This is a genomic window from Novilysobacter viscosus (assembly GCF_046600715.1).
GTDB lineage: Bacteria > Pseudomonadota > Gammaproteobacteria > Xanthomonadales > Xanthomonadaceae > Lysobacter_C > Lysobacter_C viscosus.
In genome coordinates this window covers 54467-109353 of sequence record NZ_JBJMAV010000004.1, presented here as the reverse complement: position 1 = coordinate 109353, position 54887 = coordinate 54467, and the positions used below count along the sequence as shown (strand labels likewise).

The following is a 54887-nucleotide window of genomic DNA, read 5'->3' as shown; positions in this document are numbered from 1 at the left end:
TTCGTTGCAGGGCGCGGCGATGCCTCAGGCACCTGCCTCGCGATAACGCTTGATGGTCTGCTCGATGCCCTTGCTCAGCTCCATGACCTTGGTGGCGTAGGTCGCCAGGCGCCGGTCCTCTTCGGTCTGTGGTGTCCACGCCGGGACCGCGGTGGGCGAGCCCTCCACCCCGTCCAGCGCCACGAAGACGATCACGCAGTGCGTGCACAGCCGCTCGTGGGTGGACTCGCTGCCCTCGAGGCCGGGATCGCGCGCGGTCACGTCGACCGAGAAGTGCATGCTGCTGGTGCCGGTATAGACCAGCTTGGTGCGGACCGTGACCAGGTCGCTGGTGCGGATGGGCGCTACGAAGCGGATGCCGCCGACCGCCACGGTCACGCTGTAGCGCCCACTCCAGCCGACCGCCGCGGCATAACCGGCCTGGTCGATCCACTTCATCACCACGCCGCCGTGGACCTTGCCACCGTAGTTGACGTCGGTGGGCTCGGCAAGGAAGCGAAGCACGAGCTCGCGCTGCTCACCGCTCATGCGGCGGGCTCTGGGTGCATGGACAGGCGGGACGGGTTGGCGGGCATGCTGGCTCCAGCGGGGGTTCAGGCGGGCATTGTGGGTGGGCGGGCGTGGTTGCAGGGTCAACTGGCAACGGCGATCCTGCGCCTTCGACACCACCGGGGGCGCGGCATGCGGCAGGGAATGAGGTCCACCGTCGGCGTGCTGGCCGGCGTCGTCATCGCCTGGCTGGCCATCGTGCTCTCGCAGATGCTCAGCGCGGCGCTGCATCCACCGCCGCCGGGCACCGACCTGGCCGACCCGGCGGCACTGGCCGCTTTCATCAATGCCGCACCGCCGGTGGCGATGGCCTGCGTGCTCGCCGGTTATGCCGTGGCGGCCCTGTCGGGCGGCTGGGTCGCGGCGCGCATCGCACGGGCGCATCCAAGCACCGCGGCGATGGTCGTCGGGGCGATGGTCCTGCTGGGCGTGATCCTCAACTACGCGATGATCCCGCACCCCGCGTGGATGCTCGTCGGCGGCCTGCTGCTGCCGCTGCCGATGGCCTGGCTGGGCGCGCGACTGGCCACCCGCCGCCAGGCACCGGCGGCCTGAAGCACTGCCACCGCACGCCGCGCGGCTGGGCAGGCCGCGCTGCAGATGGCACCCTTGTTGCCCGCGCGCACCGGATGCGCGAGACCCCTGCGACCCTCACGATGCCCGACGCCCGCCGCCTACCGTTGCATGCGCTGCTTGCGCTGCTGCTTCCCCTCCCGCTGGGCGCGCAGCCCGTGCTCCCGCAAACCCGGGCGTACGAGGTGCCCGACAGCTGGCGCCGTCCGGTCCAGCCGTTCCAGATCGCCGAGCGCACCTGGTATATCGGCACCGAGGGGCTGTCGGCCCTGGTGGTGCGGACCCGCGCCGGCGCGGTGGTGATCGATGGCGGAATGCCGCAGGCCGCGCCGATGCTGCTGGCCAATTTGCAAGCGCTGGGCATCGCCCCGGCCGACGTCACGCTGATCCTGCACAGCCACGCCCACGCCGACCACGCCGGCCCGCTGGCGGCGCTGCGGCGTGCGACGGGCGCCACCTTGGTCAGCAACGCCGAGTCCGCCGCCCTGCTCGCCCGCGGCGGCAGCGACGACATCCACTATGGCGACGCAATCCTGTTCCCCCCGGTCCTGGCCGACCGGCTGGTGCAGGACGGGGAAACGGTCGAACTGGGGGGCGTCTCCTTCACCGCGCATTTCACCCCCGCGCACACGCCGGGCTCGCTCAGCTGGACATGGACGGACAGCCGCGATGGCACGCCGGTCTCGATCGCCTACGTCGACAGCCTCAGCGCGCCGGACTACCGGCTGGTCGACAACCCGCGCCATCCGCGGATCGTGGAGGACTACCGCCGCGGATTCGCACGGGTGCGCGCCCTGCCCTGCGACGTCCTGATCGCGCCCCACCCCGGCGGCGTTGGCTGGACGCCGGCCGATGCGGCGAACCCGAACCCCGACCCGATGACCTGCGCAGCCTATGCCGACAAGGCCGAAGCGGCGTTCGACACCGCCCTGGAAACGCAGCGGCGGGCGCGCGACTGATGCCTTACACCCCGATCGTCGCGACCCTGGGATTCGTGCTGTCGCCCGATCGCAGGCAGGTGCTGATGGTCCACCGCAACGCGCGCCCGGACGACCACCAGCTGGGCAAGTACAACGGCCTGGGCGGCAAGATCGAACCCGACGAGGACGTGCTCGCCGGCATGCGCCGCGAGATCCTTGAAGAGGCCGGCATCGACTGTGATGCGCTGGTGCTGCGCGGCACCGTCAGCTGGCCGGGCTTCGGCAAGCACGGCGAGGACTGGCTGGGTTTCATCTTCGTGGTGACGCACTATTCCGGCACGCCGTTCGAGCGCAACCCCGAGGGCACGCTGGAATGGGTGCCGCTCGACCGGCTCGACAGCCTCCCCATGTGGGAGGGCGACCGCCACTTCCTGCCGATGGTGTTCGACGACGACCCGCGCCCGTTCCACGGCGTGATGCCCTACCGCGACGGGCGCATGGTGAGCTGGCGGTACTCGCGCGCCTAGGACTCGTGCGTCAGGAGTAATGGGCAGCTCTGCGCTCAAGGCCTCCTACCGGCCGTGGGCAAAGAAGAAACCAGTTCTTGGTACAGCGCGTGCGCGCATCCCGCAACGGCGAAAGAACGAGTCAGCCGGATGGGGCTTGACCGGCGGCAAGCGTTGCCCAGGAGGTCATTAGCGCCCATGACGCGCCGTCGCATCCAGGTCTCCGTCGGGCCGACCATCCCGCGCGCTCCCGGAGCCAACGCCATGAGCCCAAATGCGAGTTCGCCAACAGCAACGCGGCAAGTCCTTCATCCCGGCGCTGGGCTCGAATTGCCGAATTATGTGACAGCAAGATCCACAGCTTCCTAACCGTACGCGCCAACGCCAAGGGCGTGGAGGTCAAGCGGATAGTCAGCCCAACTGCTCCAGCACGATAGAGCTGAGCGGAGCGGCACCCGCGAAATGCGGAACGCCGAGCTAAGCAAAAAAACTCCGCCCGCAAGGGCGGGACTTCGCTATTCGCGGGCGATGGGTATAGCTGCGATCAACCCATCCTGCGGGCCCTGCACATCCCAAATCATCCCAGCCCATTATCAGTTTCAATACCTGTGAGTCGCGACGTTAAAAGTTCAGCCGCCGCTTTAAAAATAAAGCACCACGCGGCTATAAGGGAAGCTCCTGATCGTCGAATAAAATCAAAGTCAAATAAGCTTTCAGTCGCAGCCAATATTGCAATGACTGACAGAAACGCACATAAAGTAGTGGCCAATACTGCAGCCTTGGCTGAAATTATCCAAGCTCGCCGACGCGCAAACAAATGTCGCGCAAAGGAATCAGCCAAGAGCAGCACAAATAGCGCCGTTAGCGGCAAGCCACGGGCTTCTTCGGAGCCCGCGGCTTGAGTTGCCACTGCAACAAATATCCAGCAGCACCCAAGGAAGGCGGCCACATACAGAAAAGAAAACATTTGACGCCTTCTCATTGCTTACCACCGCACGCCTCTTTGCAAGCGGCCAAGTCAAGCCTCAACTGTGCAAGAGCACCTATCGGACCCAGAGCTTTCGAAACAATCCGAGTTGTCGCCGCCCCTGAAGTGGCGGCATTGAGCCGGTTGATCCTCCCGCGTCTGAGGCTATCTGAAATTCCAGACTCGCCCACTCGCGCTCGTTGATTCTCAATATAGTTGTCGTAACGCGCAACACCCAACTGCCCCACAAGGTGCCCAATGACTGAAATGCCAGTTCCTGTGTTGTGCTGACCGAACTCTACGTCCATCTTCCCGTCATCTATCACTAATCCAACGCCTGCCATATCTGCTGCGAACGATATGGCCGCGCCTGGAAGGGTGGCATTTATGCCCGCATTCAAATATGCCGTGGCTTCACAGTCAGTCATCAGTCCTAACGAATCCGTGTAATTAACCGGATTCCCTCGGACATAGGCATAGGTGTTCAACCCCCCCGCCAACCCGATCGGATCCGACTGCAGGTACCGCCCGATGCTTGCATCGTAGTCCCGGAACCCGTTCTGCCAATTGCCGGTCTCCGCATCGAAGTATTGGCCCGGGAAGCCCAGGTTGAGTCCGCCGATCTGGTCCAGCGTCACCTTCCGGTCGAAGGCGTAGTTGCTGGCCCGTCACACCGCCGCCTTGCTGGCGTTGGTCACCAGTTCCGGTCGGCCCAGTTGGTCCCCGTGCACGTAGTACAGCTGCCCGCCGCGGACCAGACCCACCAGCTCCCCGCCCAGCCGCAGGTAGTGCTTCCAGCCGCTGCCGCTCCAGTTGTACTCCACGTCCAGCAACCCGCTGGGTCCGTACACGAAGCCGGTCGCCGTACCCGGTGCTGCCGGAGTCTTGTAGGTGCGCTGGCCCAGGGCGTTGACCCAGTAGCTGGTCGTCACCCCGCCCTTGACCGCCTGCACCAGCCGGTTGTGGGCGTCGTAGGTGTAGCTGGCGCCGGCGCCAGCGGTCACGTTGCCGTTGGCGCTGAGGGTGAAGCTCTTGGGCCGCGGACCGCTGAGAGAGAGCAACCGGTTGCTGGTCGCGGAGGTGTTGTAGGTGTCTGTCGCCCCGCCCCAGGTGTGGCTGGTGCGGTTGCCGGTTTTGTCCCAGGCAAAGGCCTGGTTGGCGTTGCTGGCTGTCACACCCGTAAGCCGACTCGCGGCGTCGTAGCTGAAGCCCTGGGTGAGCGCGCTGCTGGCGCCATTGGTCAGCTTCGTCACCGCGTTGTTGGCGTTGTAGGTGAAGCCCAGGTTCTGGACGGAAGTGCTGCCATTCTTGCTGAGAATGCCGGTCAGCCGACCGTCCATGTCCCGGGGCATCAGGCGGGTCATTCCGTTGCCGTACGTCCAGTTGGCGGCTGGCCCGAAGGGCTGGTACTGGATGCCCGTCAGCACGTTTCGCGTGCTGCCGTTGATGGTCACGGTCATCGCCTTGACGCGGCCGTAGGAATAGCCATACCCGACGCTGACGCCGCCCGGATAATTGATCCCCGTCATTCGCCCCATGCCGTCATAGGCATAGGCCTGGCCAAAGGCAATGCCGCTGGAGCCGATGCGCTGCGTTTGTGCCAGCAGCAGACCTTCCGGGGAGTAGCTGTAATCAAGCTGCCCTTTTGGGTCCCACACGCCGCACAGGCGCCCCATTCCATTGGTGCACGAGTCGTAAGTGAACCGGTGCTCCTGCCCGCCGGCCAGCCTGGACACCAGGCGGTCCCGACTGTCGTAGGCATAGGTGGTGGCGGTACCGTCATTCCGGGTTTGCCGTGTCAACCGGCCTCCGGCGTCGTACTCGAACCGCGTAGTACCCGTGTCCTGGCTGTACTGGGCCCAGAGCTGTCCAAAACCGTCGTATACGTAGCTGGTGACTACGCCGCGCGCGTCCTTGACGCGAGTAAGACGATCACCCATGTCGTAACTGAACTCGGAGACGGCATTGAGCGGACCAACGGACTTGACCAGCCGGCCCAGTGCGTCGTGGCTGAAGCTCGTAACCCGACTGAGGGAATCGGTGACGGCTGTGACGTTTCCGTTGTGGTCGTAAACATAACGAACGTTCTGTCCGTTGTTGCCTACGCGCGCGCGCACTTGGCCGAGTTCGTCGTACAGCGTACTGTCCGAGCGTTTTTGTACCGGGCCAGTCACTTGCTCGGGGTAATAGTCGGGCTCGTTGCAATCGCTGGGCGGCGCACCGACCGGCTGCAGACAGCGAAAGCGCAATACGGTGTAGGTCTCGACCGCATAGTCGGTGACAAGTGTCGGGTCGCCCTTCAGTGAGTAGCCGAAACGGCGCTGCTCCTGTGTGCCGCCGCCCGCGAGGAGGCCGTTGGAGTCAATGGAAACGCTGTAGAGCAGGTCGCGATCGTTGGCGAAATAAGCGAGGTCCGTCGCCACCCCGTCCGGTGTGGTGACTTTGACCAGTCGGCCATCCCCGTCGTAGGCGTAGTTCGTGTCCTGGGCGGCCCCGCCGAGGTAGGTGCGAACCCGGGTCAGGCGCCCCCGGGCATCCCGGGTGTAATCGATCCGGGCGCCGTTGGCATTGGTAACCCGGCCCGGTCGCCCAAGTGCGTTGTGGAGGCTGTAAGTCAGGTCCGTTCCGTCCCCGCTCCAGACGGACGAGAGATTTCCCATTGCGTCATAGCGGACTACCGAGTTGTCGCCGGTGCCCGGAAGCGGACCGTCCACGCTGACGCTGGCCAGCATGCCGACCGACCCCATATTGCCGCTGATAGGGGCGTGGTAGTTGTAGCTCAGCCACGTCGAGCGGGTCTGGTTCGGTACTCCATGGGCGGAGAGATTGGTCAGCCGGATGCGGCTGAGTCGATTGAGGGCGTCATAGTCGAACGTCTTGCGCCAGAGTCCAACGACGGTTTCCGTCATGACACGATTGCTACTGTCCCAGGTGAACTGGGTGGTGCGCGGCGACGGCGTGCCATACGCCTCGACCCGCTCCAGCAACTGCCCCTTGGCGTTGTACGTGTACAAGGTATCGTTGCCATTGAAGTCCGACTTCAGGCGCGGATACCCGTAGGAGTCGTAAACCGTCTCCGCATAGGTGGACCCGGGGCAGTACGTGCTGGGGTGGCCCGTGACGGTGCGTGGTTTCCCGCCCTGGAATGTGTACGTGGTCTTCTTGCCGAGGGGATTGGTTTCAACGACGGTGAGAAGGCCGTTCGAGCCGGGCGTGTAGCTGAAGGAGTACTTGCTGACCCCATTGTGCTCGGTGCTGGTGGCGTAGCCCCTGCTGTCGTAGGTGAACTTCGAATAGCGGGCACCGTTCACCGACTTGCCGGTCAGTGCGCCGGGGCGGGTGGAAATTTCGTAGTGGTAGGTGATCGTCGTTGCCGGCGAGCCGGGCATGGACATCGATGCCAAGCGGTGCAGTCCAGCGCCGAACTGGTTGGCGTGGTAGGCATAGCCGTAGTAGTTGCCGGCGGGATCACGCACCGAAGTCAGGCGTCCGCTGCTCCAGACGAACTCGATATATCGACCCGAGGTGTGGGTAACGCGCGTTGGATACGTTCCGCTGTAAGAGAACGCCCAGCCGACACCCTGCGCATTGCTCACGTCCGTGACGTAGCCTGCCGGCGAGTACCGCTCGGTCCCGTTGGTCTCGGAGTGGAGAAGGAAGCTGCCATCGGCCTGCTTCACGATGCGGGCAATCGGGCTGGCCTTGGCTTCATAAAACACGCCATCGGTCGCGTTCCTGACGAACTTGATTGTCCGGCCATCCGGGCGCCAAGCGTAGATCACGGTATTTGCAGCGATGCCGCAGCTGCCACCCCCCGGCCGCGGATAGCAACTATCGATGGCTGTCGTGCCGAACGTAATCCTGTAGTCGAAGTTGCTGACCCAGTGCTTGCCGAAGAGCCCAGCGCCCTGCCAGTAGTGGTTGTAGACACGCTGCAGGCTGAGGCCCATTTCGCCAGCGCTGGCGAAATCCAGTTCGGGCTCAATCTTGTTGCCGGTCGCAGGGATGATCGGATTTCCCCTGCAACTGCGGTTGGGATCCGGATCAACGTCGTCGACCAGCACTGAACTCGTCGGGACGGTGTCATCCTTGTCATTAGGACGAACACCACGAACAATGACCGGATCCAGTGTCGTTGCGCCACCGCCCCCCGAAAAACTGAGGGATACCGAGCTTCCGCCCAGTCCTGCACCGTCGGCGTGCACCGGGACGCGTTCCAGGTCATGGATCTCCTCTGCTCGCGATTGACCGGCCGGCGCAATGGCAGCCGCAAGGAAAATTCCAGTTACAAGTGGCCAGCTGAGCGCGGCCCCGCGTACGCTCCATCCATTACGGGTGTTGCGATCCATCCTTGGCTCCCTAATAGGCCACGTGTGCGTGGCAGCCGTCGTCCCTAGCGTTTCGGCGCAATTTTTCCGGATGCTCCATCGCACATCCGGGGCTGTCAAGACCTTTTACGGGTTAGGGCTACACCTTCATGAAACGGAGGCGCCGGAATTAATCCCCCATACCCCGCCCCCCTGGGACGGGGTGCCCGGGGAGGCCTAGCCGGCGCGTTCGGGCGATCCACCCTCGTCCGGCGCCAATCCGACATTGCTGGAGGCGGCGTTGTAGGTCGCCTCGTCCAGCAGGCCCGTTTCGCGCGCGACCAGCACCGGCACCAGCATCTGGCCGGTGACGTTGGTCATGGTGCGCATCATGTCGAGCACGCGGTCGATGGCGACCAGGTAGCCGATGCCTTCCAACGGCAGCCCCGCCGCGCTCAGCACCAGCGTGACCATGACGATGGCGGTGCCGGGCACGCCCGCGGTGCCGAAGCTGCCGAGCACCGAGGCCAGCAGGATGATCAGGTACTGCGTCGGCTCCAGCTGCAGGCCGAAGTACTGGGCGACGAAGATCGAGGTCAGCGCCGGGAAGATTGCTCCGCAGCCGTCCATCTTGATGCTGGCCCCCAGCGGCACCGCGAACGCCGCGTAGTCCCTGTCCACGCCCAGGTTGTGGGTGACCGCACGCATCGCCACCGGCAGGGAGGCGAAGCTGGAGGAGCTGACGAAGGCCACCTGCATGCCGGGCGCGGCGCCGCGGAAGAATTTGAGCGGGTTGAGCCCGTGTGCGGCCAGCAGCCCGCCGTAGACCACGACGATGTGCAACGCGCACGCCAGGTACAGCGCGAAGACGAACGTGCCCAGCGGCAACAGGCGCTCGAACCCGTAGCTGCCCACCAGCGCGGCGATCAGGCCGAACGTGCCCAGGGGGGTGAACTCGAGCACGAAGCGGGTGACCTGGATCATCACCTCGCTGGCCTCGCCGGCCAGCCTGCGCAGCCCGGCGGTCTTCTCGCCCAGCTTGACCAGCGCGAAACCGACCAGCCCGGCGAAGACGATGACCTGCAGGATCTTTCCGTCCGCCAGCGCCTTGAACGGGTTGCCCGGCACGATGTCCAGCAGCACCTGCACCGGCGACGGGATTTCGCGCACCGTGTAGTCCGGTGCCATCGCCAGCCCGCCCAGCCCGAGGCCCGGCTGCAGCCACCAGCCCACGCCCAGCCCCACCGCCACGGCCAGCGCGGCGGTGGCGGCGAACCACAGGAAGGTGCGTCCGCCGAGGGCGGCCACCGACTTCTGCCCGTGCAGCGAGGCCACCGCGTTGATCACCGCGAACAACACCAGCGGCACCGCGATCATCTTGATCAGGGTGACGTACACCGTGCCCAGCGGCCCGAACCAGGTCTCTGCGGCCGGCCCCATCAACCAGCCCGCCAGCGCGCCCAGCACGAAACCGGCCAGCACACGCTGCCAGAAGGGAATGCGGAACCATGCCGAAACCAGGGTCATTGCCTGTGCCTCTCCCGACCGATGCGCCCGGGCGGATGTTGGGTGACCGCGCACAGTAGCGAACCGCGGCGCGCGCGGCGACGCCACCGGCGGGACGGTGGCGTCCCACGGCGGAAACAATGGGCCGGCATAATCGCGGGCTGTTTCCAACCCGGTGCATCCGATGCCGCGACCGTGTAGCGCCTGCGTTGCCGTTGCCCTTGCCCTGACGCTGGTCACCGCGTGCGCCACGGCGCCATACGTGCCACGCCAGGCCGCGAGTGCACCGGCATGGAATGTCGACGTACCTGCGATCCAGCGACCGGAAGGCGAGACCGCCGCGTGGTGGTTCCGTGCAGGCGCGGCGCAGGCCGCCGAGCGCGGCGCAATGGAGGGGCGGGCACGCAACGTGATCCTGTTCGTCGGCGACGGCATGAGCCTGACCACCGTCACCGCCGCGCGCATCCACCAGGGCCAGCGCAACGGCGGGAGCGGCGAGGAAAACCAGCTCGCCTGGGACCGGTTCCCGGCCACCGCGTTCGCCAAGACCTACAACACCGACAAGCAGACCCCGGATTCCGCCGGGACGATCACCGCCATGGTCACCGGCGTCAAGACGCGCGCGGGCGTGGTCAACATCGGCCCGGCGCCGTCCAAGGGCGATTGCGCCGGGGCGCTGCAGGCCCCGCTGCTGTCGCTGTGGGAGGTGGCCGCGGCAACCGGCATGGCCACCGGCGTGGTCAGCACCGCGCGGCTGACCCATGCCACGCCGGCGGCCACCTTCACCCGCAGCGCCAGCCGCGACTGGGAGGACGACAGCCAGTTGTCGGCCGCCGGGCGCGATCAGGGCTGCATCGACATCGCCCGGCAATTCGTCGAGTTGCCGGCGGGCCGCGCCCCACGGGTGCTGCTGGGAGGCGGGCGCGCGCACTTCATGCCCTCGACCCGCCCAGACCCGGAGTACCCCGACACCCGGCCGGGCCTGCGCCGCGACGGCCGCGACCTGATCGCCGAATGGCAACAGCGCAATCCCGGCGGCACCTTCGCCTGGAATGCCGACCAGCTGGCATCCGCGCCGCTGGATGCTCCCGTCCTGGGCCTGTTCGAACCCGGGCACATGCAGTTCGAGCACGACCGCGCGGGCGACGCCGGTGGCGAACCGTCGCTCGCCCAGCTCACGCGCGAGGCCATCAACCGGCTGCGGGGGAGCGAGGCGGGGTTCGTGCTGCTGGTAGAAGCCGGCCGCATCGACCACGCCCACCACTACGGCAATGCCATCCGCGCGCTGGACGACACCGTGGCGTTGAGCGATGCCGTGCAGGCCGCCATCGACGCCACCTCGCAGGACGACACGCTGATCGTGGTGACCGCCGACCACGGGCACACGCTGACCTTCGGCGGGTATCCGCGTCGCGGCAATCCGATCCTCGGCAAGGTGGAGCACTCGCGGAGCGACGGCGGCCACGTGCTGGCGCGCGACGGACTGGGGCTGCCCTACACCACGCTCGGCTACGCCAACGGCCCCGGGTACCGCGGCTTCAACAAGGCCCAGCCGCCCGAGCCGATCACCTTCTATTCGGCCAAGGACGGTTTCGAACCCCGCAAGGGCCGGCCGGACCTGACCGACGTGGATACCGGCGACACGTACTTCCAGCAGGAGGCGACGGTCCCGCTGGAGGACGAGACCCACGGCGGCGACGACGTCGGCATCTGGGCGCGCGGCCCCGGCAGCGAAGCGGTGCGTGGCACGGTCGAGCAGAACGCGGTTTTCCATTTCATGCTGCAGGCCACGCCCCGGCTGCGCCAGGCGCTGTGCGCGCGCGGCCTGTGCAATGCACGGGGCGTCCCGGTCGAACTGCCGGACCCCGCCGCCTTCGCGCCCTGAGGGCGCGAGCGGATCGGCAAGGCAAGCCAGCGAAGTAGAGCCGGGTAAGCGCAGCGCACCCGGGTCCGCGAACTTCCCGGCGTTCCGTGCCTCGCGCGCAGGTGCGGCTCCTGCCGCGATCCGGATCACGAGGCCGGTGTGGGAGCGCGGTGGGTCGCGATCGGCGGCGCACCGGATACTGGATGGGGCCTGGCCTATCGCGACTTACGTCGCTCCTACAAGGGCGTGCGGCTAAGGCCGCTGCCGGGCCGATTGACGGTGCGCGCCGCGTCAGAACGGCTTGGCCAGCACCAGCCAGATGACCGCAACCATCAGCAACACCGGCAGTTCGTTGAACCAGCGCAGCGCGCGCGAAGATGGCAACGTCTTCGTTCCCGCCGCCACGCCCTTGAGCCAGCGGCCGGCGACGATGTAGTACGCCAGCATCAGCGCGACCAGTGCCAGCTTGGCGTGCAGCCAGCCGCCGGCCATGCCGAAGTGCATCCACAGCGCCAGCCCCGGCAGCAGTGCGAGGGCGAACATGGCATGCCCGAACCCGTACAGCCGCCGCCCCATCAGCAGCAGCCGCTCGCGCACCGGCGCGACGTCCCCCGCCTCGGCCAGGTTCACCAGCAGGCGCGGCAGGTAGAACACCGCCGCCATCCAGGCGATGACGAACACCAGGTGGGCGGTCTTGGTCCAGATGTAGGCATTCATGCGGCGGTCCCGGAATTTGGCGTCGATGCGACGCGCTAGGATGCCACGCCCCCGTAATCCGGCCCTCCATGACCAAGCACTACGACCATGCCTATTTCGAGCGCTGGTACCGCGACCCGGCGCTGAAGTCGGCGGCCATCGGCGGCGCCGCACGGCTGGCGCGCAAGGTCGCGCTGGCGGTGGCGACCGCCGAGTACCACCTGGAACGTCCGATCCGCAGCGTGCTCGACATCGGTTGCGGCGAAGGCGCGTGGCGCGCGCCACTGCGCAGGCTGCGTCCGCGCGTGGCCTACCTGGGCTTCGACAGCAGCCACTACGCGGTGGAACGCTTCGGTGCGCGGCGAAACGTGCACCAGGCCGCGTTCGGCGACTTCGCAATGCTGCGCCCGTGCGCGCCCGTCGACCTGCTGGTGTGCAGCGACGTGCTGCACTACCTGGATGCGCGCGAGTTCGACCGCGGACTGCCCGGCGTGGCCGAGCTGTGCGGCGGCGTGGCGTTCCTGGAGACCTTCACCCGCGAAGACGGCATCGACGGCGACACCCACGGCTTCAAGCGCCGGCCGGCACGGTTCTACCGCGAGCGCTTCGCGGCCGCCGGTTTCGTGGCGCTGGGTTCGCACCTGTGGCTGTCGCCGGCGCTGCGGGGCGATGCGGTGGCGTTGGAGGTGCCGGGAACGTGAGGCCATGCCGTGGTCGCGACCGCACCTGTAGGAGCGACGTAAGTCGCGATCCGTCACACCGGATGCTGCAAATCGCGACTTACGTCGCTCCTACACGGCTGTTCCAAGCGCACGGTGCCCCGCGGGTTCATCTCCCCACTGCCCTCGTACGGTATGCTGCAACGCAGCATGGCGCTATGCGCCGCCCACTAGACCCCGGTGACCCGTAATGCTGCTCTACCAGATGCACGAGCTTGGCCGCGCATGGATGGCGCCGATGACCTACTGGGCCGACGCCGGTTCCAAGATGTTCGGCGCGCCCGGCAGCTGGCTGTCCACGATCCCCGGCGCCACCCGCATGGCGGCGGGATACGAGCTGCTGTACCGGGTCGGCAAGGACTACGAAAAGCCACAGTTCGACCTCCATTCACTGGAGCACGAGGGCCGCACCTACCCGGTGATCGAACGCGAGATGCTGCGCAAGCCGTTCTGCCGGCTGTTGCGCTTCAAGCGCTATGCCGACGACGCCGGCCACATCGCCGAGCTCAAGGACGACCCGCCGGTACTGGTGGTCGCGCCGCTGTCGGGCCACCACGCCACCCTGCTGCGGGACACCGTGCGCACGCTGCTGCGCGACCACAAGGTCTACGTCACCGACTGGATCGACGCGCGGATGGTGCCGTCCAGCGAAGGCGGGTTCACCCTCGATGACTACGTGGCCTACATCGAGGAGTTCATCCGCACCATCGGCGCGGAAGACCTGCACGTGATCAGCGTCTGCCAGCCGACCGTACCGGTGCTGGCCGCCGTCTCGCTGATGGCCGCTCGCGGGGAAACCACGCCGCGCTCGCTGGTGATGATGGGCGGGCCGATCGACACCCGCGAGAGCCCCACCCAGGTCAACGACCTGGCCGTGCACCGGCCCTTGTGGTGGTTCGAGAACAACGTGATCCACCAGGTGCCGGCGAACTACCCCGGCCGCGGGCGCCGCGTCTACCCGGGCTTCCTGCAGCACGGCGGCTTCATGGCGATGAACCCCGAGCGCCACGCGCAATCGCACTGGGACTTCTACCAGCACCTGGTCGCGGGCGACCTTGAAGACGCCGAGTCGCACCGCCGTTTCTACGACGAGTACAACGCCGTGCTGGACATGCCGGCCGACTACTACCTGGACACGATCCGCGTGGTGTTCCAGCAGCACCTGCTGCCGCGGGGCGAATGGCAGGTGTCGGGCGAGACGGTGGACCCGTCAAGGATCACCGGCACCGCGCTGCTGACCATCGAAGGGGAACTGGACGACATCTCCGGACAGGGCCAGACGCGCGCCGCGCACCGGTTGTGCACCGGCATTCCCGCCGAGGACCAGCAGCACCTGGAGGTCGAAGGCGCCGGCCACTACGGCATCTTCAGCGGCCGCCGCTGGCGCACCCAGGTCTACCCGCAGGTGCGCGACTTCATCGCCCGGTACGCCGAGCCGGTGGCTGCGCCGCGGGCCAAGCCCGCGCGGCCCGCAAAGAAGACACGGAAAAAGTGAGGCCCCGTTGAAAGTGGGGGCGGGCATCCCGAGATCAGCGGTTCCGTCCTGACTGGAGCCGCCAATGAAGTGTCCCGCCTGTGATGTCGCGCTGTCGATGACCGACCGCCAGGGCATCGAGATCGACTACTGCCCCCAGTGCCGCGGCGTGTGGCTGGACCGCGGGGAGCTCGACAAGATCATCGAGCGCTCCTCGGCCGACCTGGCACCCGCCGCCGCCGCGCCCGCGCCGCCGCCGGTCCAACATGCCCCGCAGCACCCGCAGCAGCCCGGTTACCGGGGCGAGCGGGAGTACCAGGGCGAGCACAAGTACCGCAAGAAGAAGAGCCTGCTGGGGGACATCTTCGACTTCTGACCCCGGACCCCTTTATCCCGGGGCGGCCCTGACACAGGGGGCTCGCAGACCACAGCCGGACCCGTGAACCGGGCCGGCTGCCCGGGGACCGCGCGAGGCGGGCGCGCGCCGGCTTCGCGGTACACGGGCACGCACCCCGGACAAGCGCGGCCGGCTGCGCCAGAATCGGCCGACCCACTCCCCAGGAGCCCACGCCCGTGCCGACCACCCCGACCTTCGCCCGCCGCCCCCTCCTTCTGGTCCTGGGCCTGATGCTCGCCAGCACCGGCCCGACGCTGGCACAGGCGCCCGGACCGCAGCCGCAGCCGACGTCAAACCCGGTGCCGGCCCGCAGCATGGACGAGATCATCGCCGCCGCCACGCCGGGCGATTGGCGCACCCCCGCCCACGAGGACACGCTCTACCTGGAGCTTGAAAGCGGCCGCGTGGTGATCGAGCTGGCACCGGACTTCGCCCCGGAGCACGCCGCCAACATCCGCGCCCTGGCCCGTGGCCACTACTGGGACGGCCTGAGCATCAACCGTTCGCACGACAACTTCGTGGTGCAGTGGGGCGATCCCGCCGAGGAGGAGGCCGACCGCAAGCCGCTGGGCGAAGCGAAGGCGAAGCTGCCGGCCGAATTCGTGCGCCAGGCCGCGGGGCTCGACTTCCACCCGCTTCCCGACCCCGATGGCTGGGCGCCGCAGGTCGGTTTCGTCGACGGCTTCCCGGCGGCGCGCCATCCCGATGCGGGGACCGCCTGGCTGGCGCACTGCTACGGCATGGTCGGCGCCGGCCGCGACATGGCCGCCGACTCGAGCAACGGCACCGAGCTGTACGTGGTGACCGGCCAGTCGCCGCGCCAGCTGGACCGCAACATCACTTTGGTCGGCCGGGTCCTGCAGGGCATCGAGCGCCTGTCGGCCCTGCCGCGCGGCACCGGGCCGCTGGGCTTCTACGAGAGTGCGGAAGAGCGCACCCCGATCCGCGCCATCCGCTTGGCCTCCGAGGTGCCCGAGGCCGAGCGCAGCGCGCTGCAGGTGATGCGCACCGACACGGCGCTGTTCGACGAACTGGTGGAGGCTCGCCGCAACCGCCGCGACGCCTGGTACAAGACCCCGGCCGGCCATATCGACCTGTGCAACGTGCCGCTGCCGGTGCGGGCGGCACCCGATAGCGAAGCCACCGACGATTGAGTCCCCGGGCGCTGCGGCGCGAACCGGGTAGCACGCCCTGTCCCGGCACCCCGGCGAGGGCCGGAGCGATGGCGTTCTCCACCCCCGGCTTAGCCCGTGCGGTGTCCAGATGGAAAGCGACGTTCACCGCACGGGGGTGCCGGCCGGGACGGGGCCGGCGGTCGCGCTACGCGTCCCGTCGCCCCTCGTCGCTGCCCAGCGACTGGTGCTGGAACAGCGCCATGCGGATCACGCTGCGGTAGCGCCCGTCGCTGAAGTACTCGTCCACGAGCAGACCTTCGCGCTGGAACCCGGCTCGCTCGTAGATGCGGATCGCACGGGCGTTGTCGACGTCCACCAGCAGGTAGAGCTTGTAGAGGTTCAGGACCCGGAAGGCGTAGTTGATCGCCCGGCGCGTGGCGGCGGTGGCGAAGCCGCGGCCCTGGTGGCCGGGCGAGATCATGACCAGGAACTCGGCACGCCGGTGCAGGTGGTCGATCTCGACCAGCTCCACCAGCCCCACGCGCTCGCCATGGTCGTCCTCGACGATGAACCGGCGCTCGGACTGGTCGTGGATGTGCTTGCGGTACAGCTCCTCCAGCTCCACGAACGACTCGTACGGCTCCTCGAACCAGTAGCCCATGACGCTGCGGTTGTTGTTGAGCACGTGCACGAAGTGCAGGTCGCCGCGCTCCAGCGGGCGCAGGGTGACGCGTGCCGCGACCGGGGGGGCGTCCGTGCGTGCCGCGGGGGGCGTGGGGGTGTCTTCGGCATTGGTTTCCATGGCGCCAAGGTACCGCAGCAGCCGGCGGCAACGCACTGCCGTCACGTATTTTTAGCCTTGCGCTGCCTAGCCTGCAGGCCCCTCTCCACGACTGCCCAGGCCATGCCACAGATCCGCATCCGCATCACCGGCGACAACGACCAGGCACGCGCGATCGCCAACCTTCTCCACAGCATCGACGGGATCGAACACGTCGAGGAAGTGAGCGATCTCATGCCGCACATGGACGATCCCGATTCCAGCTCCGCCGGGTTGAGCGACCTCAATGGCGACGACACCCACGCACTGGAAATCGAAGCGCCCAACCGCTCCACCGCCAACAAGGTGCGCCAGGCGGTGGAAGCACTGGCGTTCGACCTCGGGGTGCTGGTGGAGTTCGAATCCGACGGCGACGAGGACTGACACCCGGTCGAAGTCGCGGGCCGGGGCTATGATGCCCGGGCCTCCCGTCCACCCGGACCGCGATGCCCGACGCCCCGCCCCCGCCGCGTGACCCGCCCCAGGTCGAGCCCTACGACAAGCCCGCCGGCGGCGCCGACGCAATCAGGAGCAGCTGGCAGGCGCTGCGCGGCCACCATGTGCTGCTCAAGGGTGCGCACACCCTGCTGTCGACCAACCAGCCGGCCGGCTTCGACTGCCCCGGCTGCGCGTGGCCGGACCGCAACGGCCACTCCTCCTTCGAGTTCTGCGAGAACGGGGTCAAGGCGGTCGCCAACGAGGCCACCTCCAGGCGCGTTGCCGCCGACTTCTTCGCCGCCCACCCGGTGGACGAGCTGGCGACGTGGGATGACCACGCGCTGGAAGCCCAGGGGCGGCTGACTCAACCGATGGCCTACGACGCCGGGACGGACCGTTACCTGCCCATCGGCTGGGACGCGGCGTTCGCGCGCATCGCCGCCGCGCTGAATGCCCTGGCCTCGCCCGACGAGGCGGTGTTCTATACCTCCGGCCGCACGTCCAACGAAGCGGCCTTCCTCTACCAGCTGTTCGTACGCGAGTTCGGCACCAACAACCTGCCTGACTGTTCCAACATGTGCCACGAGCCTTCGGGTATCGCCCTCGGCGAGCAGATCGGCAGCGGCAAGGGCTCGGTCACGCTGGAGGATTTCGAACACGCGGGCGCGATCTTCGTGTTCGGCCAGAACCCCGGCACCAACCACCCGCGCATGCTCACCGAGCTGCGCAGCGCCGCCCGCCGCGGCTGCCCGATCGTGGCCTTCAACCCGTTGCGCGAACGCGGCCTGGAGCGCTTCTCCGATCCCAAGGTGCCGTCGGAACTGCTGGGGGGAAGCACGCGCATCGCGTCGCACTACTTCCAGCCTCGCATCGGTGGCGACCTGGCGGTGGCGATGGGGATCGCCAAGGTCGTGGTGGAACGCGACGCGATCGACCCTGGCTTCATCGACACGCATACGACGGGCCATGAGGCCCTGGCCGCCTCCCTGCGCAGCGTCCGGTGGGCCGACCTGGAACGCGAGTCGGGGCTTTCCCGGGCGCAGCTGGAGGGCGCCGCACGGGTCTACATCGACAGTCCCGCGACCATCCTGTGCTGGGGCATGGGCATTACCCAGCACCGGCGCAGCGTCGCCACCATCCAGATGCTGATGAACCTGTTGCTGCTGCGCGGCAACATCGGGCGGCCCGGCGCGGGGCCGTGCCCGGTGCGCGGCCACTCCAACGTGCAGGGCGACCGCACGATGGGCATCCACGAGAAACCCGATCCCGTTTTGCTGGACCGGCTAGGCGAGGCGTTCGGGTTCACGCCTCCCCGCGCCGATGGGCTGGACACCATCGGCGCGATCGAAGCGATGCGCGACGGCCGCGCCACGGTGTTCTTCGCCATGGGCGGCAACTTCGCCGCGGCCACGCCCGACAGCGCGCAGACCCATGCCGCGCTGCGCCGCTGCGCGCTCACCGTACACGTGGCCACCAAGCTCAACCGCAGCCATCTGGTGCACGGTCGCGATGCGCTGATCCTGCCCTGTCTTGGGCGTACGGAGATCGACGTGCAGGCGGGCGGGCCGCAGGCGGTGACGGTGGAGGACTCGATGAGCATGGTGCACCTGTCGGCCGGGATGAACCCGCCGGCATCCGGCCATCTGCTGTCGGAGCCGGCCATCGTCGCCCGCCTTGCCGAGGCCACCCTGCCCCGCAGCCGCACACCGTGGCGCTGGCTGGTGGAGGATTACGACCGCATCCGCGAGCGGATCGCCCGGGTGGTGGACGGGTTCGAGGATTTCAACGCCCGCGTGCGCGTGCCGGGCGGCTTCCACCTGCGGCACCCGGCCCGCCACCTGGAGTTTCCCACCGCCTCGGGGCGGGCAGGCTTCTACGTCCACCCGCTGGTGGACGACTCGGCTCAAGCCGCCGGGGCCGGCGCCGGCGCCGGTACCAGGAAATGCGAGGCGAGGACCACTGCGCCGTTCAAGCTCACCACCCTGCGTTCGCACGACCAGTACAACACCACGGTCTATGGCCTGGACGACCGCTACCGCGGCGTGCATGGCGAGCGCCGGGTGTGCTTCGCCAACGCCGAGGACCTGGCCGCGCTAGGGATGGCGGACGGTGAACGCGTCGACATCACCTCGGTCTGGCACGACGGCGAGCGCACCGTGCGCGGCTTCCTGCTGGTGGCCTACGACATCCCGCGCGGCTGTCTGGCAAGCTACTTCCCGGAGACCAATCCGCTGGTGCCGCTCGACAGCCACGCCGAGCGCGCCCGCACTCCGACCTCGAAGTCCATCCCGGTGCGCCTGGCGCGCGCCGGCGCACCGGAACCCAGCGCGAGCCCCGCATGAGCGACGCCGACCCGACCGACGCCACCCCCGCCCCCGGACCTGCCACCGGCCGTCCCGACGAGCCCGGGCTGCGCCTGCTTCGGCTGCTGGCGGAGGAGGACGGCCAGTCGATCCACCGGGCGGCGCGGCGGCTGGAGATCGGCCTGAGTGAACTGCAGCGCCTGCTGTCGGCGCTGGGCAGCGACCCGCGCTTCGACGGCCTTGACCTGGTCACCACCAGTCGCGATGGCGAGCGCCTGACCCTGTGGCTGACCGAAAAGGGCAAGCGCTTGTGCGCGAACCGCTGAGCGAGGCCCTCTCCCAGGTCGAGCGCCTCCGCATCGACGGCGACGCCGACGCCCGCACCGACGCCGACACGGTCATCGCCGAGACCGCGGTCGCGCTGCTCTACAACGGCCATCCGCACGCGGTGATGATGGCCACGCCTGCGGACCTGCAGGACTTCGCACTCGGGTTCGCGCTGGGCGAAGGCATCGTGGCCGACCCCGGCGAGTTCAACCTGGTCGACACCGTGCGCCACGTCGATGGCATCGCCCTGCACGGCGCGATCCCGCAGGCGCGGTTCGACGCATTGGACACCCGGCGCCGCGGCATTGCCGGGCGCAGTGGCTGCGGGCTGTGCGGGGTGGAGTCGATCGAGGCGGCGATGCGGCCCCCGCCCCTGGTAGCCGCCACAACGCGTTTCGACCGCCGCGACGTGTCGCACGCGCTGGACCTGCTGTCCTCGCACCAGCCGCTCAACGACGCCAGCGGCGGCGTGCATGCGGCCGGCCTGTTCGATCCGCAAAGTGGCGTGCTGCTGGTGCGCGAGGACGTGGGCAGGCACAACGCAGTGGACAAGCTGGTAGGCGCACTGGCCCACGCCGGTCGAGACGCATCTGCGGGCTTCCTGGTCATCACCTCGCGCGCGTCGTACGAGATCGTGCACAAGGCCGCGACATCCGGCATCGGGCTGGTGGTGGCGATCTCGGCGCCCACCGACCTGGCCATCGCCACCGCCCGCTCCGCCGGACTGACCCTGGCCGCCTTCGCCCGCGGCGGAGCGCTCAACATCTACAGCCACCCGCACCGCGTGGACACCTGACCGCCCAGCGCCGCTCACGCGGCGCAACCGCGTCCATGCCGCGCCCCGTCGTGGCAGCTATCCTCGGCGATGCCCGCGCCGATCGGCTGCGCGACCTCTAGGAACCGACCCATGCGCCCCACCCCGCTTGCCGCTGTCCTGCTGGCTGCCACCCTGTCGCTGTCGGCGTGCCAGCCCCAGTCACCCCCACAGGCCGCCCCCGCCGCCACGCAACCGGATTCTCAATCCGATGCCAAGGCCGATGCCCGCTTCACCGAACTCGCGCAGCGCTGGCTGGACGGCTGGCTGGCGCTGAACCCGGTCGCGGCCACGCAGATCGGTGACCACCGCTTCGACGACGAGGTCGACGACCTCAGCGCCGCCGGCCGCCAGAACGCACTCGACTTCAGCAGGGCGATGCTGGCCGAGCTGGACGCCATCGACGTGGCCACGCTGTCGCGCGAGAACCAGGTCGACGCGGCCATCCTGCGCAACCAGCTGCGCGGCGAGATATGGAACGTGGAGACCCTGCAGTCGTGGGCATGGGACCCGCAGGCCTACACCGGCCTGGCCGGCGGCGCGATCTACAACCTGATGGCGCGCGAGTTCGCGCCAATGCCCGAACGCCTGCAGTCGGCGAGCGCGCGGATGGAAAAGATCCCGCAGGTCTTCGCGCAGATGCGCGAGAACCTGGACCCCGCGCGCGTGCCCAGGATCCATGCCGAGACGGTCGCCAAACAGAACGCGGGTGTACTCAGCCTGATAGACCAGTTGGTATTGCCCGCCGCCGACCAGTTGGCGGGCGCGGACCGCGAGCGCCTCGACGCCGCCGTCGCCACCCTGGGCGAGGCGGTGGCCGAGCACCAGGCGTGGCTGGACGGCACGCTTGTGCCCAATGCCAAGGGCGAGTTCCGCATCGGCCAGGCGCTGTACGACCAGAAGCTGAAGTTCTCGCTCAACGCCTCGCTGTCGCGCGATCAGATCAAGCAGCGCGCGACGGCGGAGATCGAGCGCGTGCGCGGGGAGATGTACGGCATCGCCCGCACCGTGCTGGCCGACCGCGAGGACGCACCTGGTCTGCCCGACTCGCCCAGCGACGAGCAGCAGCAGCGGGCGATCGAGGCCGCGCTCGAGCTGGCCTACGCCGACCGCCCCGCGCGCGGGGCCGTGGTGGAGCTGGCAACCGAGACCACCAAGGTCGCCACCGACTTCGTGCGCGAAAAGGACCTGGTCACCGTGCCCGACGACCCGGTGAAGATCATCCTGATGCCGGAATTCCAGCAGGGCGTGGCGGTGGCGTACTGCGACTCGCCCGGCCCGCTCGACAAGGGGCTGGACACGTTCTACGCGGTCTCGCCGATCCCGGACGACTGGACCGACGCGCAGGTCGAATCGTTCCTGCGCGAATACAACACCCGGATGATCCACCTGCTGTCGATCCACGAGGCGATGCCCGGCCACTACCTGGAAGGCGTGCACTCGGCCGACCACCCCTCCACGCTTCGCGCCGTGCTGCGCTCGGGGCCGTTCGCCGAGGGCTGGGCGGTGTACACCGAAGACGTGATGGCCGACGCCGGCTATTACGACGGCGACCCGTTGTTCCGGCTGGTGCAGCTCAAGTTCTACCTGCGCAGCGTGTCCAATGCGATCCTCGACCAGGGCATCCACGTCGACGACTGGACCCGCGAGCAGGCGATGGACCTGATGGTCAACCGGACCTTCCAGCAGGAGCGGGAGGCCGCGGGCAAGTGGGTGCGTGCGCAGCTGACCTCGGCGCAACTGCCGACCTACTTCGTCGGCGCGCAGGAGCACTTCGACATGCGCAAGGCCGTCGAGGCCCGCGACGGCGAGGCGTTCGACCTGAAGGCCTACCACGACAAGGTGCTGTCGTATGGCGCGCCTCCGGTTCGCTTCGTGCGCCAGCTGATGCTGGACGAACCGATCCGGTAGGCGACGCGCACGGGGCGTTGACACGCCGGCGCTACGCTGCAGCCGTCTGCATCCGGAGCGGCGCCATGGCCACGCCCAAGCGATACCCGACCACCCGGCCCGTCGCCGGGTTGAGGTCCGGAACGTCGTGCTGCCTGCGCCCTCGCGCGGCGGGCCACGTGGGCCCGGGCCGCGCGGGTCGAGCCTCTTGAACGCGCGCAAGGCCCCCGGCGCGGTACGCGTCGGCATAGGCGGGTGGACGTATGCGCCATGGCGCGGCGGCACCTTCTACCCCAAGGGGCTGGTGCAGCGGCGTGAGCTGGAGTACGCCAGCCGCCAGCTGACGGCGATCGAGATCAACGGCACCTACTACCGCGCCCAGTCGCGCCAGACGTACGCGCGATGGCGCGACGAGGTCCCGGACGGCTTCGTCTTCGCCGCCAAGGCGCCGATGCGGATCGTCAAGGCACGTGACCTTTCGAAGGTCGGCGGACAGGTGGAGGGGTTCATCGAAGGGATTGCCGAGCTGGGCGACCGCCTGGGACCGTTGCTGTGGCAGTTCGATGGTGGGCCGTCCCTGCAGCGGGATGTCTTCGCCGACTTCGTCGCCGCGCTGCCGACCGACGTGGACGGGCGTGCGTTACGCCATGTGCTGGACGTGCGTGACCCCGGTTTCGTCGATGACGCGTACGTCCAGCTCGCCCGCCGGCACGGCATTGCGATCGTCTGCACCGACTCGACGGAACATCCCAACCTGGCCGATGTGACTGCAGACTTCGTCTATGCGCGCCTGATGCGCTCGCGCGCCGCGATCGGCAAGGGCTACCCGGACGATGAGCTGGATGCCTGGGCCGGCCGTACCCGGACATGGGCGCAGGGTGGGATGCCGTCGGACCTGCCCGTGCTGGCGTCCCGGGCGCCGGAGCGACCGCGCGAGGTGTTCGTGTTCTTCATCGGCGCGGCCAAGCAGCGCAACCCCGCTGCCGCAGTGGCGCTGCAGGCCCGGCTGGACGCGGGCTGAGGCCATCGCACGGGCGCGGCTCCTGCAGGGGCGTGCAGGCCGGATCCCGGCTGAAGCGTTCCCGCCGAATGCGGTCGCTCAGCGCGGGGCGCGCTGGCTGATGGCCACGCTGCCCAGGATGATCGCGCCGGCGATGCCCATGGTCACGGTCAGTGGCTCGTCCAGCAGCCACCACGCCCATGCCACGCCGAACAGCGGCACCAGGTAGGTGACCGTCGCGGTGCGGCTGGGGCCGATGCGCTGGATCAACCGGTAGAGCATCACGTAGGCGATGCCGGTGCACAGCACCCCCAGCATCCCCGCCGACAACCAGGACTCCAGCGGAATCGGCTGCTGGGGCCATCGCGCGATGGCCACTGGCAGAACCAGCAAGGCCGATGTTCCCAGCGTTGCCGCGGCCACGCCCGCGGCCGGCAGGCCGGCGAGTTCGCGGCGTACCAGGTTGGCGCCCACGCCGTACATCAGTGAGGCGGTGCAGCCGGCCACCACCGCCCACCCGATGCTGGCGCCGGCCGAGCGACCGCTGGCCAGCACCACCACGCCGGCGAAGCCGGCCAGCAGCGCCACCGAACGGCGCGTCCCGATTTTCTCGCCGAAGAACAGGAACCCGACCAGCGCAGTGAACAGGACGGTCATCGCGTTGCTGATCGCGCCGACGCCGGCTGGCGCGCGTTGCGCCGCCCATGCGAACAGCAGGAACGGCACCACCGAATTGATCGCGCCGATCACCACCAGCTTGGGCCAGATGCGGGCAGGGAACGAGGCGCGCGACCGCCACAGGAAAGGCAGCAACACCACGGCGCCCAGGCCGAGACGCATCTCCACCAGCGGCGCGGGGCCGAAGTCGTCGGCCGCCACGCGCATGAACAGGAACGACGCGCCCCAGATGGCGCCGAGCAGGCCCAGCTCGACCGGCGTGCGCCAGGCTCCGGTGCCGCCCGTTTCGACCCCCGGGACCAGGGGAATTGCGGGCTGCGCGGTCTGCATCCGTTGCGGCTGCCGTGGGTGGGGGCGGCTATTGTCCTCGGTTGGCGGCGGCGCCTTCAAGCCATGGGCCCTGATAACTCGCGCGCCGCCGACAGGTGGGCCCGGCACACGCGGCGAGGAACGGAAGCGCGTGTCCTGGCGGCCGTGCGCGACGCAACGCGACCCGTCCATACGCCGCGCCGGTCTGCCAAACTTTCCCCATGCCGATGACCCCCACCCGCAAGGCCTACCTCCAGATCCACTTCTGCGTGCTGCTGTGGGGCTTCACCGCGATCATCGGCAAGGTGATCACGATGCCGGCACTGCCGCTGGTGTGGTGGCGCATGGGCCTGGTGGTGCTGGCACTGGCGCTGGTGCCGCGGGTATGGCGCAGCCTGCACGCAATGCCACCCCGCCTGGTGGCCGCCTATGCCGGCATCGGCGTGCTGGTGGCGCTGCACTGGCTGACCTTCTACGGCGCGATCAAGCTGGCCAACGCATCGGTGGCTGCAACCTGCATTGCACTGGCGACGGTGTTCACCGCGCTGGTCGAACCCAAGCTTGCGCGGCGGCCGTTCTCACCCCGCGACCTGGCGCTCGGCATCGCGGTGCTGCCGGGCGTGGCACTGGTCGTTGGTGGCGTGCCCGACAGCATGCGCATCGGCGTGGTGGTCGGCGCCCTGTCGGCGTTGTTCGTGGCGCTGTTCGGCTCGCTCAACAAACGGCTGGTGGACAGCGTGGGCGACCGCGCCGATCCGCTGGCCATCACCGGGATCGAACTGGGTGCAGGCACGCTGGCATTGACCGCTTTGGCGCCGTTGATGCCGCTCGTGTTCCCCGCCTTCGCCGGCCCGCTGCTGATCGTGCCGGGCGCCCGGGACCTGGGCCTGCTGCTGGTGCTGGCGCTGGGTTGCACGCTGTTGCCGTTCGCCCTGTCGCTGGTTGCGCTGCGCCACATGAGCGCGTTCTCCGCGCAGCTCGCGGTCAACCTGGAGCCGGTCTACGCCATCGTGCTGGCGATCCTGCTGCTGGGCGAACAGCACGAATTGACCCCGATGTTCTACCTCGGGGTGGTCGTCATCCTGGCGGCCGTCATCGTGCACCCGTTGCTGGGCCGGCCTGCGCGCGTCCAACCGGAAATGCTGGGCACCTCTGAGGCCAAGGGCGCCGTCGACTGACTGCGTACATTCCCCGCTCCAGCCCTACCCGAGCGCATCGGTCCAATCCGCGCCGCCCCGCGGGCCACGCCACTGGGCCTTTGGTCACCGCCTGCACGACGCGAGCGCGCCCGCCCGCGTGCTAGAGCGGGTTGACCCGGAAACGCTTGCCCTTGATCCGCCCCTCGCGCAGCCGGGCAACGGCATGCGCGGCCTGCCTGCGGGCCACCGCGACATAGGACCGGGTGGCAAACACGTCGATCTTGCCGATCATGTCGGCCTTCAGGCCGGCATCGCCGGTCAGCGCACCCACGATGTCGCCCGGTCGCAGTTTGTCGGTACGGCCCGCATCGATGCGCAGCGTGGCCATGGCCGCAGGTGGCACGTCACCGGGCTTGCCGGAGATGGGCTGCACCCGTTCCCACCGGGCCCGCGATCCCATGCGTGCCTCCACCGCCGCCACCCGCGTGCCCTCGCGCGGATCGACCAGGGTGAAGGCTCGACCGCCCTTGCCCGCGCGCCCGGTGCGACCGATGCGGTGCACGTAGGTGTCGGCATCGCTGGGCACGTCGAAGTTGACCACCATCGCCAGGTCCTCCACGTCCAGCCCGCGCGCGGCCACGTCGCTGGCCACCAGCACGCTGCAACTGCGGTTGGCAAAGCGCACGAGCACCTCGTCGCGGTCGCGCTGTTCCATGTCGCCATGCAGCGCGAGCGCACTGAACCCGTAATGCTGCAGCGACCCGGCGACTTCGTCCACGTCGCGCCGCATGTTGCAGAACACCACGCAGGCCTCCGGGCGCTCCTGCACCAGCAGGGTCGCCAGTGCCTGTGTCTTGCGGCTGGCCTCGACCTCGACGAAACGCTGGTCGATGGCCGGTGCGGCGGCCTCCGCGCCGACGCTGACCTCGACCGGATCGCGCAGGAAGTCGGCGGCAACGCTGCGGATGGCGTCGGGAAACGTCGCCGAGAACAGCAGGCCCTGGCGGTCGGCCGGGGTCTTGCCGACGATCTCGCGGATGGCTTCCTCGAACCCCATGTCGAGCATGCGGTCGGCCTCGTCCAATACCAGGACCTGGACACCACGCAGGTGCAATGCCTTCTTGCGCAGCAACTCCTGGATCCGCCCCGGGGTGCCGACCACGACATGCGGGTCGTGCTCCAGCGACGCCAGCTGCGGCCCCAGCGACATGCCACCGCACAGGATCGAAAGCTTGAGGTTGGGGATGCCAACCGCCAGGCGGCGCAATTGCTTGCCCACCTGGTCGGCCAGCTCACGGGTGGGGCACAGCACGAGCGCCCGGGTCTGGATGCGCGAGGGGTCGATCCGTGCGAGCAGCCCCAGGCCGAAGGCCGCCGTCTTGCCGCTGCCGGTAGGTGCCTGCGCGATCACGTCACGCCCGTCGAGGATCGCCGGCAGGGCTTGCGCCTGCACCGGCGTCATGCGGTCGTAACCCAGGGCGTCCACGCCTTGCAGCAGGGCGGGCGGAAGGTCCAGGTGCGCGAACGCCAGCTCGGCGGAGGGTTCGGAAGGGGTGGGGGTGTCGGTCATGGCGCCATGATCGCAGCATCGGCGCGCCCTTGTGGCGATGTCCGGGACAGGGCTCGGCCAACGCACCTGCCTCATTGCTGCGGGGACGGTGCCCAGGGGCGCCAGCGATCAGCGGCGCGAGCGACCCGGAAACCCCACCATCCGTTGCGATTCCTCGCACCACAGCTTCAAACCCGCGCTGCGCAGGCTGCTCCACAGGGTCAACCGCGGCGCGGCCTGCAGCAACGGGCTCGACTCGTGGCACTCGCGCAGCCGGTAGTTGGGGATACGGCTGGCGAGGTGGTGGATGTGGTGGTAGCCGATGTTGCCGGTGAACCAGTGCACCACGCGCGGCAGATCGTAGAACGAGCTGCCGGCAATCGCCGCCTCATGCGAATCCCATTGCTGCCCGCGCGTCCAGTAGGCGTCCTCGAACGTGTGCTGGACATAGAACAGCCACACCCCTGCGGCACCGGCGATCAGCACCACCGGCAGGTGCACCAGCAGCACCGTGGACCAGCCGATTGCGAAGCCCATGGCGGCACCGACCAGCAGCAGCATCAGGTTGTTGAGGAGGACGCTGGCCCACTCGCGCTTCCATGACCACGGCAGGTCGAACGGGAACCGGTGCTTGATGACGAACTGGTAGGCGGGACCGATCACCAGCATCACCGGCGTGCTGCGGTAGAAGCGGTAGCAGAAGCGGCGGAAGGGCGAGAGTGCCTGGTACTCGGCGACGGTGAGCGTCTCGATGTCGCCCATTTCGCGCCGGTCCAGGTTGCCGGAGGTGCCGTGGTGCACGGCATGGGTCTTCTTCCAGTAGCCGTAGGGGAACAGCGTCACCAGCCCGAGGCAGCGGCCGACCGTGTCGTTGGCGCGTTGGCTGGCGAAGAACGAACCGTGCCCGCAGTCGTGCTGGATGATGAAGGTCCGCACGTACAGCCCGGCGGTGGGGATGGCCATCAACAGCGTCCAGCCATAGCCCCACTGCCCGACCACGCTCCAGGCCATCAGCGCCCAGAGCGCGACGAATGGCACCAATGTATTGACCAGCTGCCACACCGCCCGACCCAGCTGGGGCTTGGCGAACTGTGCGCACAGCTTGCGCAGGTTGGTGGACGGGTGCGATGGGCTCACGGCGCTCACTGCGGGCATTTCTCCGGAAGACGAACCGCATTGTGTGGGCCACGCGGGTCGACCACAACGCCGTGCGCATGCGTATGGGGCTGTGCTGTTCACCTTGCGGTCCCTGCTTCCGGCCTCCAGCAGGGATTGCCGTCCCCTCGCCGGGCTGCCCCCGCCTCGCTATGCTGCGGCGATGCGCCCCTGGTTCGTCTACCTGCTGGAGTGCCGTGACGGCAGCCTCTACACCGGCATCGCAGTGGACGTGGCGCGCCGCTACGCACAGCACGCCGCCGGCAAGGGAGCCCGCTACACGCGGGCCCACCCGCCACTGCGCGTGCTGGCGAGTTTCCGATTCCCCGACCGCGCCACCGCCAGCCGGGCCGAATATGCCATCAAGCAGCTCAAGCCGGCCGGCAAGCGGGCCCTGTGCGAGGCGGCGCTGGCGCCGGCGAATGCGGGGATCCCGGCGGCCGCCTAGCGCCGCCCGGTCCGTCCGTCGATGTGCGGGCTCAAAACAGCGCCGACACCAGTTTGATGATGCCCCACAGCGACACTGCCCACGCCACCGAGCGCAGGTACGGCACACCGGCGGCGTACAGCGGGATATAGGCCACCCGCGCCCAGAAGTAGAGCTGCGCACCGAGCGCCGTATCGGCATCGCCGCGCCCCGCGGCCACCACCGCCAGCACCGCGGCGGCGAAGAACGGGAAGGTCTCCATGAAGTTGAGCCACGCGCGGTTGACGCGCGCGGCGACCCCGTCAAGCGGCGGCACCACGGCGTCGCGCGCCCCCACGTTCCACTTCAACCCGCGCTGGCGGGTCTTGAGCGCGCCGTCCAGCAGCAGGTGCACCAGCCCCAGCACCACCGACCACGCCAGCATCTGCAGTTCGATCGCCATGCCCTGTCCCCTCCCCGTGAGTGCGGCGGCGTCAGGCCGCCGGAATGTAGTCCAGCGGCGCGCCCGGCCCGATCGGCCAGCCCATCGCCATCCAGACCGCGAACAGCGCCGTCCAGCCGACCAGGAACACCATCGAGTACGGCAGCATCACCGCGATCACGGTGCCGATGCCGGCCTTGGGCTCGTAGCGCTGGAGGAAGGCGATGATCAGCGCGAAGTAGCTCATCATCGGCGAAATGATGTTGGTCACCGAATCGCCGATGCGGTAGCCGATCTGGGTCAGCTCCGGCGAGTACCCCAGCAGCATGAACATCGGGATGAACACCGGCGCCATCAGCGCCCATTTGGCCGACGCCGAGCCCATGAACAGGTTGGCGAAAGCGCTCAATACGATGAATGCGGCGAACAGCACGATTCCCGGAAGCTGCAGTTGCGCAAGCACCCCGGCACCGTTCACCGCGAAGATCAGCCCCAGCTGGGTCCAGTTGAAGAACGCCACGAACTGCGCGGCGAAGAACACCAGCACCAGGTAGATGCCCAGCGTGCTCATGCTCTGGCCCATGCCCTTGATGACGTCCTCGTCGCTCTTGATGGTGCCCGCGCCGATGCCGTAGGCGACGCCGGCGACCACGCCGTAGAGGAAGATCAGCGCCACGATGCCGCGCAGGAACGGGGAGTTCAGCAGGTCCCCGGTTTCAGGATCGCGCAGGAAACCGTCCGCCGGTACCGTGCCCCACAACACCAGCGCGGTCACCGCGGCGGTGGCGACCAGCGCGAACAGCAGGCCGCGGCGTTCGGCCGCACTCATCGGTTCGATCTCGTCGGCCGCCCCGTCGGCTTTCGGGGCATCGGGGAACCGGCGCGCAACGAACCGCTCGGTCACCCACCAGCCCAGTCCCGTGACCAGGAACGTGGACACGATCATGAAGTACCAGTTGGCCGCGGGACTGACGGTATAGGCCGGGTCGATGATGCGCGCGGCCTCCTGCGACAGCCCGGCCAGCAGCGGATCGATGGTGCCCAGCAGCAAGTTGGCCGAGTAGCCGCCGGACACGCCCGCGAACGCCGCGGCCATGCCCAGGATCGGGTGGCGGCCGGCGGCCAGGAACACCAGCCCGGCCAGCGGTACCAGCAGCACGTAGCCGATCTCGCTGGCCATGTTGGACATCACGCCGGCGAACACCATGACCGGGGTCAGCAGGTAGCGCGGCGCGGCCAGTACCAGCTGCCGCAGGGCGGCGCCGATCAGGCCCGAATGCTCGGCCACGCCGATGCCGATCAACGACACCAGCACCGTGCCGAGCGGGGCGAAACTGGTGAAGTTGGTGACCAGGCCGGTGAGGATCCGGTGCAGGCCATCGACGCTGACCAGGTTGACCGGGGTGATCAGCTCGCCGGTGGTCGGGTGCTGCACCGACATGTCGAACTGCGAGGCCACCCAGGACAGCAGGACCACGACGACCGCCAGTATCGCGAACAGCGTCGCCGGGTGCGGCAGTGCGTTGCCCCCGGCCTCCACCACGTTGAGGAAGCGGTCGATCGGCGAGCGCTTGGCCGGCGGCGCGGATTCGGTCATGGCGGCATGGGTCCGTTCTGGGCAGCCCGGGAATATACCCGAGCCATGGGGCACACCCCCGGCGGGCCGCCGCGCACCGCATGGCGGGCACGTACCATGCCTGCCATGCAGACGATAGATTTCGAACTCGACCGGGACCACGTCGAACTCAACCAGTTGCTCAAGCTGGCTGGCCTGTGCGACAGCGGGGGAGCGGGCAAGCAGGTGGTGGCAAGCGGCGCGGTGCGCGTGGACGGCGAGGTCGAACTGCGCAAGACCTGCAAGGTCCGCGCGGGCCAGAGCGTGACGCTCGACGGGGTGGTCATACGGATCATCGGCAGCCCATCAGCCGGCTGACACCACGTTCCAACGGGCCGGCCCTGGCCACGGGGGATGCCGCGTGCCCCGGCTATCATGGGGCGCAACCGACGCCGAGGCCGCTTCAATGTCGATCCAGTCCAAAGCCCGTCGCGATGCCCGCAAGCGCCGCCTGGCGAAAGCCCGCAATGCGCCCGCCGAATCGCCCGCCCCGGCAATCGAAGCCCATGCCGAACTGCGCGACGCGGCCGGCACCTTGCTGGGCGGCATCGTCCGCCGCGATGGCGAATGGACACTGGGTCTGGGCGGCCGCATCGTCGGAGGCAGCGAGAGTGCCGCGCGGGTGCTGGCGATGCTCAAGCGCGCGGCGGTGATGCACCAGGCCGAAGGCACCCGGATCCACCTGCGCTGCTCGCCCAGCCTGGACCAGGCCGCTGCCGCGGAGGTCGCGGCCCAGGGGCTGACCTTCGAACAGTTCGAATCGCAATTGGCGACCGACCTGACGCTTTCCGCGCCGGCCGATAACGGCGGAAACGTGCGGCACTGAAACCCGCCTGTCGCCCCGCACCCGCCGCACGTCGGCCGCGGATCGCCTGGCTTGCGGCGACCCGCGTCGGAACCCCCTTTTCTTCCAGCCACTTACGCGCAGGCGTGTGACGCGACGCACCCTTGGATCGGCCCGGGATCGTTCATGCCGCACCGCACCATGACCGTAGGTTCCCCCTTCGCCGGGGGCCTTTCCCCGGCGTCCAATCTCGGGGGTTCTACTACGTGAATCGCACTTGCACCCGGGCGGCACTCACCGCCGCCATCCTGGTTTCGCTGGGCCTCGCATCCACCGCCACCGCCGCGGGTCGTCCGGACCTGGTCCTGGCCGGCCTCGACGCTGGCCGCCCGCATGCCGCTGGCGAAGTCATCGTCAAGTTCCGTGACAGCGCCAGCCCGGCGCAGCGCGACGCAGTGGCGCGCGGCCTGGGCCAGCGCACCGACGTGATCCGCCGCGGCAGTGCCTCGCGCGGGGAAACCGTGCTGCTCCGCCTGCCCAAGGGCATCAGCGTCGCCAATGCCGTGCGTGCCATGCATGCCGACGCGGCGATCGAGTACATCGAGCCCAACTGGGTCTACCAGCACCAGGCGGTCTCCAACGACACCTACGCCACCAGTGGCCAGCTGTGGGGCATGTACGGTGATTCCGGCAGCCAGTCCAACCCCTACGGCTCGCAGGCGGCCGACGCATGGGCCGGCGGACACACCAGCTGCGACAACGTGCTGGTCGGCGTCATCGACGAAGGCATCTACTACCAGCACGAGGACCTCGCGGCCAACATCTGGGTCAACCCGCACGACCCGGTCGACGGCATCGACAACGACGGCAACGGTTATGTCGACGACGTGCGCGGCTGGGACTTCGAGGGCGGCAGCAACGACATCAATTCCGGTGGCAGCAACGACGACCACGGCACGCACGTCTCCGGCACCATCGCCGGCGTCGGCGGCAACGGCAAGGGTGTGGCGGGCGTGTGCTGGAGCGGGGCCAAGCTGATCAGCGGCCGGTTCCTGGGCCGGCGCGGCGGCACCACCGCCGACGCGATCGAAGCGGTCGACTACTTCACCGACCTCAAGACCCGCCACGGCCTCAACATCGTCGCCACCAACAACTCCTGGGGCGGCGGCGGCTTTTCGCAGGCCCTCCAGGATGCGATCGGGCGCGCGGACAACGCCGGCATCCTGTTCATCGCGGCGGCGGGCAACTCGGCCTATGACAACGATGCCCAGGCAAGTTTTCCCTCCAACTACGCCAACCCGAACATCATCGCGGTGGCATCGACGACACGCACCGGGGGGCTGTCGAGCTTCTCGCAGTGGGGCGCAACCACGGTCGACATCGGGGCCCCGGGCTCGGACATCATCTCGACGGTGCCCGTGCGTTCGAAGGGTGCCACCGGCTCGGGATACGCCAGCTACAGCGGCACCTCCATGGCGACGCCGCACGTGACCGGCGCCGCGGCCCTGTACGCGTCGTCGCATCCCGGCGCCTCGGCCGCCGACATCAAGGCGGCGATCATGGGCTCGGCCATCGTCACCCCCTCCCTGCAGGGCAAGGTTGTCAGCAACGGCAGGCTTGACGCCAGCGGCTTCTGAGCCTGGCGCAGTCGGGAAGAATGGAAAGGCCCGGCGGTTGCCGGGCCTTTTCTTTGCCAGTCGGAATCGGCGGGGTCAGTCGGCGGGGAACGTCGGCTCCACCAGCGCGTCCAGCTGAGGCCGTGCGAACAGGTAACCCTGGAACAGGTCGACGCCCAGCTCACAGGGGGCATCTGGCTCAGGTCGCAGCTTCGGGGTCGGCGTCGCGCTGCTCGCCGCCCTCCAGCGCCTCGAAGTCGCCTTCCTTCTTCTTGGTGTTGCGGTCGCCGGAGCTGTGGCCGTACTCACGCGGCTCGCGGTCGGCTTCGCGCCCGCTGGGGGGACGGCCCGGATCGGCTTGCTTGCTGGGGGACATGGCGCGCTCCGGGAACGGGGGGGGGACCCGCAGGGTCGCGCCGGCTGCATCAACGCCGTGTCGAGGCCCGGCTCAGTTGTATTCCGACAGGGGGCTGTCGGACGGACAGGCCGCGTCCGGGAAGCCGAAGCGGCGGCGCAACGCCAGCCCGCATGCGTTGATCTGATCAACCTCCCCCGCCAGGGCCGTGCACTCGTTGTCGAACGCCCGGAAGAAGCGGTCGCGCCGTTGTACGAACGACTCCCCGCACTTGCGCCCGAGGCGGATGCGGTCCAGGTCGTCTTCCACCGCATTCGGCCCGGTCAGGCCGAACAGGTAGAGCTCATCGCCCGTCAGCAGTCGCAGGCTGCGGTTGGGGACCGTCATCATCAGGTCGGCAACGGTGACGGCCGCGCCGTTGCGCTCCAGGTACGCCTCGGTCAGCGCATGCACTTCGCGCAGCTCGCGATTGAGCTCCGCGCGCGACGTGGCTTCCGAGTCGATACGCATCATGCGGTGTATGCCGATGTCCCCGGCTATCAGGCGCATGTCGCCCCCGGCCAGCACCAGCACGCACGCGCTGTGGCAAACGGCGCCCTCGCGGACCCAGATCGTCCAGTCGGCCTCGGCCATCCGGTCGCCCGCGCGGATGCCGTCCTCGATCATCCCGCCCGCCGAGTCGATGTCGAGGATCCGGCCGTGCACGCCCTGGATCGTGGCGATTTCCGAGACGCGCTCCATCAGCGCAGTGAACTCGGCATTGATCTTGCCGCGGTAGCGCAGGCGCATCCGCCCCTCGTCACGGCAGTCGGCGACGCCGTGCCAGATCGCGGTGAAGCCAAGGTTGGCCAGTGGCTCGCCATCACCTTCGGCCGCGTAGTCCGGGTCACACCCGATCCAGGCGCGGCCGTCGGTGAGGTCCATGGGCCGCCAGTCGATTTCGCGCTCGGTCCGTTCCGCCGGCGGCACCACCGCCTCGGGGCGCGGCGCGCGATTGACCAGCGCGCCACTCTCGCCGGCGTTGGCGAGGGTTCGCGCCGGATCGGCGAACGCCCCGTCCGATCCACGCTGACACCCGGCCAGCGCCACCAGGGCAGTGGCCAGCAGGTACGGCAGGGAGCGGGCAAGCATGCGCAACGGGGACCTCGGGATGAGAAACGGGCGTGACGGTGTCCACCGCCGGCCCGCTCAAGTCTAGTGGCCGCGCCCGGTCCGGGACGTAATGCGCGATGAATATTCCCGCGGCGCCGCACGGCTCCCTGCAAGGTGCAGGCCAAGCGGCACGTCAGCGAGGGGGTGTGGGATCCAATGGAAGGGACGCAGTCAACCACTGCTGCAGCGCCCCTGGCGGCCATCAATTGCAGTTTCCGGGTCGGTGGGCTACCTCGAAACGCCGTCGCGCCGCCCATCTCTGGGTTACGCCGCCTCCCAGGCTTGCCCGCTTCGATCCTCGCGCCCACCTCCTAGCCGGGTTGTTCGATCCGCCGGTAGATGGCCTTGGCAAACTGGTGCACGCCGTAGGCCAACAACCCCAGGCCGACCAGTGCCAGCAGGGTGCCCCCACCCAGCATGTGCAGCACCTCGCCGGTGTCGGCGGCTGCCTCCGCCGAATACAGGCGACCGGCGCGGAAGGTGAACCAGCCGACCGGCAGCAGGACCAAGCCCCGTGCGGCAGTGCCGATGCGACCGACCAGGGTCAAGCCGCGGGAGGTGTGTCCGCCGCTGGCGCCCATCCGTTTGTTCACATCGCCCTTGGCCGCCTTGACCAGCTGGTGGATGCCGTAGCCGGCCACGCCGAGCCCGGCAGCCATCACCAGCCACGCGCCCATCGGCTGGTCGAGCAGGCGAGCCACCCACACCTGCTGGCCATCGCCGCCCGCGCCCTCGCCGCGCGACAGCTGCCAGGCCGTCACTGCCAACGAGGCATAGATGACGCCGCTCAATGCGTAGAAAAGCCGCATGGCGACGCGCTTGGCGCCCGAATCCACGTGCTCGGGGTCCAGCAACGCCTGCACGAAGCGCCACGCGACGTGGCACAGCAGGCCCACCGCAATCGCCATGAGCATGATTCGGCCACCCTGCTCGTCGGTCAGCGACGCCAGCGACTCCTGGGTACCGCTCGGCCCGCCCGCCGCCAGGCCTGCCTTGACCGCGATCCCGCCAACGAGTCCGTAGACGATGCCCTTGGCGGCATACCCGATGCGCGCCACGGGCGGCACCCAGCTGGCGACTTCGTTGAGGGCTGCGCGGCCATTTCCGCCTATCGATGTATCCATGCTGGGAACTCCGCCAAATATCCAATCCAGCCTCGATTCTTGTCGCGGGAGCTGTCCCGGCTGCGTGAACCGGCTCCCGCCCGCGCGGCGCAAAACGCGCGCCGACGCCCGAAACAGCGCATAGTGCCGGGACGGCATGGCCGCCCGGGGCAATCGGCCCGGGGCGTATCGCCGAAGCTAAGAGGAACGAGAATGGCTACTCCGAAGGGCCGCTCACCGCGGCGTGAAACGTCGCGCAGCGCGACGTCCGGCTCCACGCACCCCAAGCGAAGCGAAAGCGAACGCATCGCGGAACACATCGCCGACTTCGAGCGCGGCGGTGGTCGCGTCGAGGTCCTGGGCACGACCCGCGTCCTGCAGAAGGTCGATGCTCCGGCGGCGACCGAAACCACCCCGGACGCATCCGCGGCGCCGCGCAAGCGCAAGCGCTGATGGCCACCCCGACCCCCGCAGGCCAAAGCCTGCGGGGGTCTGCATTCCCGGGCGCGCGGCCGCTCATCTCGGGCCAATGGCCCAGGGCGCGACAACGCCGCCCCATCGTTCCAATCACGCGGCACGCGCATTCCGCCGGCAGCTTCCGCGGGTGTACGTAGAACGGGCGCGCCCCTTTAGCGGAAAGGCAGCCGCGGGCTGAAGGATGGCTGAGGTCGCGCTGCCGACCCACTTCCGTTACTCCTGCGGCCCCACGGGCTGCCCCTCTAACCGCATCCGCGAACGGTGGCCGGGGTGCGTGTCGAAAACGACTTCCCATATCCGTCGCTACCATTGAAGGCGCGCCACCGGCGTGCCCGCGGCCCCGCCGCACCCCTGTCAGGAGCAGCGCATGTCCTACATCGACGGATTCGTCATCGCCGTAGCCAAGGCCAACAAGCAGAAGTTCATCGACCACTCGCGTGAAGTCGACCCGATGTTCATGGAGTTCGGCGCCCTGCGGGTCGTGGAGTGCTGGGGCGACGACGTCCCGGACGGCACGGTCACCGACTTCCGCAAGTCCGTGCAGGCCACATCCGAAGAAGTCGTGGTCTTCTCGTGGATCGAGTGGCCGGACAAGGCCACCCGCGACGCCGGGATGAAGAAGATGATGGACGACCCGCGCATGGACCCGGCTAAGAACCCCATGCCCTTCGACGGCAAGCGCATGATCTACGGCGGTTTCCAGCCCATCGTCGAACTGTCCTGAGAGCGTTGAAAGCGGGAAGCGCGCGGGTCCGGTGGCGGGGACCCGCCCGCCGGCCGCAGGGAGCGTAGCCAGCGGGGAGGACCCGCCAATGGCTTGATTCCACCCCGCCCGGCCCCACTGTCCGGAGTCGCATCCGCAACACGCACTCCGGACCCCACCATGACCGCAAACACCGAAACCCGCGCCTTCGAAGCCGAGGTCGCCCAGGTCCTGCACCTGGTCACCCACTCGCTGTACTCGCACAAGGAAATCTTCCTGCGCGAGCTGGTCTCCAACGCCTCCGATGCGCTGGACAAGCTGCGCTTCGAGTCAATTGCCGATCCCGCGCTGATGGCCGGCGAGGGCGAGTTGCATATCGACATCAGCGTCGACCAGGCCGCGCGCACGATCACCATCCGCGATAACGGCATCGGAATGTCGCGCGACGAGGTGGTCGCCAACATCGGCACCATCGCCAGTTCCGGCACGCGCCGGTTCCTGGACGCCATGGCGCAGGACGCCAAGGCCGACGCGCGCCTGATCGGCCAGTTCGGCGTGGGCTTCTATTCGGCATTCGTGGTCGCCGACCGCGTCACCGTGCTGACCCGCCGCGCCGGCGCCGACGCGTCTGAGGGCGTGAAATGGGAGAGCGATGGCCAGAGCCAGTACACCCTCGACCAGATCGACCTGCCCGAGCGCGGCACCGCCGTGGTGCTGCACCTGAAGAGTGACGAGGACGAGTTCCTCACGGCATGGACCCTGCGCTCGCTGGTCCACCGCTATTCCGAGCACATCGCCTTCTCCATCCGCATGCCAAAGGAAGTCGCGGTCGACGACGCGGCGCCCGAATGGGAGACCGTCAACGCCGCCTCGGCATTGTGGACGCTGCCCAAGTCCGGGATTTCCGACGAGGACTACCAGGGCTTCTACAAGTCGCTGGGGCACGATTTCAACGATGCGCTGGCGTGGAGCCACAACCGGGTCGAGGGCAGCCAGAGCTTCACCACCCTGCTCTACCTGCCGGCGCAGCCGCCGTTCGACCTGATGATGGGCGGGCGTGACGAGCGCAAGGGCGTGAAGCTCTACATCAAGCGCGTGTTCGTGATGGACGCCGCGGAGGAACTGCTGCCGAACTACCTGCGCTTCGTGCGCGGCGTGGTGGACGCCGACGACCTGCCGCTGAACGTCAGCCGCGAACTGCTGCAGCACAACCGCCAGCTGGAACGCATCAAGGCCAGCTGCGTGAAGCGCGTGCTCGACCTGGTCGAGACGCTGGCACGCGACGAGCCGGAAAAGTTCGCCACCTTCATCCAGGCCTTCGGCAACACGCTGAAGGAAGGCATCGTGGAGGATCCGTCCAATCGCGAACGGATTGCCAGACTGCTGCGTTTTGCCTCCACCAGGGGCGAGGGCGCGACGAAATCGGTCTCGCTGGATGACTACATCGCCCGCATGGCCGATAACCAGGACACGGTCTGGTACGTCACCGCCGAGACCCATGCGGCCGCCGCGGGTAGCCCCCAGCTGGAAGCTTTCAAGGCCCGCGGGATCGAAGTGCTGCTGATGTCCGACCGCATCGACGAGTGGATGCTCGGCTCGCTGCACGAGTACGACGGCAAGAGGCTGCAGCACGTGGCCAAGGGTGATTTGCCCGTGGACGAAGCCGGCAAACAGAAGCAGGAAGAAGTGGCCAAGGCCGCCGAGCCGCTGCTGGCTCGCATCAAGTCGCTGCTGGGCGAGCGCGTGGAGGACGTCCGGGTGTCGTCGCGACTGACCGATTCCCCGTCGTGTCTGGCCTTGTCCGACCACGAGATGGCCCCGCACTTCGCGCGCCTATTGCGCGAATCGGGACAGGACCTGCCCGACAGCCGGCCAACCCTGGAGGTCAATCCGGACCACGCCCTGCTCAAGCGGCTTGAAACCGAAGGCGACGACCGCAAAGCGGCCGACCTGGCGGGATTGCTGCTGGAGCAGGCGGAAATCGCCGCCGGCGCTCCGCTGCCGGACCCGGCCGCGTTCGTGCAGCGTATGAACCGGGTGCTGCTGGGCGGCTGACCGGGGCGCTTGACCGCGCGCGAAGCCCCGGCAACAATCGCGCCCCGAAGGGGAGTAGCTCCCAATCGCTGTGGCCGTCAGTTCGGGTGTCATGCCCCGGTCCAGCAGCCTGCCGCCCTGGCAGGCGGGCAAGACCTTCGCCGCAAGGCGACAGGTGCAATGCCCGGGCTACGTCACCCACCGACGTATCCGTCCGTATGGGCGCCCTCGAACCTCGCGTTCGAGGGCGCCTTTTTTCTTTGACGGAGCGGACGGATGGACACGATCGGCAACCCCTGGCTGTGGGGCGGATTCTTCCTGGTGGTGGTGGTGGCGCTGCTGGCCGACCTGGTGCTGATGCGTCACGGCGGACCGCACAAGGTGACGTTCCGCGAGGCCCTGTACTGGAGCATCGGATGGGTGATGCTGGCGCTGGCATTCAACGCCGGCCTGTGGTGGTACATGGTGGACACCGCCGGCCCCGTCGTCGGCAACCGCGTCGGGCTGGAGTTCCTCACCGGTTACCTGGTGGAGAAGGCGCTGGCGATCGACAACATCTTCGTCTTCCTGATGCTGTTCACGTACTTCGGCGTGCCGGCGCATTCACAGCAGCGCGTGCTGATCATCGGCGTGCTCGGCGCCATAGTGCTGCGCGCGATCATGATCTTCATCGGCGCGGCGCTGATCGTGCGCTTCCACTGGGTGCTCTACATATTCGGCGCGTTCCTGCTGCTGACCGGCATCAAGATGTGGATGGCAGCGGGCAAGGCGCCGGACATGGACAAGAACCCGATCCTGCGCTGGATCACCGGGCACCTCCCACTGGTCAGGCGCTACCACGGCGAAGCGCTGTGGATCGGCCAGGGCAGCCGTCGCAAGTACACGCCGCTGTTCGTGGTGCTGGTGATGATCGCGGTGACCGACGTGATCTTCGCGGTGGACTCGATCCCGGCCATCTTCGCCATCACCACCGACCCGTTCATCGTGCTGACGTCCAACGTGTTCGCGGTGCTCGGGCTGCGCGCGATGTTCTTCATGCTGGCCGGCATGGCCGACCGCTTCCACCTGCTGCCCTACGGCCTGGCGCTGGTACTCGGATTCATCGGCACCAAGATGCTGCTGGTGGACGTGTTCAAGATCCCGGTCGGGATCTCGCTGGGCGTGGTCGCGGTGATCATTGCCACCACGGTGGTGCTGAGCCTGAGGCGGCCGGCACTCGAGCAATCGTAGGAGAAGGGCTTGATCGGCCGATATGCATTTTTTGGGGAGTCGCCCCAGGACATGGTCAGGTAGGTGGAGCGCCCCCCGGGTGAGGCCAAGCCCGCATCCGGGACGGGGCGCTGCAAGCGCGACGAGACGCAGCGCGCTGGCGCGCGCCTGGCACGTGGGTGCTGCCGTGGCGCGGTGCGGTGCGGTGCGGTGCGGCCGATGGGCAGTCCGGGCTCACTACAGGTGGGCGGCCAGCATCCACACCGCCATGCCGACCATCATCAGGTTCTCGGTCAACGACACGAAGCCCAGCGGCACGCGGCTGCTGCCGCCGACACAGGCGCACTTGATGTCGCGCTTGTCCACGTACACCGCCTTGAACACCGACACCGCCCCAATGGTGCCGATGAACAGCGCCACGGGCGCCGACAGCCACGTCAGCACGCCGGCCAGCATCAGCACGCCGGCCGCGCCTTCGGCGAACGGGTAGATGTAGGAGTACGGCACCCAGCGCTTGGCCAGCAGGTCGTAGCCCAGGAACATGCTGGAGAACGACTCGACGTCCTGCAGTTTGAGCAGCGCCAGCGCGCACATGCTGATGGCGATGAACCACTCGATGGCACGCGGCGTGACGGGTGTGCCCGCCACCAGCTGGCTGACTGCCAGTGCCATCAGCGCGGTCATCGCGAACAGTGCCACCACCGGCCGGTAGCTGGTGGCCTTGGGGTCGCGGACCTTCATCCCGAAGTGCCGCCGCAGGTCGTCGTAGCCGCCGATGCGCTGACCGTCGATGAACACCTGCGGCGTGGTGGCGACGCCGTGCTCGGCCTTGAAGGCATCGGTCTGGGCCCGCGTGGCGAGGTGGCGGTCGTCGACCTGGTAACCCTTACGCTTGAGCAGGTCGACCGCCTTGATGCCGTAAGGGCACACGTGCTCGCCGGTCACCATGCGGTGGACCGTCGCACTCTTCCCGACGGTGGCGGCGGGGGTGGCGGTTGGGGTGGTTGGAGTGTCGTGTTGGGATGTGTTCATGGGGCGATCCTGGGTTGTGCGCTGCTGGGCAGGAACCTGTGTACCTTCCGTACCACGGTACGGAGTCAAGCATGAGCCTGCAGTCATGAGCGACCTCTCGATCTCGGCTTTCGCGCGCGCCGCCGGCGTTGGCGTGGAAACGGTCCGCTACTACCAGCGACGCAGCCTGCTGCCGGTCCCGTCACGCGGCGGCGCGACCCACGCACCCGGCATCAGGCGGTACGGCGCCGAGGACCTGCGTCGCCTGCGCTTCATCCGCGCCGGCCAGGCCGCCGGCTTCACCCTGGAGCAGATTGGCGAATTGCTCGCGCTTGACGCCACCCACGACCGGCAGCGGGTGCATCAACTGGCGACGGAACGGATCGCGGCACTGGACTGCAAGCTGGCCGAGTTGCAGGCCGCACGCGATGCACTTTCGCGGCTGGCGGGCCGCTGCGGCGGCGTGGCCGATGGCCGCCCGTGCCCCATCCTGGATGCCTTCGACCCCAGCGGTGACATTCCCTGAGGATCGGCACGCACGGCGCGGGATGAAGGTCAGTCGGCGGCGGACCCCTGCAGCAGCTGCAGGGTGAGTGGATCCGCGCGCCCTTCGAACCGCTCATCCAGTACCTGCTGGAAGGGACCGTCGTTGGTGGCTATGCCGAACAGCGTCATGCAAGAACGCAGTTTCAGGTCATCGGGTTGACCCAATATCGACCGCACCGATTGCTCCGATTCCAATACGGCCTGGCAGCACTCGCGCAAGCGCAGGCCCAGCAACGGGTGCGCCCAGTAGGCGCGTGCCTCCTCCACGCCCGCGAGCGCATAGCGACGCGCCATGGCGCTGTGGCCAAGGCCCTGCAACTGCGGAAAGACGAACCACACCCAGTGCGAGCGCTTGTGCCCACTGCGCAACTCGGCCAGCGCCGTGGCGTAGGCAGCGCGCTGGGCATCGACGAAGCGACCAAGCTCGAAAGAGGAGGAGGCAGCCATGCGCGGCAGTGTCGCGCACAGCGCAGGTTCAGCCAATTCACCCTTTTGGCCCCTGGCTGCACGGTATGCCCACGCATGCGTGCCTAGTCTGGAATGCCTACTGCAGCACCCCGTGCAAGGCCCGAGGCATGTCACCACCGCTCGCCCACGTCCCCTCCCCCGACCGGATCGAAACCCCACCCGAGGGCACTGATCCTGGTGAAGCCTTCATCCGCCATGTCGAGAGCCCCGAGTTCCCCTGTGTCGGCTCCAAGGCCGCGCTTGCGCAGGACGCGATCCGCACGATCCAATTGGCACCGCTCGGACAACGCAGCAACGATGCCCCGCTGCTGGATGGGCTTGCGAAGTTTTCCCGGCGCCTGGCTGCACAGCCGGCCGACTCCAGGGTGGTGCATTCGTTCGTCGCGATCTTCGACGGCCCGACCGACACCGATGAGGCCCGGTTCGAGGCGCTGCTGTGGTCGCAGCTGCAGCGCCTGCACCTGCTCGACGTTCGTCGGGGCCACGCGTGGGCGGACGGCGTCAGCCGCGACCCCGACAGTCCGCAGTTCAGCCTCAGCCTGGCGGGCCACCCGTTCTTCGTGATCGGCCTGCATCCGGGTGCATCGCGCGTTGCACGACGCTTCGACTGGCCGGTGATGGTGTTCAACTCCCACGTCCAGTTCGACCGCCTGCGCGAGGACGGACGCTACGCCAAGATGCAGAAGGCCACGCGTGCCCGCGACCTCGACCTGCAGGGTTCGATCAACCCCAACCTGGCCGACTTCGGCGTGGAGGCCGAGACCCGGCAATACAGCGGGCGCGAGGTCGAAGCCGACTGGAAGTGCCCCTTCAACCCCGTCAACGCATCCCGCAACCCGGGAGGCCCGCGTGACTGACGGCGACGCGACTGGCCGCAGTGATCGGGACTGCATTCGTATTCCCCCGTGTTCGGCCCACGCGGTCGAACTGGATGCAGGCGACGAGCTGCTGGTCATCGACCCGCAGGGTCAGCAGGTGAGCGACCTGGTGGCCTTCAACCGTGATGACCTGGACGAGTACCTGTCGTCGGGACGTTCGATCGACTACGCCTCCAAGCTCTGGCTGAGCACCGGCGACCTGCTCTACTCCAACCGCAGCCGCCCGATGTTCGACATCGTCCAGGACACCTGCGGCCGTCACGACTTCACCCTCACGCCCTGCTCCAAGGACACCTTCTCGATCATCTACGGTGAGACCGGGAACCGGCCGGGATGCGAGGGCAACCTCGCTCTGGCTCTGGCGCCCTATGGCATCGGGGTCGATCGCGTGCCGATTGCATTCAACGTGTTCATGAACGTCTCGGTGGACGGCGATACCGGCCGTATCGAGGTGTTGCCCCCCAAGAGCCGCGCCGGCGACCTGATCCGCCTGCGCGCGCGCATGCCACTGGTGGTGGCGATGACAGCGTGCTCGGCCGGCCAATCCAACAACTTCCAGTACAAGCCGATCGACTACCGCGTGGTACGCGGTGAACGGGCGCCAGGCGCCAACGTCGATGGCAATCGACAGGAGTGAGTGGCACCCGCACCACGCGGGAACTGCCGTTCGCACTGTGCAGGGCGGCGCAGCCGTCCCTTCCGCGCACGTGTTGCGCTCCATTCCGGCGCGTGACCTGCGCCGGACCCAGCAAGGAGATCATCCGATGACCAAGAACGAGCAGACATCCAGATCCGCCGCCAGCAGCGCGTCGGAAACCCTGTCCAGCGACGCAACCGGTGATGCGTCCAAGTCCGCGGCAGCCAGCGCGCTGGCCCAGCACAAGGCACCGGGCAAGGCCACGTCGGCGGAGGCCGCCAGTGCCGCCTCCAAGGTGTTGCGCGATGGCCGGACCTCTGACACGTCCAAGTCCGCCGCGGGCAGCGCCCTTGCGCAGACGCCGTCGTCCGGGAACAAGTAACCACTAAGTGCCCGCGGTGTCCCGTCGGGGCGCCCTTGCCCTCAGAGGCCCGGTTGGAACGCGTGTGGCCAACCAGTCATGCGTGCGGCGCCCAGGGGGCGCCGCACGCATATGGGTCTTGCGCCGCCTGGCGCGCAAACCCGTGGACCCGTCGGAACGGGCTCAGCCACCCGCGTCCGGCAGGGGCGTCGATGCCCAGTCCAGCGCCGGGGCGTGTTCGGCACCCGGGAACACGCGCAGGTCGATGCGCGGGAAGAACGCCGACCCGAACCGCACCAGCCCGGTCAGCCAGTCGCTGTCGGTGACCACCGCGCCGCGCGCGAACCGGTGCAGCTCGCGCAGCTTGCGTACCGAGTACGCCACGTCCTTGCCGAACGCGGCGGGCGTCATCCCGCTCATGCCCCGCATGTCGAAGAACACCGCAATGCGCTCCTGGCTGGCCAGCCGCGCCTCGAGCGCCGCCACGACGGCGTCATAGCCGTCCTCGGTCAGCTTGCCCTCGACTCGGAACGCTACGACGTGGGGCGGTGCAGGCAGTTCGGTGACCATGGCGGACTCCATGCTGGACTGTCGGCCATTGAATCGCGGGCGGCATTAAGCAGGAGTCAACAGCGACCCCGCCACACACGAGGATTCCGGAGCGACCCACTGCAGCCAACCCGGGGAATCCAGACCACCCGCCCCCACCCCTTGCGACAGACGGTCCGCGCCGGGTCGGTGGCGGCTACGCCATCGGTCGTTTCAGCCCCTGATCGTCCGCGCACCGGGTCGCGATGTCGTAGCCGGCGTCGGCATGCCGCAGCACCCCGGTTGCCGGATCGTTCCAGAGCACGCGGGCGATGCGCCTGTCGGCCTCTTCGCTGCCATCGCAGACGATCACCACGCCGCTGTGCTGGCTGTAACCCATGCCAACGCCACCGCCGTGGTGCAGGCTGACCCAGGTCGCGCCACCGGCGACGTTGAGCATGGCGTTGAGCAACGGCCAGTCGCTGACCGCATCGCTGCCGTCCAGCATGGCTTCGGTCTCGCGATTGGGGCTGGCGACGCTGCCCGAATCCAGGTGGTCACGGCCGATCACCACCGGCGCCTTGAGCTCGCCGTTGCGGACCATCTCGTTGAACGCGAGTCCGAGCTTGTCGCGCAGCCCCAGGCCTACCCAGCAAATGCGCGCCGGGAGGCCCTGGAACTCGATGCGCTCCCGCGCCAGGTCCAGCCAGTTGTGTAGCGCGGCGTCGTCGGGGATCAACTCCTTGACCTTGGCATCGGTCCTGTAGATGTCCTCGGGGTCGCCCGACAACGCGACCCAGCGGAACGGGCCGATGCCGCGGCAGAACAACGGGCGAACGTAGGCGGGCACGAATCCGGGGAAGTCGAACGCGGCCGTGCAGCCTTCGTCCTTGGCCATCTGGCGGATGTTGTTGCCGTAGTCGAAGGTCGGGATGCCCTGGCGTTGGAATTCAAGCATCGCCTCCACGTGGACGCGCATCGAGGCCTTGGCCGCGTCGCGCACGCGCTCGGGCTCGGCCTGTTGCCCGGCCAGCCACTGCTCGACCGTCCAACCCGCCGGCAGGTAGCCGTGCACGGGGTCGTGGGCGCTGGTCTGGTCGGTGACGGCATCGGGCCGGACGCCGCGTCGCACCAGCTCCGGGAGCACTTCGGCGGCGTTGCCCAGCAGTGCGATCGACTTGGCCTCGCCGGCGCGTGTATAGGCATCAATGCGGGCGAGCGCGTCATCCAGGTCGGTCGCCTGCTCGTCGACGTAGCGGGTCTTGAGGCGGAAATCGATCCGGCTCTGCTGGCACTCGATGTTGAGGCTGCAGGCGCCGGCGAGGGACGCTGCCAGCGGCTGCGCACCGCCCATCCCGCCCAGGCCGGCGGTGAGGATCCACTTGCCCCGGAGGCTGCCTCCATGGTGCTGGCGCCCCATCTCCACGAACGTCTCGTACGTCCCCTGGACGATGCCCTGGCTGCCGATGTAGATCCAGCTGCCCGCGGTCATCTGGCCGTACATCATCAGGCCCTTGCGATCGAGCTCGTGGAAGTGCTCCCAGGTCGCCCAGGCGGGCACCAGGTTGGAGTTGGCGATCAGCACGCGCGGCGCGTCTGCGTGGGTCGGCAGCACGCCGACCGGCTTGCCCGACTGCACCAACAGGGTCTCGTCGTCACCCAGCGTCTTCAGCGTCGCCAGGATCGCATCAAAGCTCTCCCAGTCGCGCGCGGCACGGCCGATGCCGCCATAGACCACCAGGTCCTCCGGGCGCTCGGCCACGTCCGGGTCGAGGTTGTTCTGCAACATGCGGAACGGGGCTTCGGTCAGCCAGGACCGGCAGTTCAGCTCGTTGCCACGCGGGGCGCGGACGGTGCGGGAGGGGTCGTGGCGGGTGGACATCGGGCAGGCCCTGCGGCGGAAGCGAAGTGCCGGATTATCGCAGGGGTGGCGCGGGGGCCGGAAACGACGACGCCCGGCGGCGCCGGGCGTCAGGTCGCTGCGCGGGGCGCAGTCCGTCAGTAGATGGAGGTGTCCAGCCGGCGCAACGCGTCGGCCATGTCCACCGAGCCGGTGCGCTCAAGGTCACTGCGGCTGTAGACACGTCCATTGGCCATTACGCAATCGCGCCCCTTCTCGCGCGTCGTACGGGTATGGATACGCGTCCCCGTATGGCGCATGCAATTGCGGTCGGCATCGACCTGCACTTCGGCTTCGGTCTGCAGGTGGGCTTCGATTCGGGTATTCGCCTCGCTTTCGGCCGGCGGCTGGGCGGAGACGGCGAACGCGGCCGCTCCCAGTACGCTGGCGGCCAGCAGGCGCTTGGTCGTCGGATGGTTCATGGCGTCACCTCGCGGTAGGGGGACACAACTGCAGCAGTGCTGCGCCCACCCACCATACGCCGATCCGGTGGCGACGGGCCGCTCGCCAGCGGCGCGTTTACGGCACCGTCAGCCTGCTGGAGCGGGCCGGCGGGACACGTCCGCTCCGGTCTCGGCTTCCCGGCCAGCGTGCGAGATGGCGAACTGCGCGATCCGGCAACAATCGTCCGGCACACTGGCCCCATGCGAATGATCTCCACCGCCTCGGCTGCCCTGATCGTCCTGCTGCTGTCCGCCTGCGTCTCGCCCCGGGGGATGCAGGCGCCGGCACCCACCGCCTCCGTGCTGCTGGTCTCGCTGGACGGGTTCCACCCGCGCTACCTCGGCCGCGGCATGACCCCGACCCTGGATGCCCTGGCGGCGGGCGGCGTACGCGCCCAATGGATGGCCCCGTCGTATCCCTCGCTGACGTTCCCCAACCACTACACCCTGGTGACGGGCCTGAGGCCGGACCGCCACGGCATCGTCCACAACACCATGCAGGACGCCGCGCTGGGCGGATTCAAGCTCGGCGACCGGACCGCCGTGGGTGATGGGCGCTGGTGGGGCGGCGAGCCCCTCTGGGCCACGGCCGAACGCGCCGGCCTGCCGACAGCGACGCTGTCCTGGCCGGGCAGCGAGGCCGCCGTCGGCGGAGTGCGCCCGACCCGCTGGAACGAGTTCGACAAGCACCGGCCGATCGATGACCGGGTCGATACCGTGCTGGGCTGGTTGCGCGAGCCCCCGGCGACGCGCCCCCGTTTCGCCACGCTGTACTTCGAGCACCTGGACTCGGCCGCGCACGAGCACGGGCCGGATTCGCGACAGGCCCATGCAGCAGTGGCGCGTCTGGATGCGGCGCTGGGGCGACTGGTGCAGGGATTGGGGGCCGCCGGGCTGGATGGCGCGGTGAACCTGGTGATCACCTCCGACCACGGCATGGCGCCGGTGCCGCCCGGGCAGGTGGTGATCGTCGAGGACATGGTCGACCCGGCCGACGCCCGGGTGGTGACGACCGGGCAATCGGTCGGCTTCGAGCCGCTCCCCGGACGACGCACGCAGGCGGAAGCCCGCCTGCTGGGGCGCCAGGGCCCATACGAATGCTGGCGCAAGGGCGAGCTCCCGGCTCGCTGGCACTACGGCACCCACCGGCGCGTGCCGGCGATCGTCTGCCAGATGGACGAAGGGTGGGACGCGATCCGACGTGAGAGGTTGGCGCGCCGGCCCTCGCACGAACGCGGCTCGCACGGTTTCGATCCCGCCCTGCCGTCGATGCGCGCCCTGTTCATTGCCCATGGGCCGGCGTTCCGGATCGGCGTGGCGCTGCCACCGATCGACAACGTGGACGTGTATCCGTTGCTCGCGCGGCTGGTTGGCGTGCCGGCAGCGACAAACGATGGCGATGCGCAGGCGCTGCTCCCCGCTCTACGCACGACGAATCCGTGACCCCTGCAGGAGCGACCTGAATCGCGATCGACCTTCCCGCCCTGACGATCTCGCGACTTACCTCTCTCCTGCAACCCCTGTTGCTGTTGCAGGAGCGGCTTCAGCCGCAATGCTTTTCCCGTCGCGCGATCGTGCATCCGATCACGGCTGAAGCCGCTCCTGCAGGGGCTGTCCGGGCGCCAATAATGATGTCCGAATCCGGCGAGTCCCTCCCCCGGCCCGGTGCTAGCCTGCATCCATGGTCGCCCTCTCCGCCCCCGTCGACATCGCCTTCGAGCCCCTGCCGGCCCCAGCGGTCTGCGACCAGGCGCGGCTGAGCCGCGATGCGCGGTTCGACGGGCTGTTCTTCACCGCGGTTCGCAGTACCGGCATCTACTGCCGCCCGGTGTGCCCGGCACCGACGCCCCGGCGTGAAAACGTGAGCTATTACCGCCACGCCGCCGCAGCCGAAGCCGCCGGCTACCGGCCCTGCCTGCGCTGCCGACCCGAGCTGGCCCCCGGCGACGGCACCTGGCGGCGCGGCGACACGACGGTCGCCCGCGCGCTCAAGCTGATCGAGGAGGGCGCGCTGGTGGACGCCCCGGTGGCCTCGCTGGCAGAACGCCTGAACCTGGGCGAGCGCCAGTTGCGGCGGCTGTTCGTCGACCGGCTGGGCGCCGCCCCGCTGGGGGTGCATGGCACCCGCCGGCTGCTGTTCGCCAAACAACTGCTCACCGAGACCGCGATGCCCATCACCGACGTGGCAATGGCGGCCGGCTTCGGCAGCCTGCGGCGCTTCAATACCGCGTTCAAGGACGCCTACCGCATGGCCCCTCGCGAGTTGCGCCAGCGGCCGCGCGAGGCGATGGGCGAGACGCTGGTACTGCGGCTGGGCTACCGGCCGCCGTACGACCTGCCGGCGATGCTCGAGTTCCTGCGCGGGCGCTCGCTGCCCGGCGTGGAGGTCGTGGACTCCCACGGGTATGCCCGCGTCCTGGCCCCCGAAGGCCCGGGCGCGGCCGCCGGCTGGCTGCGCGTGGGCGCATGGCCGGGCGGCGAACACGCGCTTAGGCTGGAACTGCACGGCACCTCGCCTGCCCGCCTGCTGCCGGTGGTCAACCGGCTGCGGCGCATGTTCGACCTGGATGCCGATCCCCTGGCGATCGGCGACGCACTGTCGGCCGACCGGCGCCTTCGTCCGCTGCTGCACGCCAGGCCGGGCCTGCGGCTGCCCAGCGGCTGGGACGGGTTCGAGATCGCGGTGCGCGCGGTGCTGGGCCAGCAGGTCAGCGTCGCCGCCGCACGTACGCTCGCCACCCGCCTGGCGCACCGCTTCGGAACGCCGCTGGCAACGTCGCCGGCGGAGGGGCTGACCCACCTGTTCCCAACGCCCGCGGACCTGGCCGAAGCCGACCTGGCCGCGATCGGCCTGACCCGGGCGCGCGCCGACACGGTACGCACGGTGGCCGCCGCGGTGCTCGATGGCCGGGTGGACTTCCACGCCGAGCGCACCCTGCAGGACTTCACCGGGCGATGGGTCGACCTGCGCGGCATCGGCCCGTGGACCGCGCAGTACATCGCGATGCGCGCTTTGGGCCACCCCGACGCGTTTCCCGCCGAGGACCTGGTGTTGCAGAAGACGCTGGCGGGAGGCGGCACCCGCTTGACCGCCAAGACCCTGTCGGCCCGCGCCGAAGCCTGGCGGCCCTGGCGCGCGTATGCGGTCATCCATCTGTGGCGGCAGGCGTCCCTGGCCGCGCCGGCCCCGCGTCAATCACGATCGAGGACATCGACATGACCACGTACTGGACCCGCATCGACAGCCCGGTTGGCCCGCTGTCCCTCGCCGCCGACGACGACGCCCTACGCGCCATCGAGTTCCCCGACAACCGGCACCGGGCAAAGCGCGGGGCTGACTGGCGGGAAGGCACGAACGCGGTGATCAAGGCGGCCGCGACGCAACTGGACGAGTATTTCGCCGGCACCCGCCACGCGTTCGAGCTCCCCCTCGCACCGCGCGGCACGCCGTTCCAGCGCGAGGTGTGGGAGGCACTGGACTCCATCCCCTACGGCGGCACCTGGAGCTACGCGCAGCTGGCCGCACGCATCGGCAGGCCCATGGCGATGCGCGCGGTCGGCGCCGCCAACGGCCGCAACCCGCTGCCCATCGTGCGGCCCTGCCACCGGGTGATCGGCGCCGACGGCTCGCTCACCGGTTTCGGTGGCGGCCTGCCGACCAAGCGCTTCCTGCTGGAACTGGAAGGCGGGCTTCCCGCGCCAAGTGCACGCGCAAGCGACCTCTTCGCAACGGCCTGAGCGGTCTACATGCCGCGGAAACGGTGCAGGAACGCACCGCTGACCGGCAGCGATTCCTGCCGGTCGCGCAGGCACAGTTGCCACTTTCCCAGCTCGTCCTTGCGCACGCGGTCGATGGCGGCCACGCGCACCACCACGCCGCGATGCACCTGCCAGAAGGTGTCCGGATCCAGGCCCGCAAGCAGGTCCTTGAGCGGGGTCCGGATCACCGCCTCGGCATCGGCGGTCACCACGCGCACGTACTTGTCCTGCGCCTGGAAGTACAGCACTTCGTCGATACCGATCATGCGCACGCTGTCGCCGACACTGGCGCTGATCCACCGCACCTGCCGGTCGCCATTCGGCCGCAGAGCGGCCTCCAGCTGGTCCACGCGTGCCTGCAGATCGTCCTCGCCGTCGCGGGCGTCAAGACGCTCGCGCAGCCGGGCCACCGCCCGGGCCAGGTGCGCGGGCTGCACCGGCTTGAGCAGGTAGTCGACCGCGCCCGCCTCGAATGCCCGGATCGCGTATGCGTCGTATGCCGTGGTGAACACCACCAGGCCGCCCGCGGCAACCACCGACCTCGCCACGTCCAGGCCGCTGACGCCGGGCATGCGGATGTCGAGGAAGGCCACCGCCGGGCGCAACTCGGCCACCGCCTGCAACGCGGCGATGCCGTCCTCGCATGCGCTCACCGACGACAGCTCGGGCCACGCGTCCGCCAGCATCGAAAGCAGCGCGGCGCGTTGCGGTGCCTCGTCCTCGGCGACGATCGCGATCGGGCCGTCCGCCGTCATGCGGGGGTCGCCCTGTCGCTGGTTGCCGACGACCGGGCGGGTGCTTCCAGCGGCAGCCGGATCTCCGCTTCCACGCCTTTTCCCGGCGCGCTTCGCATGTGCAGGGCCGCACGGCCACCGTAGCGCTCCAACAGTTGCTCGCGCACGTTGGCCAGGCCCACCCCGCTGCCCAGGCCGGGCTGCAGGCCCACGCCATCGTCGATCACCGCCACGTTCAGGTGGTCGGCATCTTCCAGCGCGCGCACCACCACCCGCCCGGGCCCGTGCTTGGGTTCGATGCCATGCTTGATCGCGTTCTCGACCAAGGTGATCAACAGCAGTGGAGGGTAGGGGCGCGCGCGCAGGGCGTCGTCGGCCTCGATCGTGAAGTCCAATCGCCCGCCCATGCGCAGCCGCATCAATTCCAGGTAGCTGGCGCAGATGTCCAGCTGCTGCCCCAGCGTGGAGTGCACCAGCCCGTCGCCGTCGTCGCGCAGTTGCGGGATGGTCGAACGCAGGTGTTCGACCAGGGCGTCGAGCGTGGCCTCGGCCTGCGCCGGGTCCTGCCGTACCAGTGCGCGCACCGACGCCAGCGTGTTGAACAGGAAGTGCGGCTCGACCTGCGCCTGCAGCACGCCCAGTCGCAGGTCGCTGTGCTGCTTGAGTTCGCGCAACTGCGCGACCTCCTGGGCGTGGTGGTTGTCCAGCCAGCGCCGCTGCTCGCTGAAGTAGGCGCGGAGGGCCAGCCCGCCCCCGAACAGTCCGTAGATCAACACCAGTACGGCCAGGTTGATGGCCACCGCGACGACTCGCTCGGCCATCGGCGCCTCGGCCGCCATGTCGGGCAGCGGTTGGCCGTTGTCGCGGTAGGCGGCCTCTACCACCCCTTCGACATAGGACGAAGCCCAGAAGTCGGCGAGGAAGCTGAGCGCGACTCCCACCAGCACCGCCAGCACCACGGCGCGGCGCTCCCTGGCGGCGGGCCAGCGGCGGTAGCGCACCCAGGTGGCAAGCGCGGGACCCGCCGTGGCCATCAGGGTGAAGGCTCCCAGCAGGTGCAACCCCGACAACGCGCCGACGCCGTAGTCGCGCGCGGAGAAGCCCACGGCGAACGCGGTGACCGCGGAGAAGAACGCGATCACCGATGCGAACAGCACCGTTCGTCCCCGCAGCCACGGCCCGCTGAAGACCGGGAACTGGCGGTAGCGGCTCCAGACCGTGTTGCCGCCGATCAGCACCTGCGGCGGCAGCGTGCTGTCCAACGGATACGAGGGCGGTGGCGCTGGGGGAGCTGTCATCGTCATCGGCCTAGCGTCGCGCACCTCGCAGTATCTGGCCACCCTGGTGCAGGGCGAGCGCGATGACCGCGCCATCGTCGCCACGCTGGAACCGGATCTCGATGCCGTGCCGGGCCGCTTCGAACACGTCGGCCGATACCGGCGCCAGCGCGAACGCGCCCTGCCCCGTCGCCTGCGCAAACAGGGTGTCGCCCTGGACGCGGATGGCGAGGGTCATGGAGGGCATCAGGGGATAGTCCCCGGCGTAGGCCTGCAAGTCTTGCGCGGCCAGGCCCGATGCCGATGCCGATGCCGATGTTGGCGTCGCGCCTGCTGTTTCGCCCGCCGGCACCCGCCGTGCCTGCATCACGCCGCCGCCCTGGTGCCAGCTGAAACGGTAGGCCCCATCGGCGCCCCTCTGCGGCCGCAGCAGCGCGTCGAACGCCAGCGGGTAGAAGTCGCCGGCATCGTCGTGTCCCAGCTCGAACGCCGGTTGGCCGGCCGCCTGCATCTCGAGCGCGTCGCCCTTGCGGCGGATTTCCAGCCGGGGCCCGCCCTGCAACTGCCATGTGCCCGCCAGGGCGTCGAGCAGCTCACCCGGCGCCTGGCTGGCCTTGCGCGGAGCACCCAGCGGGACGCGTTCGTCCAGCAGGTGCAGGCCCAGGCTGCCGAGGCCGCCGGTCGAGGTCAGGGCGGTGTCCGACAGCACGACCACGCCCCGCTTGCGTGACGCGTCGAAGGCGACGAACGACGAAAAGCCGCCGGTGCCGCCCTCGTGCACGTGCACGGTGTGTCCTTCCAGCGGCGCCAACATCCAGTTCATCGCCATCGGCTGGGCCGATGCGGTGTCCACGGGTTGCCGGGAGCGCGCAAGCGCCGCGTCCAGGCTGGACGGGCGCTGGCCGAGGTGGGCCTGCACGTAATGGACCATGTCCTGGAGCGTCGCGCGTACGCCGCCCACGCCGGCCAGGTCAGGGTGGAAATTCCACGCCCCCGTCGGCTGCGCATCGGGCGTATGGCCCACGGCGGGTCGCACACCGTCGGGTGGAGCGGAGAGGTACACGCCGTCCATTGACAGCGGTTGCAGGATGCGCTCACTCAACAACGCATCGAAGCCCTTGCCGGCGCGTCGGGCCACCGCGTACGACAGCAACATCGAAGCGAAGTTGGAATACTCGAACCGCGTCCCGGGCGCGCGGTCAAGGGACACCTGGGGCAACACGGCCAGCAGCGCCTGCGGCGTGAGCGCGGCGTAGGGATCGGAAGCGTCATTGACCAGCCCCCCGGGCGGCAATGCCGGCAAGCCGCTGGTATGGGTGACAAGATGCCGAAGCAGGATCGGCTGGCCTTCGAACATGGGCACTTCGCTGCCGGCGGGCAGGTACTCCGCCAGTGGATCGTCCAGGTCGGCTTCGCCCCGTTCCACCAGGTCGGCCAGCAGCGTGGCCGTGAGGGTCTTGCTGACCGAGCCGATTTCGAACGCACTGGACCCATCGATGCGGGGCGCGGCATCGGGGTCGGCGCAGGTGAAGCTGCGGGCGACATCCGTGCCGACCACCGCCACCGCGAAGCATGCGCCGGTGCGATCGCCGTGCAGGCGCTGGGCAACCCGGGCCGCCAGCTCAGAATCGGTCACGGCATGGACGGGCGAGGCGCCCATCGCGATCGCGGACGCAACAAGAAGGGGGCGGAGACGGAGGCGGAAACGGCGATCCATGGCGAGGCTCCTGGGACGGTGGAGCCTCCAGCCTGCCCGCCTGGCGCCCATGGTGCCCGGGTCTGCGACGGAAGCCCTGCTACGGGCGACGGACCCGGCCTGGCAGGCGTGGGCTGTCCCTAGGCACCCGCTCTCGACCCGCGAATCAACCCGCCAGCAGGGCGCTCATGGCCTTCCCATAGCGACCGGCGATCTCCGCACCGCGGCGATGGCGGCCGCCCTCGACCACGCACTGCCCGTCCACCCAGACCCGATCCACCAGGGGTCGGTTGCCACTGAACACCCATCGGTCGATAACGTCTCCGTCGCCCGCACCCGCCAGCAAAGGTGAGTCGACCGCCAACGAAAACGCGTCGCCGGGTCCCCCCGCAGCGATGGTGCCGGTCGCCTGTCCCGATGAAGTCCAGGCACTGTCCACGACGCCTGCCAGCAAGGTCTCGCCCACGCTGCGCACCGCGGCCGAGGCCGCGATGTTGCGCCGGCGCGTCGCCAGGCGCTGGCCGTACTCGAGCCAGCGCAGTTCCTCCACCGGGCTCACCGAGATGTGCGAGTCCGAACCGATTCCCCACGCACCGCCTGCATCCAGGTAATCGCGCAGCGGGAACAGGCCGTCGCCCAGATTGGCTTCCGTCGTCGGGCAGATCGCCACGGTGGCGCCGCTGCGCGCAACCCCGGCAATCTCCGCATCGTCCAGGTGGGTCGCGTGGACCAGCGTCC

Annotated in this window: 54 protein-coding genes (1 of these 54 cut by a window edge); 30 read left to right on the top strand and 24 right to left on the bottom strand. The window is 68.9% G+C overall.

Features of this window, described 5'->3' with window-relative positions; translation table 11 throughout:
• Nucleotides 1-24: 24 nt before the first annotated feature.
• Entirely contained in the window at nucleotides 25-528 is a 504-nt protein-coding gene (locus tag ACJQWL_RS08040) for an acyl-CoA thioesterase (protein WP_330968116.1), read from the bottom strand.
• 165 nt (nucleotides 529-693) lie between these two features.
• Here ACJQWL_RS08040 and ACJQWL_RS08035 point away from each other — a divergent pair, with 165 nt between their 5' ends.
• The 3 genes from ACJQWL_RS08035 to ACJQWL_RS08025 all read left to right on the top strand — a co-directional run bounded on the left by ACJQWL_RS08035 (nucleotide 694) and on the right by ACJQWL_RS08025 (nucleotide 2569).
• Entirely contained in the window at nucleotides 694-1104 is a 411-nt protein-coding gene (locus tag ACJQWL_RS08035) for a hypothetical protein (RefSeq protein ID WP_330968115.1), read from the top strand.
• Nucleotides 1105-1205: 101 nt separating this feature from the next.
• Entirely contained in the window at nucleotides 1206-2081 is an 876-nt protein-coding gene (gene bla / locus ACJQWL_RS08030; RefSeq protein ID WP_330968114.1) for a subclass B3 metallo-beta-lactamase, read from the top strand.
• Nucleotides 2081-2569, top strand: a complete 489-nt coding sequence (locus ACJQWL_RS08025) for an NUDIX hydrolase (RefSeq protein WP_330968113.1) — start codon at nucleotides 2081-2083, stop codon at nucleotides 2567-2569. Before bla ends, ACJQWL_RS08025 begins: the two co-directional genes overlap by 1 nt.
• Nucleotides 2570-3125: 556 nt before the next feature.
• On the opposite strand, the gene ACJQWL_RS08020 is transcribed toward ACJQWL_RS08025, so the two are convergent.
• The 4 genes from ACJQWL_RS08020 to ACJQWL_RS08005 form a co-directional block, all read right to left on the bottom strand.
• Entirely contained in the window at nucleotides 3126-3515 is a 390-nt protein-coding gene (locus ACJQWL_RS08020) for a hypothetical protein (protein WP_330968112.1), read from the bottom strand.
• An 11-nt stretch (nucleotides 3516-3526) separates the two neighbouring features.
• On the bottom strand, nucleotides 3527-4153 hold the full coding sequence (locus tag ACJQWL_RS08015) for an RHS repeat-associated core domain-containing protein (protein ID WP_330968111.1): 627 nt from the start codon (nucleotides 4151-4153) through the stop codon (nucleotides 3527-3529).
• 30 nt (nucleotides 4154-4183) lie between these two features.
• Complete coding sequence (locus ACJQWL_RS08010; protein WP_330968110.1) at nucleotides 4184-7864, bottom strand: DUF6531 domain-containing protein; 3681 nt, start codon at nucleotides 7862-7864, stop codon at nucleotides 4184-4186.
• A 195-nt stretch (nucleotides 7865-8059) separates the two neighbouring features.
• The gene (locus ACJQWL_RS08005; protein ID WP_330968109.1) at nucleotides 8060-9349 is read right to left on the bottom strand and encodes a dicarboxylate/amino acid:cation symporter; all 1290 of its coding nucleotides are present in this window, start codon (nucleotides 9347-9349) and stop codon (nucleotides 8060-8062) included.
• Nucleotides 9350-9512: 163 nt separating this feature from the next.
• Here ACJQWL_RS08005 and ACJQWL_RS08000 point away from each other — a divergent pair, with 163 nt between their 5' ends.
• Nucleotides 9513-11213, top strand: a complete 1701-nt coding sequence (locus ACJQWL_RS08000) for an alkaline phosphatase (RefSeq protein WP_330968108.1) — start codon at nucleotides 9513-9515, stop codon at nucleotides 11211-11213.
• A 270-nt stretch (nucleotides 11214-11483) separates the two neighbouring features.
• On the opposite strand, the gene ACJQWL_RS07995 is transcribed toward ACJQWL_RS08000, so the two are convergent.
• On the bottom strand, nucleotides 11484-11909 hold the full coding sequence (locus ACJQWL_RS07995) for a CopD family protein (RefSeq protein ID WP_330968107.1): 426 nt from the start codon (nucleotides 11907-11909) through the stop codon (nucleotides 11484-11486).
• A gap of 68 nt (nucleotides 11910-11977) precedes the next feature.
• On the opposite strand from ACJQWL_RS07995, the gene ACJQWL_RS07990 reads away from it, so the two are divergent.
• From ACJQWL_RS07990 to ACJQWL_RS07975, 4 genes are all read left to right on the top strand, one after another.
• A complete protein-coding gene (locus ACJQWL_RS07990; RefSeq protein ID WP_330968106.1) occupies nucleotides 11978-12589 on the top strand; it encodes a methyltransferase in 612 nt (203 codons plus the stop codon).
• 208 nt (nucleotides 12590-12797) lie between these two features.
• A complete protein-coding gene (locus ACJQWL_RS07985) occupies nucleotides 12798-14102 on the top strand; it encodes a polyhydroxyalkanoate depolymerase (RefSeq protein ID WP_330968105.1) in 1305 nt (434 codons plus the stop codon).
• Between the two features lie 64 nt (nucleotides 14103-14166).
• The gene (locus ACJQWL_RS07980) at nucleotides 14167-14457 is read left to right on the top strand and encodes a TFIIB-type zinc ribbon-containing protein (RefSeq protein WP_330968104.1); all 291 of its coding nucleotides are present in this window, start codon (nucleotides 14167-14169) and stop codon (nucleotides 14455-14457) included.
• Between the two features lie 251 nt (nucleotides 14458-14708).
• The gene (locus ACJQWL_RS07975; protein WP_411300846.1) at nucleotides 14709-15632 is read left to right on the top strand and encodes a peptidylprolyl isomerase; all 924 of its coding nucleotides are present in this window, start codon (nucleotides 14709-14711) and stop codon (nucleotides 15630-15632) included.
• 166 nt (nucleotides 15633-15798) lie between these two features.
• Here the strand turns inward: ACJQWL_RS07975 and speG are convergent, their stop codons facing one another.
• Nucleotides 15799-16395, bottom strand: coding sequence for a spermidine N1-acetyltransferase (gene speG / locus ACJQWL_RS07970; protein ID WP_330968103.1), 597 nt, complete (start codon nucleotides 16393-16395; stop codon nucleotides 15799-15801).
• Nucleotides 16396-16497: 102 nt separating this feature from the next.
• Between speG and ACJQWL_RS07965 the strand changes: the two genes are divergently transcribed.
• The 6 genes from ACJQWL_RS07965 (at nucleotide 16498) to ACJQWL_RS07940 (ending at nucleotide 23206) form a co-directional block, all read left to right on the top strand.
• The gene (locus ACJQWL_RS07965) at nucleotides 16498-16797 is read left to right on the top strand and encodes a hypothetical protein (protein ID WP_330968102.1); all 300 of its coding nucleotides are present in this window, start codon (nucleotides 16498-16500) and stop codon (nucleotides 16795-16797) included.
• Nucleotides 16798-16859: 62 nt separating this feature from the next.
• Nucleotides 16860-19193: an FdhF/YdeP family oxidoreductase gene (locus ACJQWL_RS07960; RefSeq protein ID WP_330968101.1), complete on the top strand. Its 2334-nt coding sequence runs from the start codon at nucleotides 16860-16862 to the stop codon at nucleotides 19191-19193.
• On the top strand, nucleotides 19190-19480 hold the full coding sequence (locus tag ACJQWL_RS07955; RefSeq protein WP_330968100.1) for a hypothetical protein: 291 nt from the start codon (nucleotides 19190-19192) through the stop codon (nucleotides 19478-19480). The genes ACJQWL_RS07960 and ACJQWL_RS07955 overlap by 4 nt, the downstream gene beginning before the upstream one ends.
• On the top strand, nucleotides 19465-20277 hold the full coding sequence (gene fdhD, locus ACJQWL_RS07950; RefSeq protein WP_330968099.1) for a formate dehydrogenase accessory sulfurtransferase FdhD: 813 nt from the start codon (nucleotides 19465-19467) through the stop codon (nucleotides 20275-20277). Before ACJQWL_RS07955 ends, fdhD begins: the two co-directional genes overlap by 16 nt.
• A gap of 111 nt (nucleotides 20278-20388) precedes the next feature.
• Entirely contained in the window at nucleotides 20389-22206 is a 1818-nt protein-coding gene (locus ACJQWL_RS07945) for a DUF885 domain-containing protein (protein WP_330968098.1), read from the top strand.
• A 187-nt stretch (nucleotides 22207-22393) separates the two neighbouring features.
• Nucleotides 22394-23206 carry a DUF72 domain-containing protein gene (locus ACJQWL_RS07940; protein ID WP_330968097.1) on the top strand — a complete coding sequence of 271 codons (813 nt, stop codon included), beginning with the start codon at nucleotides 22394-22396 and terminating at the stop codon, nucleotides 23204-23206.
• Nucleotides 23207-23284: 78 nt separating this feature from the next.
• On the opposite strand, the gene ACJQWL_RS07935 is transcribed toward ACJQWL_RS07940, so the two are convergent.
• Nucleotides 23285-24193, bottom strand: a complete 909-nt coding sequence (locus tag ACJQWL_RS07935) for a DMT family transporter (RefSeq protein ID WP_330968096.1) — start codon at nucleotides 24191-24193, stop codon at nucleotides 23285-23287.
• Between the two features lie 200 nt (nucleotides 24194-24393).
• Here ACJQWL_RS07935 and ACJQWL_RS07930 point away from each other — a divergent pair, with 200 nt between their 5' ends.
• Nucleotides 24394-25350, top strand: coding sequence for a DMT family transporter (locus ACJQWL_RS07930; RefSeq protein ID WP_330968095.1), 957 nt, complete (start codon nucleotides 24394-24396; stop codon nucleotides 25348-25350).
• 121 nt (nucleotides 25351-25471) lie between these two features.
• On the opposite strand, the gene dbpA is transcribed toward ACJQWL_RS07930, so the two are convergent.
• Both dbpA and ACJQWL_RS07920 read right to left on the bottom strand, forming a co-directional pair.
• A complete protein-coding gene (gene dbpA, locus ACJQWL_RS07925) occupies nucleotides 25472-26881 on the bottom strand; it encodes an ATP-dependent RNA helicase DbpA (RefSeq protein WP_330968094.1) in 1410 nt (469 codons plus the stop codon).
• A 108-nt stretch (nucleotides 26882-26989) separates the two neighbouring features.
• Nucleotides 26990-27997 (bottom strand): fatty acid desaturase, encoded by a 1008-nt coding sequence (locus ACJQWL_RS07920; RefSeq protein WP_330968093.1) that lies wholly within the window; start codon nucleotides 27995-27997, stop codon nucleotides 26990-26992.
• Nucleotides 27998-28178: 181 nt separating this feature from the next.
• On the opposite strand from ACJQWL_RS07920, the gene ACJQWL_RS07915 reads away from it, so the two are divergent.
• Entirely contained in the window at nucleotides 28179-28463 is a 285-nt protein-coding gene (locus ACJQWL_RS07915) for a GIY-YIG nuclease family protein (protein WP_330968092.1), read from the top strand.
• A gap of 31 nt (nucleotides 28464-28494) precedes the next feature.
• Here the strand turns inward: ACJQWL_RS07915 and ACJQWL_RS07910 are convergent, their stop codons facing one another.
• Nucleotides 28495-28884: an MAPEG family protein gene (locus ACJQWL_RS07910; RefSeq protein WP_330968091.1), complete on the bottom strand. Its 390-nt coding sequence runs from the start codon at nucleotides 28882-28884 to the stop codon at nucleotides 28495-28497.
• A gap of 31 nt (nucleotides 28885-28915) precedes the next feature.
• Entirely contained in the window at nucleotides 28916-30460 is a 1545-nt protein-coding gene (locus ACJQWL_RS07905) for an AbgT family transporter (protein ID WP_330968090.1), read from the bottom strand.
• A 105-nt stretch (nucleotides 30461-30565) separates the two neighbouring features.
• Here ACJQWL_RS07905 and ACJQWL_RS07900 point away from each other — a divergent pair, with 105 nt between their 5' ends.
• The 3 genes from ACJQWL_RS07900 (at nucleotide 30566) to ACJQWL_RS07890 (ending at nucleotide 32899) form a co-directional block, all read left to right on the top strand.
• Nucleotides 30566-30796, top strand: a complete 231-nt coding sequence (locus tag ACJQWL_RS07900) for an RNA-binding S4 domain-containing protein (RefSeq protein ID WP_330968089.1) — start codon at nucleotides 30566-30568, stop codon at nucleotides 30794-30796.
• 88 nt (nucleotides 30797-30884) lie between these two features.
• Nucleotides 30885-31304 (top strand): hypothetical protein, encoded by a 420-nt coding sequence (locus tag ACJQWL_RS07895; protein ID WP_330968088.1) that lies wholly within the window; start codon nucleotides 30885-30887, stop codon nucleotides 31302-31304.
• Nucleotides 31305-31528: 224 nt separating this feature from the next.
• Nucleotides 31529-32899: a S8 family peptidase gene (locus ACJQWL_RS07890; RefSeq protein WP_330968087.1), complete on the top strand. Its 1371-nt coding sequence runs from the start codon at nucleotides 31529-31531 to the stop codon at nucleotides 32897-32899.
• A 178-nt stretch (nucleotides 32900-33077) separates the two neighbouring features.
• Here ACJQWL_RS07890 and ACJQWL_RS07885 read toward each other — a convergent pair whose 3' ends face one another.
• The 3 genes from ACJQWL_RS07885 to ACJQWL_RS07875 form a co-directional block, all read right to left on the bottom strand.
• A complete protein-coding gene (locus tag ACJQWL_RS07885) occupies nucleotides 33078-33254 on the bottom strand; it encodes a hypothetical protein (RefSeq protein WP_330968086.1) in 177 nt (58 codons plus the stop codon).
• 72 nt (nucleotides 33255-33326) lie between these two features.
• A complete protein-coding gene (locus ACJQWL_RS07880) occupies nucleotides 33327-34364 on the bottom strand; it encodes a hypothetical protein (RefSeq protein WP_330968085.1) in 1038 nt (345 codons plus the stop codon).
• A 332-nt stretch (nucleotides 34365-34696) separates the two neighbouring features.
• The gene (locus ACJQWL_RS07875; protein ID WP_330968084.1) at nucleotides 34697-35509 is read right to left on the bottom strand and encodes a DUF1206 domain-containing protein; all 813 of its coding nucleotides are present in this window, start codon (nucleotides 35507-35509) and stop codon (nucleotides 34697-34699) included.
• Between the two features lie 192 nt (nucleotides 35510-35701).
• On the opposite strand from ACJQWL_RS07875, the gene ACJQWL_RS07870 reads away from it, so the two are divergent.
• From ACJQWL_RS07870 to ACJQWL_RS07855, 4 genes are all read left to right on the top strand, one after another.
• Nucleotides 35702-35941 carry a hypothetical protein gene (locus ACJQWL_RS07870; RefSeq protein WP_330968083.1) on the top strand — a complete coding sequence of 80 codons (240 nt, stop codon included), beginning with the start codon at nucleotides 35702-35704 and terminating at the stop codon, nucleotides 35939-35941.
• 391 nt (nucleotides 35942-36332) lie between these two features.
• Nucleotides 36333-36689 (top strand): DUF1428 domain-containing protein, encoded by a 357-nt coding sequence (locus ACJQWL_RS07865; RefSeq protein WP_330968082.1) that lies wholly within the window; start codon nucleotides 36333-36335, stop codon nucleotides 36687-36689.
• Between the two features lie 159 nt (nucleotides 36690-36848).
• Complete coding sequence (htpG, locus tag ACJQWL_RS07860) at nucleotides 36849-38723, top strand: molecular chaperone HtpG (protein ID WP_330968081.1); 1875 nt, start codon at nucleotides 36849-36851, stop codon at nucleotides 38721-38723.
• Nucleotides 38724-38978: 255 nt separating this feature from the next.
• A complete protein-coding gene (locus ACJQWL_RS07855) occupies nucleotides 38979-39932 on the top strand; it encodes a TerC family protein (protein ID WP_330968080.1) in 954 nt (317 codons plus the stop codon).
• 216 nt (nucleotides 39933-40148) lie between these two features.
• Here the strand turns inward: ACJQWL_RS07855 and ACJQWL_RS07850 are convergent, their stop codons facing one another.
• Nucleotides 40149-40943: a MauE/DoxX family redox-associated membrane protein gene (locus ACJQWL_RS07850; protein ID WP_330968079.1), complete on the bottom strand. Its 795-nt coding sequence runs from the start codon at nucleotides 40941-40943 to the stop codon at nucleotides 40149-40151.
• 85 nt (nucleotides 40944-41028) lie between these two features.
• On the opposite strand from ACJQWL_RS07850, the gene ACJQWL_RS07845 reads away from it, so the two are divergent.
• Nucleotides 41029-41448 (top strand): MerR family DNA-binding protein, encoded by a 420-nt coding sequence (locus ACJQWL_RS07845; protein WP_330968078.1) that lies wholly within the window; start codon nucleotides 41029-41031, stop codon nucleotides 41446-41448.
• A gap of 29 nt (nucleotides 41449-41477) precedes the next feature.
• Here the strand turns inward: ACJQWL_RS07845 and ACJQWL_RS07840 are convergent, their stop codons facing one another.
• Entirely contained in the window at nucleotides 41478-41915 is a 438-nt protein-coding gene (locus ACJQWL_RS07840; RefSeq protein WP_330968077.1) for a DUF1810 domain-containing protein, read from the bottom strand.
• A gap of 128 nt (nucleotides 41916-42043) precedes the next feature.
• Between ACJQWL_RS07840 and gntA the strand changes: the two genes are divergently transcribed.
• The 3 genes from gntA (at nucleotide 42044) to ACJQWL_RS07825 (ending at nucleotide 43833) form a co-directional block, all read left to right on the top strand.
• Nucleotides 42044-42793 (top strand): guanitoxin biosynthesis heme-dependent pre-guanitoxin N-hydroxylase GntA, encoded by a 750-nt coding sequence (gene gntA / locus ACJQWL_RS07835; protein WP_330968076.1) that lies wholly within the window; start codon nucleotides 42044-42046, stop codon nucleotides 42791-42793.
• The gene (locus ACJQWL_RS07830) at nucleotides 42786-43451 is read left to right on the top strand and encodes a DUF1989 domain-containing protein (protein ID WP_330968075.1); all 666 of its coding nucleotides are present in this window, start codon (nucleotides 42786-42788) and stop codon (nucleotides 43449-43451) included. The genes gntA and ACJQWL_RS07830 overlap by 8 nt, the downstream gene beginning before the upstream one ends.
• Before the next feature lie 127 nt (nucleotides 43452-43578).
• Entirely contained in the window at nucleotides 43579-43833 is a 255-nt protein-coding gene (locus ACJQWL_RS07825; protein ID WP_330968074.1) for a hypothetical protein, read from the top strand.
• Between the two features lie 162 nt (nucleotides 43834-43995).
• On the opposite strand, the gene ACJQWL_RS07820 is transcribed toward ACJQWL_RS07825, so the two are convergent.
• The 3 genes from ACJQWL_RS07820 to ACJQWL_RS07810 form a co-directional block, all read right to left on the bottom strand.
• Complete coding sequence (locus ACJQWL_RS07820) at nucleotides 43996-44382, bottom strand: SpoIIAA family protein (protein WP_330968073.1); 387 nt, start codon at nucleotides 44380-44382, stop codon at nucleotides 43996-43998.
• A gap of 175 nt (nucleotides 44383-44557) precedes the next feature.
• Nucleotides 44558-46222, bottom strand: coding sequence for a urocanate hydratase (hutU, locus tag ACJQWL_RS07815; protein WP_330968072.1), 1665 nt, complete (start codon nucleotides 46220-46222; stop codon nucleotides 44558-44560).
• Between the two features lie 116 nt (nucleotides 46223-46338).
• Entirely contained in the window at nucleotides 46339-46662 is a 324-nt protein-coding gene (locus tag ACJQWL_RS07810) for a hypothetical protein (RefSeq protein WP_330968071.1), read from the bottom strand.
• A 222-nt stretch (nucleotides 46663-46884) separates the two neighbouring features.
• Between ACJQWL_RS07810 and ACJQWL_RS07805 the strand changes: the two genes are divergently transcribed.
• The 3 genes from ACJQWL_RS07805 to ACJQWL_RS07795 all read left to right on the top strand — a co-directional run bounded on the left by ACJQWL_RS07805 (nucleotide 46885) and on the right by ACJQWL_RS07795 (nucleotide 50421).
• Nucleotides 46885-48126 (top strand): alkaline phosphatase family protein, encoded by a 1242-nt coding sequence (locus ACJQWL_RS07805; protein WP_411300820.1) that lies wholly within the window; start codon nucleotides 46885-46887, stop codon nucleotides 48124-48126.
• Between the two features lie 238 nt (nucleotides 48127-48364).
• On the top strand, nucleotides 48365-49903 hold the full coding sequence (locus tag ACJQWL_RS07800) for an AlkA N-terminal domain-containing protein (protein ID WP_330968070.1): 1539 nt from the start codon (nucleotides 48365-48367) through the stop codon (nucleotides 49901-49903).
• Complete coding sequence (locus tag ACJQWL_RS07795; protein ID WP_330968069.1) at nucleotides 49900-50421, top strand: methylated-DNA--[protein]-cysteine S-methyltransferase; 522 nt, start codon at nucleotides 49900-49902, stop codon at nucleotides 50419-50421. Before ACJQWL_RS07800 ends, ACJQWL_RS07795 begins: the two co-directional genes overlap by 4 nt.
• 5 nt (nucleotides 50422-50426) lie before the next feature.
• Here ACJQWL_RS07795 and ACJQWL_RS07790 read toward each other — a convergent pair whose 3' ends face one another.
• From ACJQWL_RS07790 to ACJQWL_RS07775, 4 genes are all read right to left on the bottom strand, one after another.
• The gene (locus ACJQWL_RS07790) at nucleotides 50427-51197 is read right to left on the bottom strand and encodes a LytR/AlgR family response regulator transcription factor (protein WP_330968068.1); all 771 of its coding nucleotides are present in this window, start codon (nucleotides 51195-51197) and stop codon (nucleotides 50427-50429) included.
• A complete protein-coding gene (locus tag ACJQWL_RS07785; protein ID WP_330968067.1) occupies nucleotides 51194-52474 on the bottom strand; it encodes a sensor histidine kinase in 1281 nt (426 codons plus the stop codon). The genes ACJQWL_RS07790 and ACJQWL_RS07785 overlap by 4 nt, the downstream gene beginning before the upstream one ends.
• 10 nt (nucleotides 52475-52484) lie before the next feature.
• Nucleotides 52485-54089 carry a serine hydrolase gene (locus ACJQWL_RS07780; protein WP_330968066.1) on the bottom strand — a complete coding sequence of 535 codons (1605 nt, stop codon included), beginning with the start codon at nucleotides 54087-54089 and terminating at the stop codon, nucleotides 52485-52487.
• 226 nt (nucleotides 54090-54315) lie between these two features.
• Nucleotides 54316-54887, bottom strand: the 3' portion of a protein-coding gene (locus ACJQWL_RS07775; RefSeq protein ID WP_330968065.1) for a formimidoylglutamate deiminase. The gene runs 748 nt beyond the window's last position; only the last 572 of its 1320 coding nucleotides appear in the window; its start codon lies off the right edge, out of view; it ends in the stop codon at nucleotides 54316-54318.

Excerpts from the sequence above, each read along its gene's own strand:
- ACJQWL_RS07915 (WP_330968092.1), top strand. The coding sequence starts at position 28,179 with ATGCGCCCCTGGTTCGTCTACCTGCTGGAGTGCCGTGACGGCAGCCTC.
- ACJQWL_RS07905 (WP_330968090.1), bottom strand. The coding sequence starts at position 30,460 with ATGACCGAATCCGCGCCGCCGGCCAAGCGCTCGCCGATCGACCGCTTC.
- ACJQWL_RS07875 (WP_330968084.1), bottom strand. The coding sequence starts at position 35,509 with ATGGATACATCGATAGGCGGAAATGGCCGCGCAGCCCTCAACGAAGTC.
- ACJQWL_RS07855 (WP_330968080.1), top strand. The coding sequence starts at position 38,979 with ATGGACACGATCGGCAACCCCTGGCTGTGGGGCGGATTCTTCCTGGTG.
- ACJQWL_RS07785 (WP_330968067.1), bottom strand. The coding sequence starts at position 52,474 with ATGACAGCTCCCCCAGCGCCACCGCCCTCGTATCCGTTGGACAGCACG.
- ACJQWL_RS08020 (WP_330968112.1), bottom strand. The coding sequence starts at position 3,515 with ATGTTTTCTTTTCTGTATGTGGCCGCCTTCCTTGGGTGCTGCTGGATA.
- ACJQWL_RS07795 (WP_330968069.1), top strand. The coding sequence starts at position 49,900 with ATGACCACGTACTGGACCCGCATCGACAGCCCGGTTGGCCCGCTGTCC.
- ACJQWL_RS08040 (WP_330968116.1), bottom strand. The coding sequence starts at position 528 with ATGAGCGGTGAGCAGCGCGAGCTCGTGCTTCGCTTCCTTGCCGAGCCC.
- ACJQWL_RS08000 (WP_330968108.1), top strand. The coding sequence starts at position 9,513 with ATGCCGCGACCGTGTAGCGCCTGCGTTGCCGTTGCCCTTGCCCTGACG.
- ACJQWL_RS07990 (WP_330968106.1), top strand. The coding sequence starts at position 11,978 with ATGACCAAGCACTACGACCATGCCTATTTCGAGCGCTGGTACCGCGAC.
- ACJQWL_RS07930 (WP_330968095.1), top strand. The coding sequence starts at position 24,394 with ATGCCGATGACCCCCACCCGCAAGGCCTACCTCCAGATCCACTTCTGC.
- ACJQWL_RS07845 (WP_330968078.1), top strand. The coding sequence starts at position 41,029 with ATGAGCGACCTCTCGATCTCGGCTTTCGCGCGCGCCGCCGGCGTTGGC.
- speG (WP_330968103.1), bottom strand. The coding sequence starts at position 16,395 with ATGGAAACCAATGCCGAAGACACCCCCACGCCCCCCGCGGCACGCACG.
- ACJQWL_RS07790 (WP_330968068.1), bottom strand. The coding sequence starts at position 51,197 with ATGACGGCGGACGGCCCGATCGCGATCGTCGCCGAGGACGAGGCACCG.
- ACJQWL_RS07955 (WP_330968100.1), top strand. The coding sequence starts at position 19,190 with ATGAGCGACGCCGACCCGACCGACGCCACCCCCGCCCCCGGACCTGCC.
- ACJQWL_RS07945 (WP_330968098.1), top strand. The coding sequence starts at position 20,389 with ATGCGCCCCACCCCGCTTGCCGCTGTCCTGCTGGCTGCCACCCTGTCG.
- hutU (WP_330968072.1), bottom strand. The coding sequence starts at position 46,222 with ATGTCCACCCGCCACGACCCCTCCCGCACCGTCCGCGCCCCGCGTGGC.
- ACJQWL_RS07880 (WP_330968085.1), bottom strand. The coding sequence starts at position 34,364 with ATGCTTGCCCGCTCCCTGCCGTACCTGCTGGCCACTGCCCTGGTGGCG.
- ACJQWL_RS07900 (WP_330968089.1), top strand. The coding sequence starts at position 30,566 with ATGCAGACGATAGATTTCGAACTCGACCGGGACCACGTCGAACTCAAC.
- ACJQWL_RS08035 (WP_330968115.1), top strand. The coding sequence starts at position 694 with ATGAGGTCCACCGTCGGCGTGCTGGCCGGCGTCGTCATCGCCTGGCTG.
- ACJQWL_RS07965 (WP_330968102.1), top strand. The coding sequence starts at position 16,498 with ATGCCACAGATCCGCATCCGCATCACCGGCGACAACGACCAGGCACGC.
- ACJQWL_RS07870 (WP_330968083.1), top strand. The coding sequence starts at position 35,702 with ATGGCTACTCCGAAGGGCCGCTCACCGCGGCGTGAAACGTCGCGCAGC.
- ACJQWL_RS08010 (WP_330968110.1), bottom strand. The coding sequence starts at position 7,864 with ATGGATCGCAACACCCGTAATGGATGGAGCGTACGCGGGGCCGCGCTC.
- ACJQWL_RS07935 (WP_330968096.1), bottom strand. The coding sequence starts at position 24,193 with ATGCAGACCGCGCAGCCCGCAATTCCCCTGGTCCCGGGGGTCGAAACG.
- ACJQWL_RS08005 (WP_330968109.1), bottom strand. The coding sequence starts at position 9,349 with ATGACCCTGGTTTCGGCATGGTTCCGCATTCCCTTCTGGCAGCGTGTG.
- ACJQWL_RS07825 (WP_330968074.1), top strand. The coding sequence starts at position 43,579 with ATGACCAAGAACGAGCAGACATCCAGATCCGCCGCCAGCAGCGCGTCG.
- ACJQWL_RS07865 (WP_330968082.1), top strand. The coding sequence starts at position 36,333 with ATGTCCTACATCGACGGATTCGTCATCGCCGTAGCCAAGGCCAACAAG.
- ACJQWL_RS07975 (WP_411300846.1), top strand. The coding sequence starts at position 14,709 with ATGCTCGCCAGCACCGGCCCGACGCTGGCACAGGCGCCCGGACCGCAG.
- bla (WP_330968114.1), top strand. The coding sequence starts at position 1,206 with ATGCCCGACGCCCGCCGCCTACCGTTGCATGCGCTGCTTGCGCTGCTG.
- dbpA (WP_330968094.1), bottom strand. The coding sequence starts at position 26,881 with ATGACCGACACCCCCACCCCTTCCGAACCCTCCGCCGAGCTGGCGTTC.
- ACJQWL_RS07800 (WP_330968070.1), top strand. The coding sequence starts at position 48,365 with ATGGTCGCCCTCTCCGCCCCCGTCGACATCGCCTTCGAGCCCCTGCCG.
- ACJQWL_RS07820 (WP_330968073.1), bottom strand. The coding sequence starts at position 44,382 with ATGGTCACCGAACTGCCTGCACCGCCCCACGTCGTAGCGTTCCGAGTC.
- htpG (WP_330968081.1), top strand. The coding sequence starts at position 36,849 with ATGACCGCAAACACCGAAACCCGCGCCTTCGAAGCCGAGGTCGCCCAG.
- ACJQWL_RS07885 (WP_330968086.1), bottom strand. The coding sequence starts at position 33,254 with ATGTCCCCCAGCAAGCAAGCCGATCCGGGCCGTCCCCCCAGCGGGCGC.
- ACJQWL_RS07850 (WP_330968079.1), bottom strand. The coding sequence starts at position 40,943 with ATGAACACATCCCAACACGACACTCCAACCACCCCAACCGCCACCCCC.
- ACJQWL_RS07995 (WP_330968107.1), bottom strand. The coding sequence starts at position 11,909 with ATGAATGCCTACATCTGGACCAAGACCGCCCACCTGGTGTTCGTCATC.
- ACJQWL_RS07960 (WP_330968101.1), top strand. The coding sequence starts at position 16,860 with ATGCCCGACGCCCCGCCCCCGCCGCGTGACCCGCCCCAGGTCGAGCCC.
- ACJQWL_RS07840 (WP_330968077.1), bottom strand. The coding sequence starts at position 41,915 with ATGGCTGCCTCCTCCTCTTTCGAGCTTGGTCGCTTCGTCGATGCCCAG.
- gntA (WP_330968076.1), top strand. The coding sequence starts at position 42,044 with ATGTCACCACCGCTCGCCCACGTCCCCTCCCCCGACCGGATCGAAACC.
- ACJQWL_RS07910 (WP_330968091.1), bottom strand. The coding sequence starts at position 28,884 with ATGGCGATCGAACTGCAGATGCTGGCGTGGTCGGTGGTGCTGGGGCTG.
- ACJQWL_RS07985 (WP_330968105.1), top strand. The coding sequence starts at position 12,798 with ATGCTGCTCTACCAGATGCACGAGCTTGGCCGCGCATGGATGGCGCCG.
- ACJQWL_RS07810 (WP_330968071.1), bottom strand. The coding sequence starts at position 46,662 with ATGAACCATCCGACGACCAAGCGCCTGCTGGCCGCCAGCGTACTGGGA.
- ACJQWL_RS07895 (WP_330968088.1), top strand. The coding sequence starts at position 30,885 with ATGTCGATCCAGTCCAAAGCCCGTCGCGATGCCCGCAAGCGCCGCCTG.
- ACJQWL_RS07980 (WP_330968104.1), top strand. The coding sequence starts at position 14,167 with ATGAAGTGTCCCGCCTGTGATGTCGCGCTGTCGATGACCGACCGCCAG.
- ACJQWL_RS07805 (WP_411300820.1), top strand. The coding sequence starts at position 46,885 with ATGCGAATGATCTCCACCGCCTCGGCTGCCCTGATCGTCCTGCTGCTG.
- ACJQWL_RS08025 (WP_330968113.1), top strand. The coding sequence starts at position 2,081 with ATGCCTTACACCCCGATCGTCGCGACCCTGGGATTCGTGCTGTCGCCC.